General features: G+C 38.9%; 62 protein-coding genes. 20 read left to right on the top strand and 42 right to left on the bottom strand.

All coding sequences use genetic code 11. The features are described 5' to 3' along the window. Window positions 1–496: 496 nt before the first annotated feature. The gene (locus COE25_RS09765; protein ID WP_098932471.1) at window positions 497–1912 is read right to left on the bottom strand and encodes an RNA-guided endonuclease TnpB family protein; all 1416 of its coding nucleotides are present in this window, start codon (window positions 1910–1912) and stop codon (window positions 497–499) included. Between the two features lie 4 nt (window positions 1913–1916). Next, window positions 1917–2321 carry an IS200/IS605 family transposase gene (gene tnpA / locus COE25_RS09760; RefSeq protein WP_098932470.1) on the bottom strand — a complete coding sequence of 135 codons (405 nt, stop codon included), beginning with the start codon at window positions 2319–2321 and terminating at the stop codon, window positions 1917–1919. A gap of 255 nt (window positions 2322–2576) precedes the next feature. Here tnpA and COE25_RS09755 point away from each other — a divergent pair, with 255 nt between their 5' ends. Next, entirely contained in the window at window positions 2577–2966 is a 390-nt protein-coding gene (locus COE25_RS09755; RefSeq protein WP_098932469.1) for a YmaF family protein, read from the top strand. A 624-nt stretch (window positions 2967–3590) separates the two neighbouring features. On the opposite strand, the gene COE25_RS09745 is transcribed toward COE25_RS09755, so the two are convergent. The 4 genes from COE25_RS09745 to COE25_RS09730 form a co-directional block, all read right to left on the bottom strand. Next, the gene (locus tag COE25_RS09745) at window positions 3591–4952 is read right to left on the bottom strand and encodes an IS1182 family transposase (RefSeq protein WP_098932468.1); all 1362 of its coding nucleotides are present in this window, start codon (window positions 4950–4952) and stop codon (window positions 3591–3593) included. A 355-nt stretch (window positions 4953–5307) separates the two neighbouring features. Further along, the gene (locus tag COE25_RS09740) at window positions 5308–7254 is read right to left on the bottom strand and encodes a beta-propeller fold lactonase family protein (protein ID WP_098932528.1); all 1947 of its coding nucleotides are present in this window, start codon (window positions 7252–7254) and stop codon (window positions 5308–5310) included. Between the two features lie 48 nt (window positions 7255–7302). After that, on the bottom strand, window positions 7303–9405 hold the full coding sequence (locus tag COE25_RS09735) for a hypothetical protein (RefSeq protein ID WP_098932467.1): 2103 nt from the start codon (window positions 9403–9405) through the stop codon (window positions 7303–7305). Window positions 9406–9522: 117 nt separating this feature from the next. Beyond that, window positions 9523–10053 carry a DoxX family membrane protein gene (locus COE25_RS09730; protein WP_098932466.1) on the bottom strand — a complete coding sequence of 177 codons (531 nt, stop codon included), beginning with the start codon at window positions 10051–10053 and terminating at the stop codon, window positions 9523–9525. A 537-nt stretch (window positions 10054–10590) separates the two neighbouring features. Between COE25_RS09730 and COE25_RS09725 the strand changes: the two genes are divergently transcribed. Next, window positions 10591–10746 (top strand): DUF1540 domain-containing protein, encoded by a 156-nt coding sequence (locus COE25_RS09725; RefSeq protein WP_098932465.1) that lies wholly within the window; start codon window positions 10591–10593, stop codon window positions 10744–10746. A 443-nt stretch (window positions 10747–11189) separates the two neighbouring features. Here COE25_RS09725 and COE25_RS09715 read toward each other — a convergent pair whose 3' ends face one another. The 13 genes from COE25_RS09715 to COE25_RS09655 form a co-directional block, all read right to left on the bottom strand. Continuing rightward, window positions 11190–12020: a hypothetical protein gene (locus COE25_RS09715; RefSeq protein ID WP_098932463.1), complete on the bottom strand. Its 831-nt coding sequence runs from the start codon at window positions 12018–12020 to the stop codon at window positions 11190–11192. Between the two features lie 401 nt (window positions 12021–12421). After that, window positions 12422–12742, bottom strand: a complete 321-nt coding sequence (locus COE25_RS09710) for a DMT family transporter (RefSeq protein WP_098932462.1) — start codon at window positions 12740–12742, stop codon at window positions 12422–12424. A gap of 39 nt (window positions 12743–12781) precedes the next feature. Further along, a complete protein-coding gene (locus COE25_RS09705) occupies window positions 12782–13111 on the bottom strand; it encodes a DMT family transporter (RefSeq protein WP_098932461.1) in 330 nt (109 codons plus the stop codon). Window positions 13112–13143: 32 nt separating this feature from the next. After that, complete coding sequence (locus COE25_RS09700; RefSeq protein WP_098932460.1) at window positions 13144–14013, bottom strand: Cof-type HAD-IIB family hydrolase; 870 nt, start codon at window positions 14011–14013, stop codon at window positions 13144–13146. A gap of 132 nt (window positions 14014–14145) precedes the next feature. Further along, window positions 14146–14928 carry a DeoR/GlpR family DNA-binding transcription regulator gene (locus tag COE25_RS09695; RefSeq protein ID WP_098932459.1) on the bottom strand — a complete coding sequence of 261 codons (783 nt, stop codon included), beginning with the start codon at window positions 14926–14928 and terminating at the stop codon, window positions 14146–14148. A gap of 27 nt (window positions 14929–14955) precedes the next feature. Continuing rightward, window positions 14956–15969, bottom strand: coding sequence for an ABC transporter ATP-binding protein (locus COE25_RS09690; protein ID WP_098932458.1), 1014 nt, complete (start codon window positions 15967–15969; stop codon window positions 14956–14958). Further along, window positions 15969–16841: an ABC transporter permease gene (locus tag COE25_RS09685; RefSeq protein ID WP_098932457.1), complete on the bottom strand. Its 873-nt coding sequence runs from the start codon at window positions 16839–16841 to the stop codon at window positions 15969–15971. The genes COE25_RS09690 and COE25_RS09685 overlap by 1 nt, the downstream gene beginning before the upstream one ends. Further along, window positions 16838–17692: an ABC transporter permease gene (locus COE25_RS09680; RefSeq protein WP_088090109.1), complete on the bottom strand. Its 855-nt coding sequence runs from the start codon at window positions 17690–17692 to the stop codon at window positions 16838–16840. Before COE25_RS09680 ends, COE25_RS09685 begins: the two co-directional genes overlap by 4 nt. Window positions 17693–17801: 109 nt before the next feature. Next, window positions 17802–18635 carry an alkaline phosphatase family protein gene (locus tag COE25_RS09675; protein WP_098932456.1) on the bottom strand — a complete coding sequence of 278 codons (834 nt, stop codon included), beginning with the start codon at window positions 18633–18635 and terminating at the stop codon, window positions 17802–17804. Beyond that, window positions 18625–19737, bottom strand: coding sequence for an ABC transporter substrate-binding protein (locus tag COE25_RS09670; RefSeq protein ID WP_088090111.1), 1113 nt, complete (start codon window positions 19735–19737; stop codon window positions 18625–18627). Before COE25_RS09670 ends, COE25_RS09675 begins: the two co-directional genes overlap by 11 nt. A 335-nt stretch (window positions 19738–20072) precedes the next feature. Beyond that, a complete protein-coding gene (locus COE25_RS09665; protein ID WP_098932455.1) occupies window positions 20073–20861 on the bottom strand; it encodes an ABC transporter permease in 789 nt (262 codons plus the stop codon). A 2-nt stretch (window positions 20862–20863) separates the two neighbouring features. Next, window positions 20864–21763 (bottom strand): ABC transporter ATP-binding protein, encoded by a 900-nt coding sequence (locus tag COE25_RS09660; RefSeq protein ID WP_098932454.1) that lies wholly within the window; start codon window positions 21761–21763, stop codon window positions 20864–20866. Then, window positions 21760–21999 carry a PLD nuclease N-terminal domain-containing protein gene (locus COE25_RS09655; protein ID WP_098932527.1) on the bottom strand — a complete coding sequence of 80 codons (240 nt, stop codon included), beginning with the start codon at window positions 21997–21999 and terminating at the stop codon, window positions 21760–21762. Before COE25_RS09655 ends, COE25_RS09660 begins: the two co-directional genes overlap by 4 nt. Window positions 22000–22123: 124 nt before the next feature. On the opposite strand from COE25_RS09655, the gene COE25_RS09650 reads away from it, so the two are divergent. Continuing rightward, window positions 22124–22663, top strand: a complete 540-nt coding sequence (locus COE25_RS09650; protein WP_088090618.1) for a transcriptional regulator — start codon at window positions 22124–22126, stop codon at window positions 22661–22663. A gap of 212 nt (window positions 22664–22875) precedes the next feature. Then, a complete protein-coding gene (locus COE25_RS09645) occupies window positions 22876–23388 on the top strand; it encodes a DoxX family membrane protein (protein WP_098932453.1) in 513 nt (170 codons plus the stop codon). 120 nt (window positions 23389–23508) lie between these two features. On the opposite strand, the gene COE25_RS09640 is transcribed toward COE25_RS09645, so the two are convergent. Together COE25_RS09640 and COE25_RS09635 are read right to left on the bottom strand one after the other, a co-directional pair. Continuing rightward, window positions 23509–23745, bottom strand: a complete 237-nt coding sequence (locus tag COE25_RS09640; RefSeq protein WP_088090115.1) for a hypothetical protein — start codon at window positions 23743–23745, stop codon at window positions 23509–23511. Between the two features lie 478 nt (window positions 23746–24223). Then, complete coding sequence (locus COE25_RS09635) at window positions 24224–24352, bottom strand: YjcZ family sporulation protein (protein WP_098932452.1); 129 nt, start codon at window positions 24350–24352, stop codon at window positions 24224–24226. Between the two features lie 328 nt (window positions 24353–24680). Between COE25_RS09635 and COE25_RS09630 the strand changes: the two genes are divergently transcribed. After that, entirely contained in the window at window positions 24681–25298 is a 618-nt protein-coding gene (locus tag COE25_RS09630) for a DUF47 domain-containing protein (RefSeq protein WP_098932451.1), read from the top strand. Between the two features lie 96 nt (window positions 25299–25394). Here the strand turns inward: COE25_RS09630 and COE25_RS09625 are convergent, their stop codons facing one another. After that, window positions 25395–26639, bottom strand: coding sequence for a LysM peptidoglycan-binding domain-containing protein (locus COE25_RS09625; RefSeq protein ID WP_180247470.1), 1245 nt, complete (start codon window positions 26637–26639; stop codon window positions 25395–25397). 297 nt (window positions 26640–26936) lie between these two features. Between COE25_RS09625 and COE25_RS09620 the strand changes: the two genes are divergently transcribed. From COE25_RS09620 to COE25_RS30665, 7 genes are all read left to right on the top strand, one after another. Next, window positions 26937–27365, top strand: a complete 429-nt coding sequence (locus tag COE25_RS09620) for a hypothetical protein (RefSeq protein ID WP_098932449.1) — start codon at window positions 26937–26939, stop codon at window positions 27363–27365. A gap of 81 nt (window positions 27366–27446) precedes the next feature. After that, complete coding sequence (locus tag COE25_RS09615) at window positions 27447–27671, top strand: hypothetical protein (RefSeq protein WP_142354464.1); 225 nt, start codon at window positions 27447–27449, stop codon at window positions 27669–27671. A 239-nt stretch (window positions 27672–27910) separates the two neighbouring features. Next, complete coding sequence (locus tag COE25_RS09610; RefSeq protein ID WP_098932447.1) at window positions 27911–28120, top strand: hypothetical protein; 210 nt, start codon at window positions 27911–27913, stop codon at window positions 28118–28120. Between the two features lie 489 nt (window positions 28121–28609). After that, window positions 28610–30364, top strand: a complete 1755-nt coding sequence (locus COE25_RS09605) for an alkaline phosphatase D family protein (protein ID WP_098932446.1) — start codon at window positions 28610–28612, stop codon at window positions 30362–30364. A 264-nt stretch (window positions 30365–30628) separates the two neighbouring features. Continuing rightward, on the top strand, window positions 30629–31138 hold the full coding sequence (locus COE25_RS32240; protein ID WP_373605348.1) for a CBO0543 family protein: 510 nt from the start codon (window positions 30629–30631) through the stop codon (window positions 31136–31138). Between the two features lie 141 nt (window positions 31139–31279). After that, on the top strand, window positions 31280–31921 hold the full coding sequence (locus COE25_RS09595; protein ID WP_088090124.1) for a cupin domain-containing protein: 642 nt from the start codon (window positions 31280–31282) through the stop codon (window positions 31919–31921). A gap of 209 nt (window positions 31922–32130) precedes the next feature. Next, window positions 32131–32268 (top strand): hypothetical protein, encoded by a 138-nt coding sequence (locus COE25_RS30665; protein ID WP_168240856.1) that lies wholly within the window; start codon window positions 32131–32133, stop codon window positions 32266–32268. A 269-nt stretch (window positions 32269–32537) separates the two neighbouring features. Here COE25_RS30665 and COE25_RS09590 read toward each other — a convergent pair whose 3' ends face one another. Then, a complete protein-coding gene (locus COE25_RS09590; RefSeq protein WP_098932444.1) occupies window positions 32538–32717 on the bottom strand; it encodes a hypothetical protein in 180 nt (59 codons plus the stop codon). 438 nt (window positions 32718–33155) lie between these two features. Here COE25_RS09590 and COE25_RS09585 point away from each other — a divergent pair, with 438 nt between their 5' ends. Continuing rightward, a complete protein-coding gene (locus tag COE25_RS09585; protein WP_098932443.1) occupies window positions 33156–34787 on the top strand; it encodes an SWIM zinc finger family protein in 1632 nt (543 codons plus the stop codon). A gap of 116 nt (window positions 34788–34903) precedes the next feature. On the opposite strand, the gene COE25_RS09580 is transcribed toward COE25_RS09585, so the two are convergent. Further along, complete coding sequence (locus COE25_RS09580; protein ID WP_098932442.1) at window positions 34904–35809, bottom strand: PdaC/SigV domain-containing protein; 906 nt, start codon at window positions 35807–35809, stop codon at window positions 34904–34906. A gap of 679 nt (window positions 35810–36488) precedes the next feature. Between COE25_RS09580 and COE25_RS09565 the strand changes: the two genes are divergently transcribed. Continuing rightward, complete coding sequence (locus tag COE25_RS09565; protein WP_088090127.1) at window positions 36489–39431, top strand: DEAD/DEAH box helicase; 2943 nt, start codon at window positions 36489–36491, stop codon at window positions 39429–39431. A 182-nt stretch (window positions 39432–39613) separates the two neighbouring features. Here COE25_RS09565 and COE25_RS09560 read toward each other — a convergent pair whose 3' ends face one another. Further along, window positions 39614–40087: a hypothetical protein gene (locus tag COE25_RS09560; RefSeq protein ID WP_257208757.1), complete on the bottom strand. Its 474-nt coding sequence runs from the start codon at window positions 40085–40087 to the stop codon at window positions 39614–39616. A 292-nt stretch (window positions 40088–40379) separates the two neighbouring features. Then, window positions 40380–40853 (bottom strand): hypothetical protein, encoded by a 474-nt coding sequence (locus tag COE25_RS09555; RefSeq protein ID WP_098932438.1) that lies wholly within the window; start codon window positions 40851–40853, stop codon window positions 40380–40382. A gap of 336 nt (window positions 40854–41189) precedes the next feature. Here COE25_RS09555 and COE25_RS09550 point away from each other — a divergent pair, with 336 nt between their 5' ends. Further along, on the top strand, window positions 41190–41612 hold the full coding sequence (locus COE25_RS09550; protein WP_098932437.1) for a VOC family protein: 423 nt from the start codon (window positions 41190–41192) through the stop codon (window positions 41610–41612). Window positions 41613–41756: 144 nt separating this feature from the next. Here the strand turns inward: COE25_RS09550 and COE25_RS09545 are convergent, their stop codons facing one another. After that, entirely contained in the window at window positions 41757–42602 is an 846-nt protein-coding gene (locus COE25_RS09545) for an STAS domain-containing protein (protein WP_257208752.1), read from the bottom strand. Window positions 42603–42935: 333 nt separating this feature from the next. Between COE25_RS09545 and COE25_RS30660 the strand changes: the two genes are divergently transcribed. Then, window positions 42936–43082, top strand: a complete 147-nt coding sequence (locus COE25_RS30660) for a hypothetical protein (protein WP_180247469.1) — start codon at window positions 42936–42938, stop codon at window positions 43080–43082. 167 nt (window positions 43083–43249) lie between these two features. After that, window positions 43250–43384 (top strand): hypothetical protein, encoded by a 135-nt coding sequence (locus COE25_RS31500; RefSeq protein ID WP_256942512.1) that lies wholly within the window; start codon window positions 43250–43252, stop codon window positions 43382–43384. Window positions 43385–43460: 76 nt separating this feature from the next. Here COE25_RS31500 and COE25_RS09540 read toward each other — a convergent pair whose 3' ends face one another. From COE25_RS09540 to COE25_RS09515, 7 genes are all read right to left on the bottom strand, one after another. Further along, window positions 43461–44012, bottom strand: a complete 552-nt coding sequence (locus tag COE25_RS09540; protein WP_098932435.1) for a DUF4865 family protein — start codon at window positions 44010–44012, stop codon at window positions 43461–43463. A gap of 32 nt (window positions 44013–44044) precedes the next feature. Further along, window positions 44045–45103, bottom strand: coding sequence for a hypothetical protein (locus COE25_RS09535; RefSeq protein ID WP_098932434.1), 1059 nt, complete (start codon window positions 45101–45103; stop codon window positions 44045–44047). Window positions 45104–45198: 95 nt separating this feature from the next. Next, the gene (locus COE25_RS09530; RefSeq protein ID WP_098932433.1) at window positions 45199–45516 is read right to left on the bottom strand and encodes a hypothetical protein; all 318 of its coding nucleotides are present in this window, start codon (window positions 45514–45516) and stop codon (window positions 45199–45201) included. Between the two features lie 158 nt (window positions 45517–45674). Continuing rightward, a complete protein-coding gene (locus tag COE25_RS09525; protein WP_098932432.1) occupies window positions 45675–46448 on the bottom strand; it encodes a class I SAM-dependent methyltransferase in 774 nt (257 codons plus the stop codon). A 134-nt stretch (window positions 46449–46582) separates the two neighbouring features. Further along, window positions 46583–46765 carry a hypothetical protein gene (locus COE25_RS30195; protein ID WP_142354462.1) on the bottom strand — a complete coding sequence of 61 codons (183 nt, stop codon included), beginning with the start codon at window positions 46763–46765 and terminating at the stop codon, window positions 46583–46585. A 34-nt stretch (window positions 46766–46799) separates the two neighbouring features. Continuing rightward, a complete protein-coding gene (locus COE25_RS09520) occupies window positions 46800–47624 on the bottom strand; it encodes an aldo/keto reductase (RefSeq protein WP_098932431.1) in 825 nt (274 codons plus the stop codon). Between the two features lie 294 nt (window positions 47625–47918). Continuing rightward, entirely contained in the window at window positions 47919–49124 is a 1206-nt protein-coding gene (locus COE25_RS09515) for an MFS transporter (protein ID WP_098932430.1), read from the bottom strand. Window positions 49125–49302: 178 nt separating this feature from the next. Between COE25_RS09515 and COE25_RS09510 the strand changes: the two genes are divergently transcribed. Beyond that, window positions 49303–49674, top strand: coding sequence for a winged helix-turn-helix transcriptional regulator (locus COE25_RS09510; RefSeq protein WP_098932429.1), 372 nt, complete (start codon window positions 49303–49305; stop codon window positions 49672–49674). A gap of 213 nt (window positions 49675–49887) precedes the next feature. Here COE25_RS09510 and COE25_RS09505 read toward each other — a convergent pair whose 3' ends face one another. The 3 genes from COE25_RS09505 to COE25_RS09495 all read right to left on the bottom strand — a co-directional run bounded on the left by COE25_RS09505 (window position 49888) and on the right by COE25_RS09495 (window position 53766). Then, window positions 49888–51573, bottom strand: coding sequence for a hypothetical protein (locus COE25_RS09505; protein WP_098932428.1), 1686 nt, complete (start codon window positions 51571–51573; stop codon window positions 49888–49890). Between the two features lie 278 nt (window positions 51574–51851). Beyond that, on the bottom strand, window positions 51852–52994 hold the full coding sequence (locus tag COE25_RS09500) for a 3D domain-containing protein (protein WP_098932427.1): 1143 nt from the start codon (window positions 52992–52994) through the stop codon (window positions 51852–51854). Window positions 52995–53349: 355 nt separating this feature from the next. Next, window positions 53350–53766 (bottom strand): hypothetical protein, encoded by a 417-nt coding sequence (locus COE25_RS09495; RefSeq protein ID WP_098932426.1) that lies wholly within the window; start codon window positions 53764–53766, stop codon window positions 53350–53352. Window positions 53767–53974: 208 nt separating this feature from the next. Between COE25_RS09495 and COE25_RS09490 the strand changes: the two genes are divergently transcribed. After that, window positions 53975–54388, top strand: coding sequence for a helix-turn-helix domain-containing protein (locus COE25_RS09490; protein WP_098932425.1), 414 nt, complete (start codon window positions 53975–53977; stop codon window positions 54386–54388). Between the two features lie 304 nt (window positions 54389–54692). On the opposite strand, the gene COE25_RS09485 is transcribed toward COE25_RS09490, so the two are convergent. Continuing rightward, complete coding sequence (locus COE25_RS09485; protein ID WP_098932424.1) at window positions 54693–54920, bottom strand: hypothetical protein; 228 nt, start codon at window positions 54918–54920, stop codon at window positions 54693–54695. After that, entirely contained in the window at window positions 54910–55281 is a 372-nt protein-coding gene (gene ssb, locus COE25_RS09480) for a single-stranded DNA-binding protein (RefSeq protein WP_088090143.1), read from the bottom strand. Before ssb ends, COE25_RS09485 begins: the two co-directional genes overlap by 11 nt. A gap of 247 nt (window positions 55282–55528) precedes the next feature. Here ssb and COE25_RS09475 point away from each other — a divergent pair, with 247 nt between their 5' ends. Next, window positions 55529–55966 carry a YwpF family protein gene (locus tag COE25_RS09475; protein WP_098932423.1) on the top strand — a complete coding sequence of 146 codons (438 nt, stop codon included), beginning with the start codon at window positions 55529–55531 and terminating at the stop codon, window positions 55964–55966. Between the two features lie 140 nt (window positions 55967–56106). Here COE25_RS09475 and COE25_RS09470 read toward each other — a convergent pair whose 3' ends face one another. The 3 genes from COE25_RS09470 to COE25_RS31495 form a co-directional block, all read right to left on the bottom strand. Continuing rightward, complete coding sequence (locus COE25_RS09470; protein ID WP_098932526.1) at window positions 56107–56457, bottom strand: hypothetical protein; 351 nt, start codon at window positions 56455–56457, stop codon at window positions 56107–56109. Between the two features lie 195 nt (window positions 56458–56652). Further along, complete coding sequence (gene fabZ / locus COE25_RS09465; RefSeq protein ID WP_040207086.1) at window positions 56653–57087, bottom strand: 3-hydroxyacyl-ACP dehydratase FabZ; 435 nt, start codon at window positions 57085–57087, stop codon at window positions 56653–56655. 92 nt (window positions 57088–57179) lie between these two features. After that, window positions 57180–57671: DNA-directed RNA polymerase subunit beta (locus COE25_RS31495; RefSeq protein ID WP_257208750.1), on the bottom strand; the 492-nt coding region annotated here is incomplete at its 5' end.

The following is a 57671-nucleotide window of genomic DNA, read 5'->3' as shown; positions in this document are numbered from 1 at the left end:
CCTGTCATCGGTTTTACCCTAAGAACAATTTATCTGCCACTTCGATCACTTTATCGGCCACTTTTTCATTTTATCTGCCACTTTTCGATTTTATCGGCCACTTTCAGCATTTTATCAGCCAATTGTCTTTTTCCTGCCCCAAACCTCCTAGAAAAACTAAAAATCCAGGCGTTCAGCCTGGACAGGTTATTGTCTTTCCCTTTTCTCAAGACCTAAACCAATAAGTTACCTTTTTAATAAAAACCCTACCGACACTCACCCGTCCATAAATGGAGGGGGTTCCACCTTTAAACAACCTTAGCTCTTCCAAATCTATAACAAACAAAAGATGGACTTCACTTTGGTCTAAAAGGCTTCGACAGCCGAAATCGTTCTAATGCACATAATCGAAACATGATTATTTACACGGGCTCGGATTCCCTTGCCACTCACAACTTATTGACTGTTCCGGGGTATGTCTACACCGAGAGATTTATCCTATTAATCTCTAAGGGATTTATACACCAAATGTTGAGATGAATTTTCTATGTGATTTCATATTTTTCAAGTTTGAGATGCACTCATTTAATACATTGGAAAGTTGAAACCAATCTTTTTCAGCCTGTTGAAGATCCACTTGATTTGATTTTGTTACATATCTAGCTAAAAATGCACTGTATAAATCACGTTGTGCCCGGACCCCGCAATCACAACAATGCCAGCGGTCCTTGAGTCTTTTTTTCTTAATGGCACCACAATGACAGGTTTGAGATAACTTTGTGGAGTAGGTTGGAAACTCTCCGAACCTTCCACCTTGCGATTCCACTTTTCGTTTTAACATGTTCAAAAACATACTGGGTGCTTTTCTACCAATACTTTTTCCAAACATTTTCTGAAATGCTTTATAGGAGAGTTTTTCTGTTTGAATGGAAGAGGCTTGTTGAAGGATTTGATTAGTATCTCGACCATGGAGCTGTTTTCTAACTTCTTTAATCTTACGTTCCAATTCTCTGTGTTCTGAACGCGTGTTTATGTATCCTTTGGAGTTTACCCACTTCTTTTTACCTTTTTTCATTACGCCATTGCTTTGATAATGATTAGGGTTATTTGCTCGTCGCTGCCGGTCCATTTTACGATTAATTCTTCTTTTTTCCTTATCGAGTACTACAACTTCTTCACAAAATTCCCTTAATTCCGCTTTCGATTCCCCTACTATCGCAATCGTGGAAGGACCGATATCCAGTCCAATCTCTTCCTTCCCTAATTCATATTTATGATAGGGGAATCCTTCAAGAATCAATTGAACATAAAAACGATTTTTCCCCTTCACTTCTTTTTTTATTATTCGACAATATTTTATTCTATGCTTTAAGGCATGCTGCATCCATTGATCTTTGGGGTCGATTAGGCATTTTAACGATAGAGTTTTCCCGATAAAAACATACCCATTGGAGTAGGTTAGAAATGTTTTATTGTTTTTTCCTTCTAAAGAAACAAACTCACCTTTTCGTTTAAACCTGACCTTTTTCGCTTTTTTAAAAGCGTATTTTTGCACCGCCTTAAAGGCTCTTGTCGAGAGTTTTTGACAGATGTGCGTCCCTAAATGTTTCGCAATAAACTTCGATGCATTCTTGGTTTGTGTACCGAAGGATTGAATCGAATAATCAGTAAAACCAAAAGTCGCATTAAGATGTTTAAAGTTCGTTCTACGCTTTTCTAGATCTGTTTCCATGGTTTTAGATAATCGGACGGTTTCCTTATATAATTCGGTATTTTGAATAGCCTTAATCCTCTTCAAGCTTTCCCCTAAACAAGCATTATAAAGCTGTCTTCCACAATCAGATAACATCAAAAGCAGCTTTCCTTCCTTAGCATTCGTTCTTAATCGAATCGTTGCGGTAAAAGAGGGCGTTCTTTCTTTTGATGCCGCCATGGTTTTACACTCCTTTTTGATTTTCTATGTACTGTTTTACAACATCAAGCGTGGTTCCGCCAACAGTGGAAACAAAATAGCTATTGGTCCATAGAGAAGGAATTCTACTTTTTAACCATGGGAATTCGCTGCGTAAGTAACGAGAACTTCTTCCTTTCATCATTCTTATTAGTTTATTAATTCCAAATTGAGGGTCACATTCAACAAGTAGATGAACATGATCTGGCATAATTTCCATTTCGATTACTTCAGATTTTGTCTCTTCTGCAACCTCTAATAAAATAGATTTAAGTCTTTCATCTACTCCATCCATCAATACATTTCTTCTATATTTAGGGCACCAAACCACATGGTATTTGCATGAAAACACTACATTATTATTTCTTTTATATTGAATTAGACTTTTCATATCCTTATTATATCAAATATTTCTATCTAATGCCAATTTAAAGGAACACTTGTTCTGAAAAAGTATAATAAGTAAACAACCTAACCCCATTCATAAATGAAGGGGCTTGCGGTTGTTTGTTTTGGTCAATTCCACTTAAATGGAAAGGAAAAGCCTACTCTGGGTTCTTTCTCATTATGTTTATTTAAAAAAAGGACATGAATGATTTAGTTTTTTCATAAATTGTAAGAGCTATTAAGAAAAGGGGGAAAATAGATGGAAATTCCGGTTACGGGGTTTATCATTCATTCAAGTGATTCAAATATGGATTCTGAGCATTCTCACCAATTATATCTGACGTCTTGGAACGGCACTCCTATTCATAGACATCATTTTTCAGGAGTGACCTCTTTTATCGGAGGGCATGACCATAAATATGCAGGGACAACGGAACCTGCCCCTACTGGTGTAAAACATACTCATAAATACTTTACCGTGACTTCGTTAAATGATGGCCATAAACATGAAATCCGAGGCACAACGGGTCCTGCGATTCCATTACCTGGTGGAGTTGGACATTATCATAATTTTCACGGAGTAACGACAGTGAACGGAGCCCATCCTCATTCACATAAATATAGTGGTACAACTAGCCCTAGCTCCTAGGGAAAGTTTCACCCCATTAAAAAACCGATTTCCTGATGGTTAAGGAATCGGCTTTTTTTATCTTCTTTAACTGAGGCATCCTTAAGCTTAATAAAGGTACCACTCCAACTCATTTCTCTATTAATTTTCCACTATCCGTTTCACCCATGATACAACACACATAGACTAATGATGACTTTACAAATTATTTATCTAGGGAGTTGACTGTATTTTGTATAACCCTTACCAATACAATCCTTATCACATTAGTCAACAGCAGCAGTATAGCCCACACCATTATAAACACACAGTATTAAGTAACGTTGAACCTCTTGTTCAATATGGATTACACGAAGCCCAGCACACTTCTTTTCCTCATGCCTTACGAGAGGTTGCGGCTATTACGTACCTTATGGGTATGGGATATGAACCTACCGTAGCCCGCAAGATCGTTGAGTCTTGGGAAATCAACGAGGCATTTTATCCAGGGCAGATATGATTCCTACCCTTTCAAAAGGGTAATGAAGCACCGTTTACACGGTGCTTCAGATTGTAGACAAAAGGCATTCGAATGAGCCCATTCGGATGCCTTTTTATTGGATTTTTGCTCGAAAGAGGAAAATTTAGACCTACCTTTGACTATTATTACGCCAATTCTGGACCTTTCCACCTCCAGCTGGCCATCTTTTTCAAGTTCATGGCAGCAAAAGTAAGCATCGCTTGCATGGACAATTTTTTTAAGCCTCTTAAGGTTGTCCAACGCATACCATGCTTTTCCTTAGCATCCGCAAAGACCCGTTCAATCGTTTCTTTACGTCTTGCGTAAATGCTTTTATTTTCTTGTGTGTGACGAAGATGATCGGCTTCTTCTATGTAATGTTCCCAAACATGTCGCTCAATCAATTTTTTATGTTCTTTACTCTGCGTGCATTCTGAAAGTAAAGGACAATTTTGGCACTCAAACGGATTAGAGAAGTATTGACGCTTTCCATTCTTCGTCGTCGTTGCATATTTCAGTATTTGTCCTTGCGGACAGATATAACAATCGTAGTATTCATCATAAATATACTCATGTTTTTTCATATAACCGTCCTTCGTACGAGGGCGTGTATATGGTAATGCAGGAGTCATATCATTTTCAATTACGAATTGAGCAATAGCAGGTGTTTTGCATCCAGCATCAGCAGCAACAGCTTCAGGTTTCCCGTGTTTTTCAATGACCTTCTCAAGTAGTGGCTCGAAAATGACGCTATCATGGATATTCCCTGGGGTTACAATTGCACCCAAAACAAAACCATTTCGATCCGAAGCCGCATGAAATGAGTATGCGAACTGTTTCGTTCGCTCATCCTTTACGTAATAACCACTTTCTGGGTCAGTGGTACTTTCTTTAATTTCCTTTAATTCTTCTTTTTCAAATTTATCTGGAGGAAATGGCTTTTTTCCGTGATCTTCCCGGTCTTTATTAATCTCTTCTTGTAGACGTGTTTCATAAGCCTTCGATTCCTTTCGAACTACTTTCTTTTCAAATTTACGCTTATTTGCACTAGCTTTAACATGTGTAGAATCAATAAATACGTGCTCGCTACTAATCAATTTCTTTTCTGAGGCTTCCTTTAAAATACGATAGAATATCTGTTCAAATAAATCAGTATCCTTAAAGCGTCGCTCGTAGTTTTTACCAAACGTTGAAAAGTGAGGTACCTTATCATAAAAACCAAAGCCGAGAAACCAACGATATGCCATATTCGTTTCGATTTCTGCAATGGTTTGACGCATAGAGCGAATACCGAAGGTATATTGAATGAAAGCCATCTTTATCAATACCACAGGGTCAATACTCGGACGTCCCCGTTCAGATGAGTACATATCTTGAACAAGTGAATAGATAAATGAAAAATCAATAGCAGCTTCTATCTTACGAACCAGGTGGTTCGCGGGTACAACTTGTTCTAAAGCTATCATTTCTATTTGATCACGATTCATCTGTGTATTTTTAGTTAGCATTTCATCCACCTCATCTATATGTCTGTATCTTAATTATACAAAGGACTGATTTAAAGGTCATTATTGATTTTAAAACTTGTTGATTGGAGCGGAAGGCGCGAAGACTCCTGCGGGAGTACGGAGCAGGGGAGACCCCGCAGGCGCTTAAGCGCCGAGGAGGCTCCCCGCTACGCCCGCGGAAAGCGAAGCGCCTGGAGCGCAAATCAACAAACAATTTAGCAAAGACATAAAAAAGACTGCCGGCAAACCCAAGTTTTTCGGATTTGTCGACAGTCTGAAGCACCGTTTACACGGTGCTTTCTTGTAAATTTTACATGATTTAAAGGTAGCTCCTTGTCTATTTTTTGATTACCCTCTATTCTATAGAACGTACATATTCGGCTATTTTTAAAATTTCACCGTCTGTAAACGTAGGCTTTCCTTCATATCGAATTCGCTTAATAACCTCTTCAATCGTATTAGCACTGCCATCATGAAAATAAGGTGCACTTGCCCATACCCCTCTTAATGTTGGAACATCAAAATGAAGAGTATCTCTTGGGTTTGTAAAACCTTGCCTAGCATTACCTTTAGATGGTTTATCTAACGGATTAGTAGTACCGATATCATGCAAATAATTAGTATTGCTAGTTGTCAAATGACCGTTTTCATCAATAGCCTTTACGCTATCTGTAAATTGAGCCCCTGCATGACATGCAATACATCCTGCTTTCCCTTCAAACAATTTTCTTCCATCCTCTGCTGCAGAGGTCAGACTTCCATCCTTTTTACGATAAGGACTTTTTGGGACTGGGAATGAATCAGGATCATCGAGATAGGCAAACATCGCATCATACATATGCTCGACATCATTAGGGAGTGGTTTTCCCGGATCAAATTCCATCATGCCACCCATTTCACCCTGCACAGTCAATATATAATCCGTAAAATCATCACGACTTCCATCCCACATAAATAATCCGGTTTTTGTCGTTAAAACATTGCTTGGAACTTCTCTTGGTCCTTTTGGAGTCATTAAAGTAAGTCCATTTGTTTCACCATCAGCATGACAAGAAATACAACTCATCCAATTATTCCCTGTAATTCCTGTCGCAAACTCATCACTATTGGCACTATAAAAAATCGTTTTCCCTTCTCTTACTAGTGGGGACAGAGGATCTTTTGATATCAACTCAAGATTGTCACCTTTCATTTTTGCACGAGCGTATGGACTGTCTCCTCCTGTAGAAATCTCGGCAAGATCATGACTCATAGCGTTGTTAACATAAACGGTTTCTCCATCCGGTGAAATCACGGCACCTCTTGGATTATTTCCTTCAATTCTTCTTAGAATCTGCGTTGCATTGCCACCACGTTTTAAATCAAACACAACGAGATCTTCACTTCCAGACATGACAACATATGCTTTGTTACCGTTTGGATGAAAGACGACATCATTAGGATTTGAGGTAATGATTGTGTCATTTTTTTTATCTGTGATATTTATTTCTTCGAACAATTCTTTCCGTTCATCAACCAACTCTTCATCAGTCGTTAAATCAATGACAGAGATGGCTGGGAAAATCGTTTCTTGAAAGTGAACTGGTGTATCAACATTTGTTAACAAGTGTGGAATCCAAGCTTTTTTTCCATCGGGATCTATCACAAATTGTTCTAATGTATTGGGAATCCCCTGGCTTTTTTTGCGATCGTGACTATCTGGTGAATCGGCAAGGGTAATTACTTTACTTATTTTTTCAGTTTCGGTATTAATCACACTAATTTTCGCATCTAAATAATGCGGAACATATAACTTATGCCCATCTGCCGTAATCGCTAATGTTCTAGGTCGATCGCCGACTTTAATCTCAGACTCAACTTTTTTATTAGTTAGATCGATTACTGATATTGTACTAGATCGATAGTTTGCAACATACAGCTTTTTACCGTCCTGATTTGTTACAACACCATATGGTTCAATTCCGACATCAAGAGAATCGACCACTTTTTCTTTTTCAATTGATATGATGTCAATTTTATTGTCATACCTACAGGAAACATACAATTTACTTTCATCTGGTGAAAGGGTTAGCTGTACAGGGGATTTTCCGACGGGTATTTCAGCTGTCACCTTTTTTGTTTGACTGTCAACAATGGTAACTGTATTTACATCAATATTGGCTATATAAATGGTACTACCAGCCTTATTCATAACAATATTGTTGCTGTTAACAGCATAGTCCCGAACAACTCCTGGCTCTTTCTCGTTTACTGCTTGTATTCCTTCCTTACAACCAACTAACGCCCCCATCAATAGGAGCATTAGCCAGAAAAGGGCAATTTTCTTCACGATTACCTACCCTCTTTATCTTTATTTTTTTACTTCAACAGGTACAAGAACAGGTGCAATGCCGTATTTACCATGACCAGCTTGAGTTTGTGGAACTTGATCTCCATCTGTGTTTCCAGACTTATCACCATCAATGTAAAAATCACCTGTATCCCAGAATTCACTTGCTTGCATTCCTTGTTTAAGATCTGGACCATCTATGACAGTTTCATAAAAATCAACATATCGTGAAATAATGGTCTCCACTTCTAATGCTTTTGGCTGTTTTTCATCACCTTCCATATTGCTTAAGTTATTAATCGCGACACGTAAGACAGCAGATACTCCACCTGCAGTATAGGCATCATATTTCATTTCGCCTTTCACAGTTTCATAGGCTTTTGCCTTATTATCCCAAAGCATTTCATCCATTGCTTGATAAACGGTACGAGCAGCATTACGATATTTTTCATCCTTTGTTGCAAGATATGCTGCTGTTAAGCCGCGAACGGCCCCAAGTTGTGCATTTAATGGTGTTTCCTTATCTGCACCTTTACCGAATGTATAGCCTTTTGCAACTAAGCCTGAATCTGTCATCAGTTTATCAATGATAAAATCAGCTTGTTTTTTAATTAATTCAATTGCACGTTTACCTTCAGCTGTATTTAATCCTTCAGCGTCTTCTGCATTTGCATATCCAACTGGAAGACCATCAATTGCACGCTGGAAAATACGAAGTGATTCCATTGTATAGCCTGCATTAAACGTATCTACATAATTTCCTTGCTCTTTACCATTATTTTCAGCTACAAATGCACCTTCTTTTTCATTAAAGTGCATGGCGTCAATATTTTTAAACACATGAAGCAGTACGTCACGGTTAACAGAGTATGGATCGTTTACAGTCACATCGTTTCCTGTATTGTTATCAAGATTTACTTTAGGTGCAGCAGGATAAGGATCACTGTCAAAAAGTGCTCGGAATGATGGCGCGACATTTTTATTTTCTGGACGCTGATCTGTCGTGCCGAAGAATTCAGATGAAGGCCAAAGCATTAACCATTGATCTGTTAAAATACTGCGCGCATCTGTTACTTCTAGTGACTCGGCATTAGGGACGTCTGTATTTCCGTCTTCTTTTACTTGGATTGTATGAGGTAAATAAACATAGCCTTTTGATGGATCATACTGACTTCCAACACTTGCAGGAAGTAATCTCTGATCATTTGCCTTGTAAAATAAGTGATTACGAACGTAATTTAATTTGTTCCAAATTTCCTCTACTAGGATGGCTCCCTGCATACCATCTGCTGAGCTGACACCAATGGCAACGTTTTCACCATGATCATCAGTAGGTGTTTCACCTTCCAATTCTTCATCACCGTCTACAGTATGAAACCCACCCATAAAATCTCCAGCCCATAGAGCTTGTTTTAAGAATGCCCCCCCATATGCTGCTGGATTTAATACTTTATCCATTTTATTACGATCCCATCGAAGCGACTTAAAGTTAACTTGATATTGAGGAACGTATGTATTTTCTTCCCCTGAAGCATAGTTAGAAGTATCTACTTCTTGAATATAATGAGGATCACCTTTTGCATATTCAATAAAGGTTGGAAACATATTCCTATGAATCTCTTCACGAGGATAGCCAACTGCATCAGCTAATTTATAGAAACGCTCTGCTAATAATTCTTGTGATTCTTTCCCCTGCTTTTTAGCTAATTCCTTGACAACCGGACCATTAATTAAATGTAGCCCTAACCCTGATTTTTCTACAACTTCATACATTGCTTCCTCTGAATATTCATACGATTCAATTCCTGCTGTATAATCAAACTTTGTGGGCGAATCTAATTTTTTTGGATCAAGAACATCCAAATCAAGTCCTAGTCCCTCTACTAAGGGTTCTCCTGAAAGTTCAAATTCTGCATAGGCGAACATGTTCCCTGCTGTATCAAACGTATAATCTGTCACAGGTACTCTTACAGAAGCGTTTGTCGCTTTCTTACTTACTTGTTGCTCTTGTTCTGATGTTTTTTCTTCTTTAGCAACTTTCTTATCGCTCGTACATCCAGCAATTAGTACTAAAGTGGATGCAAGTGCGATAGATGACATCACTTTCCATGGCTTGTTTTTCATAATAATATCCCTTCAACATAATAATTTTATCTATCATCATAAAAAAATAAGAAATAAATTGATTAATAGATAATAAACGACTATTTTTTTAACTAATCTATAAAAAATACTTATTAATTAAGAAATATTCTTAAGAAGCCTTTTTGGTATAACAGGCTCTTCTAACTTTTTGTTCTTAAAAGAAAGCTTTTGATCTATTCCAAAATATCGGTCTAAACTGAAAACATAACTACTTTGTATAAAAAATAAAATTGCAAATGCGCTTGTATAAAGGGTCAGACTTATTAAATTCATATTTCCTGAAAGAATAAAATTCACATGCATAAAAAGACAAATAAAAACAGAAGGAATAATCATAAATCCAACGATCAAACATATTCCCAAAATAATTTGCACAATAGGAATGGTATAATTGAAGAACATAACATGATCTAATGCTACATGTTCAATAAAATGCTTGTAAAATTCTGGAACATTTGGTTTTTCTACTGCAGTTAATAAATAATGTTCGATAAAAATACCAGGTTCACTAAACCAGTGTTTTTCACTAATCTTCGTTACACCCGCTAATAGCCATCCTACACCAAAAAGAATACGCATTACAGTTACCAATAATTGCAAGACCACTTTATTAATTAATGTACTCATTATTATCACCTCCTACGAATCTATTAAGATATTCCATAAAGAAAGTGATAATGATTATCATTTTCGTTTTCGTTATAATCTTATACTTAAATGATAATCATTGTCAATCAAAATTGAGTGAAAATTACATAATCTATGCTATAATGACAGATTTAATAGTTTAAAATAGAGTAGTATAAATATAAATTGTAAGAACAAGGAGAAAAAATGGATCGATTTAAAAACGTTTTAATAATTTCTTTTTTAATAGCAAATATTATCGGACTTTGTGTTTGGATTTTTTCTATATTGAAATAGAAAAATTCCTTTATTAACAGCCGCCTTGAAAAGTTAATTTCTTAATGGTGTAACCTTATTCCACTAACCTGAACCGTTATCTGAACAGAAAAAAGAGCGACTTTTCAGTCACTCAAAAAAATTTTTCTTTATAAAAATATATAAAAGCGTTATCTAATTAGAAATTTTGATGTTATTTTCATCAAAGGGTATCATCCAAAGTTCATTCGTCAAAGATAAGCAAAAGGAGGTGTGATACGAATGGCACAAGATGTTCTTTGTGAAGTAAATAACTGTTCTTACTGGGGCAACGGAAACAAATGCAATGCAGATGCTATTTATGTAGTCAGTCATAAAGGCAAACAGGCATCCAGTAGTGAAGAAACGGATTGCAAAACATTTGTTCCAGAAGCATAATTTTCGTTGGGATAGCCTTTTTATGGTTATCCCTCTAATATCTGTAGTATTGATAATAATAATCATTTTCATACATGTTTATGGATATATCTTATTTTTCTAATTTTATTGGAAATAGGAACTGAATAGAAAATATTTATATTAGCTTCCTGTTTACAAAATATACAGGGACTTTTATACAATTTGCTTATTTCTACATGTGGGACGTCAAGACCTTTTAGTGCCTTTTTAACATGGTTTTTACACACCATTACCATATAGAGACCTCACTTTCCTTGATCTATAAATAAATATATGTGCTGTATAAAACATTTATCATCACTCAAATGTTGCTGACATGTACACATTTGAATTTTTATGACAAAAAAAGAGCAGCATTTCAGCCGCTCCGATGTTATCTCTTTCATCTTATTTTCGCTTGAAATACCTAAATCTTAAGCAGATTAAACTCCAATCGCTTCTTGATTAGCATTCGATTCTTTGAATAGCTGTTCCCACTGCTCATATAGGCTTTTAGCTGTCTGATAATCATCGAAATCCGCTTTTAAATCTTCCTGTAATTTCTCTTTTAAATTGCGGCATGATGACTCCCATTCCTCTAAACTTTTTATATCAAAAAGTTTTGAAAACCTTGGTTTCATACTTTCCCAATTAGAATAAATGGTATTACACCATTCCAACAATTCTTCACGGTATTGTAGTTCTTCGTCTAAATCCACATATTTATCTGTATCAACCTCAATCTCCTCTTGATAAGCAGCCCTTTCCATTAATCCTTCATGGAATGGTTGTTCCTCCTCTTCCCATTCCAAACGGTGATCGGAACCGACTTCAATCTCCTCTTGATAAGCATTCGTTTCCAATAATTTTTCATGGTATGGTTTTTCGTCTTCCCATTCCAAACGTTGATTAAAATCGACTTCAATCTCTTCTTGAGAAGCAGCCCTTTCCATTAATCCTTCATGGAATGGTTGTTCCTCTTCCCATTCCAAACGTTGATCAGAATCGACTTTAATCTCTTCTTGATACGCATGCGTTTCTTTGAATAGCTGTTCCCACTGATCATATAGGCTTTTAGCGTTCAGATAATCATCGAAGTCCACGTTTAAATCTGACTGTAATTTCTCTTTTAATTGACGGCATGATCCTTCCCATTCCTCTAAACTCTCCATATCATAGAGCTTGGTAACCTCTGGTTTCATACTTTCCCAATTAGAATAAATGGTATTACACCATTCCAACAAATCATTACGGTATTGTTTTTGTTCTTCCATTTTGAACATTCCCCTCACCAAGGTTATTTATTTTTTCTTATCCTGATTATAAGGACCACAAATTTATACTATGTTCCACAATTGTCCTAGGTTAAGACATTCACCCATAGATAAATAACAACATGACGTCAGTAAGAAAACGAAGTGGGCTATTTCACCTTTTCTAAAAAAGATTTAATCCTAATAAAGTTTATTCAAATTCAAAACTAAGCCGAATTTGTTATAAATAAAACGCCACTCAAGAACAAATAGCTAAATAAAAATGCCCACATCAAGTTGGGCATTTTTTTTAAAAGTTTTTAAATTTAAAAGTGAAAAACTTGTTTCGAGATGAAACCTTCGGAAAGTATTCCCGAAGTCTTCTTTACATAATCTACTTATTGCCATTTAAAACCTTGATCTTAATGTCCAGAAGTTATTTTAATACCTGCAGCCCCTGTAATAATACACATAATCAATAGGACTGTTCTTAAACTTCTAGGTTCTTTAAAGAAGATCATTCCTGCTAAAACACTTCCAACAGAGCCGATACCGGTCCATATTGCATAGGCAGTCCCCACTGGAAGAGAAGTTAATGACAAAGAAAGAAAATAAAAGCTTAAACTCCCAAAAAAAAGACACGCTACAGAGGGGAGCAATTTTTTAAACCCGTCTGCACGTTTCAGGCTTATAACACTACCAATCTCGGCAAATCCGGCAATAAGAAGAAAAAACCAAGCCATTGAATCATCTCCTAACCTTGTATAAATCATATTTTTTCATTAATGTTTAGGTTGTGCAGGACTAATTTTTATTCCAATTATCCCCAATATCATTAAAGTTACAAAAAATACTTTCAGTGGATTAATAGTCTCTCCCCAAAAAAGCATCCCAGTTACTACTGTTCCCACCGTTCCCAGTCCAGTAAAAATGGCGTAACCAGTTCCTAAGGGAATTGAATGTAAAGCTTTTGAAAGTAAAAAGAAACTAAAGAGTATAATAACTACCGTTACTATACTAGGGATAATTTTGGTGAATCCGTGTGAATATTTAAGACCGATCACCCAGACAATTTCCAAAATTCCTGCCATTATGATATAGATCCATGCCATTTGATTGCTCTCTCCTTCGGCATTGACACTTATTATTGAACCACGAAGTTCTCCATATATCGATAAATCGCATAAGCTACCCCATTCTCATCATTTTTAAGGGTTGTCGTTGAACAAACAGCTTTTATGACATCTTTCGCATTTCCCATCGCTACACTGTATCCAACTTTCTGGAACATGGATAAATCATTGTTGCTATCCCCGATTGCCATAGCCTGATCTAAGGAGCCATTCATCATGAAAACCAATCTTTCAAGGGACATCCCTTTTGAAGCTCTTTTACTAGTCATTTCAATGTTATGATCAGCAGATGAAACAACCATCAACTCATCAAACTTTTTGAATTGGTTCCATGCTTCCTCTACTTTCTTTTTATCAAACGAACATGCTAAAATATTATAAAACTCTTCCTCCTGTTTTAAGATATCATGATAGTTTTCAACTAAAACATATCCAAACTGATCAAATTGTCTTTCCGCTATTTCAACTAATTCTTTCATATCTGTATCCAAATCAGCACTTTTCAAACTTTGAATCTCATTATAGAAATGTTCTCTTCCCTCTTTAAGAGTATAAATGGCTTTATCAGTAAACACTTCGTAATAATAATTCCGTTCATCTAACCATTGGAGAATAGATTCGACACGATCTTTAGTTATCGTAATAGAAGAAATGCACTTTCCGCTTTTTGAATGAATGGTTGCGCCATTTGTCCCGATTACAAATGGAGAAATCCCGGCTTTTTCACAAATTGTTTGAACGTCAAAATAAGCCCGTCCTGTTGAAATAACTACTTCAAAGCCTCTATCTTGGGCATATTGAATCGCCTTTATATTTTCTTCACTAATTTCATTCTGGTCGTTTAATAATGTTCCGTCTAAATCTATCGCAATGAAACTCATACTATATATCTCCTTTTCCCATTCTATCTATTAAATTTTCTTTCTAGTTTTTTTACCTGCTTTCAATAAAAATCTAATCAAAAAAGAGAGAGAACTCCCTCATCCGTCTCGATATGTCCTTTTATGGATTGACTATGCTTGAATCCAATTGATTTCCTCTAATTTTGAATGATTTCTCCATTCCTCTGGAAATGGTTGCTCGCAGACAATCACATCGACTTTTTCTAGAGGACAAACTTTACAAAATGTATCGACACCAATTTTAGAGTAATCCGTTAGCAATACAACTTGCTTTGATACCTCGACCATCTTGCGTGAAACTAATGTTTCATGTAAATGATAATTACTAACCCCACTTTGAATAGAAACACCACCAGCTGAAATGAACGCTTTATCAATATTAAATAGATTTAACATTTGTTCAGTGAGACCGCCGCATATAGATTGCTGCTTTGGATCTATTTGACCACCTAGTAATAGAATTTGTCCTGTAAACTTATTTTGATTAAGCGATTCGGTCAACACAGACGACACAGGAAGAGAATTGGTTAAAATCGTAATGTCTTTTTTATTTTCAATACACTGCGCAAATTCAAGCATGGTTGTCCCTACATCAATGACAATCACATCTCCGTTAGAAATGAGTTCTACTGCTTTTTTCCCAACCTTAACTTTCGCTTCTTGATTCACAGTTGTACGCTGTGTGAATGGAGGTTCCTCAAATTGAAAGACTGTTTTAATTGCTCCACCGTAAACTCTCTTTAAAAGTCCTTTTTCCTCTAATATCATCAAATCGCGTCGAATTGATTCCACTGAAACATTAAATTGATCAACTAATTCTATAACTTTTACTTTTCCCGTTTTGTTAAGTTCTTTTAAAATTTCGTTCCTTCTTTCTTCTGGCAAAATAGACATATTTCTTCCCCCGTGGTCATTAATAATTTAAAAAATAATGCATTCTTTTTTCGGTACAAGAATATGAACGCGTGCTCCTTGCTCCAACATTTTCCCTCGGTGGTGAAGATAGTCTACATGGAAAGCTGACTCCTCTGTTTCTACTTCATATCTTAAAACATTCCCTGTCATGGAAACATCTTTAATAAACCCTTTAATGCCCCAGTTCTCCTGTAAATCCAAGCTATCCTCACCAACAGAAACTAATTGTAAAACTTCAGGACGAATGGCGACTTCATTCCCTTTTAATTCTGTGCTTTGAACAAGTTTACGGAAAACTTCCATATTACAAACATTGTAATTTCCGATAAATTTTGCAACAAATGTATTGACTGGAGAGGTATAAATTTCTGATGGAGAACCGGATTGTACAACTTGTCCTTTATTCATGACAAAAATTCGATCAGACATTGTCATTGCTTCTTCCTGATCATGCGTAACAAAAATAGTAGTAATATCTAATTCTTTTTGTATTCTCTTTAATTCTTTTTGCAAACTTTTTCTAATTTTAGCATCCAATGCGCTTAACGGCTCATCCAAAAGCAGTACTTTCGGCTCCATGACAAGCGCACGGGCAAGAGCAACCCTTTGCTGTTGTCCACCAGATAATTGATGAGGATAAGACTCTTCTTTACCTATTAAATCAACCATTTCAATCATCTTTTTTACTCTTGATTTAACATTTTTTACCTTCTTCATTTTAAGGCCGTACGCGATATTATCAAAAACGCTCATATTTGGGAAAAGCGCATAAGACTGAAATACCATACCGACTTCACGCTGACGCGGTGATAAATTAGTAATATCTTTTCCGTCAATTAAGATTGTTCCTGCATCAAGGCCTTCAAGCCCCGCAATGGAACGTAATAATGTACTTTTTCCGCAACCGCTTTGCCCAAGAAGTGTAGCAAATTCACCTTTTTTTAATATTATAGAAATGTCATTTAAAACGACTTGATTTTCATATCCCTTAGTCACTTTGTCGATGGTTACATAGCTCATTATTTTTCACCTTCTAAAGCAGTATTTTTATGACAGTATTGTTTTTTAAAAAATGAAAGAATTCGCTTCTTATTTGACAGGACAGGATTTTTTTCGTTTCTAAACGTAAGTTTTAATACAGTCCCCGTTAACAGTAAAATCATTGAATAATAAGTAATAACAATTGCACTTGTTAAGTGACCGCTGCTGTTTAGTTTGTCGGCAAGATAAATTTGGATGGTTTCAAATCGGCCCCCGACTAGCAAATTGGCAAAAGCAAACTCACTAAATAAAAGAGCGACTGATAATAGGGTAGACACTAAAATACCAGATATAATATTTGGAAACACCACTGTGCGAAACGCCTGGAATTTTGTAGCACCTAGTAATTCAGCCGCATCAACAAGCTGTACAGCATTAAGCGTACGAAGACTGTTACGAATACCTTGATACATAAACGGCAGAATGGTTATGAAATAAGCACCAATTAAAATCCAAGGTGTTCCGGCAATTTGAATCGGTCCATCTGAATATACCTTGATTAATCCAACAGCTCCAACAATGGGAGGAATTCCATAAGGAAGCATAGCTGCTGCTTGAAGCAATCCTTCCCATTTACTGAAATATACTGTGATGATAAAAATAGTCGGAAGCATAATAACAACACTAAGACCTACAGACATGACAATTAAAAACAGCGTTCTTCGAAAAGCATCATAAAACCGTTCATCTTGAAACAATTCAATATACCATTTCATTGTATAACTCTCAGGTAAAATGGTATGATCCCATTTACCGGCAATAGAGAATAATAATGTTCCTACAAGTGGAATTAATAAATACATAACTAGTAATCCCACAATCACTTTATGAAAAGTCAATGAAGATTTCATCGTAAATCCCTCCTAATGCGGCGCATCATTCGTTCATTGAACCACATCGCCCCTATCATGGTCGCTGCTAGAAGAACTCCCAACGCACTGCCTAGCTGCGGCTTCAATGCAACGTCACTAGAAACTAGAGAGGCAATTTGCAATGACAATAAATTATAGTTGCTGCCGACCAATGCATAGGCTGTAGCGTAAGCTCCCATCGCATTCGCAAACAAAATACTGAATGTACCTACAATACTAGGTAAAAGAACAGGAATCCCAATGTGAAACCAAAATGATAATGTTGACCCTCCTAATAATGAAGAGGCTTCTTTCCATTGTTGCTTAATTCCTTGATAAGACGGGTAGATGAGCATAACAGCAAGCGGAATTTGAAAATAAATATAAACAAGAATGAGGCCTGTCCATGAATATAAATTAAAATCTGCAAATACATCCCAACCAATCTTAGAAAAAAGCAATGTAAACAACCCATTGTTTCCAAGTAAAATAATATATGAAAATGAAAGAGGAATCCCCTCAAAGTTCGACGTCATATTGGCAATCATCAGTAAACGATTTTGTATTTTTTGTGAGAACTTTGTAAACGAATAAGCTGCAATGACAGCTATAATCACAGAAGTTATAGCAGCAAATAAGGAAATGACAAGGCTATTTTGAATGGCTTGTAAGTAAAATTTACTTTTAAATATGGTTGTATATTGATCAATCGTAACTTGAATTCCATCGTCTGCATAAAAACTATTTTTAATCATTGCCACTAATGGCCCCAGTTCAAATCCAATCACAAGCATAACAAATGGCAGTAAAAGAGCTAATAAGTAAATTTTTTGTTTTTTTATTTTTCGCAAGACTTCTCGCTCCTCTATGTTCACTAACAATTTGGGAATTGGTTTAACATTACGTTCGTTAAACCAATTCCAGTCAACCTTCATTCTAATGTTGAAGAGGGTATCTTTTCTAAATGGAAATTTTTCCTTTAAGACCTGGCAATTGATATGAAATCATTTTTTTGGACGGCTCAATATTTAAAAGTTCACAAACTAGTGGTGCAAAAGCTAATTGCGGAACCACTTCACTGTAGACGCCAGGCTCAACTTTTGGACTAATGATAAAGAGCGGTACATCACGCTCACCATCAGTTGTGCCGCCATGGTTGCCATATTCACTCATTCCATGATCAGATGTAATTAAAATGTGGTAACCTTCTTTGATCCAAATTGGCAAAAGTTGTGCCAACAAGCTTCCCATTTTTAAGATTTGTTCACGATATTCTTTCGATTCTGAACCGAAAATTTCCCCTTTTACATCTACACCGAGCGGATGGATATATAAAAAGTGCGGGTCATACTTTCTGCGCAAGGCTTCTGCGTCCATTAACACATGACTATCTGGATAGTCATCGTCCCAATAGAATTTTCCATATTGAATCGGCTTAGACTCATCCTCCTGCTCACGATCTTCAATAAAATGGAATGGCGCCCGATTATAAAGTTCGCTTACCCAGTAATACGATACCGTTCCGTTCCTTAAGCCGTTTTCTTTCGTAAGATGAAAGAGACTTTTCTCGGTAGATAAGCGAACGGCTTGATTGGACGTAATTCCGTTCACTGAAGCCGGTGTACCTGTTAGTAACACTTCATATAATGGGCGGGAAAGACTTGGGAGTTCCGACTTTACTTTGTATAGTGCCGCCTGATTTGTTTCAACTAGATGTTGAATAAATCCAAGAGCCTCACATGCTTTATCATATCTCATACCATCAACAACAATTGCTATTACTTTATTTGACATGGACTAACACCTCTTCTTGCCAAAGCTGCGGTAAATTTTTAGCCGTTTCTTCCCATGCTTTGTAATCTTCAATTGGTTTTGCATTTTTGTACTGTTCTTCTGGAACCATTTTTTCAGCTACTTCTTTCGGAAGTTCTACATCGCGAATTGGACGGGCAAACCCTTTAGCTAAGTTAATTTGTCCTTCATCACTTAAGATATATTCTCTAGTTGCCATCGCTGCATGCGGATGCTTTGCAAATTTGTTAATAATAGTTGCGTAGCCGCTTACGACTGAACCTTCTCTAGGAATGGTTACTTCAAATTGATCACGTTTAATTTGATTAGCGTAACCAAGGGCATTGAAATCCCAAACAAGGGCAACTTCCACTTCCCCTTTTTCGATGTTAGCCGGCTTGGCATCAGTTAAGCTAAGGCGGCCTTGCTTGGCAAGCTTAGCAAAATAGTCAATTCCTGGTTGGAGATTTGTTTCATCACCGCCGTAAGCGATGGCGGCTGCAAGAACGGCCATTTGGTTCTGTGTACCACGCTGAACATCTCCAACTGTTACTTTATAATCTCCTTTTAATATGTCATCCCAAGATTTTGGCGGGTTATCTACTAATTCTTTATTAGTAAAGAATGCAATTGTTCCTTGGTAGCCAACAACCCAATCCCCGTTGTCATCTTTTGCCCAGTCAGGTACCTCGTCCCAATAGGAAGTTTTATATGGAATCGTTAATTCTTTTTGTTCTGCGATTGGCCCAAAGGAAATCCCTACATCGCCGATATCAGCTGTTGCATTCTCTCCTTCAGATTCCATTTTGGCAATCTCTTCGGCACTGGATAAATCTGTATCATTGTGTTCCAATGTATATTTTTTCATCACTTCATTCCACGTTTCTCCCCAGTTAGCCCATGAATCAGGCATACCGACACTATTAATTGTTCCCTCTTCTTTTGCCTTTGTTTCAATTTCTTTCATGGTTAACGAACTTGGATCCTTAACAACTGGAGCAGCCTCTTCTTTAGTAGCTCCACAAGCAGCTAATCCTAGTACACTCACTCCTAACATCACAGCTTGAATAGACTTGTAACAATTCTTCTTGAATGTGTAATTCATAAAAAGTGCCTCCATTTAGTGTGGAATTTTTAATGTTTATTACTGTTTGTTACAGATTAATCATAATTGGACAATGTTAATTCCACATAAATCCAACGTAAAGATTTTGTAAATCAGTATGTAAATGACTACATAAATGAAGCACCGTTTACGCGGTGCTTTCTTGTATAATGCCCACAACAAGTCGGACATTTTTGATTATAAAAATTAAGGTATATAAATCGGCAAAAAAAACACACAATAATTTTGGAAATGAAAACTTTTTATGTCTGCAGAAAATAGAGAATGGAATCAACCGTGAAAAAAAAATAGAGCTATTTATCAGCTCTAAGTTTTTATTCATGATTAAATTTTTTATTGGCAATCCAATAATTCGTTACCAAGAGTATCAGCAAAATACAAACAATTGTTAATAGTACATTGACTATTTCGTTAAAATTTACCGAACCTGTGATTAGAGATTCCATTGCATGTTTACTCATACTGGCTGGATTTACATAATCAATTGCTGGATTCAAACCGACGATAATTCTGCAACCCAAAAGGTAAACAATTGAAATTAACGCGATAATACCTTGACTGTGAAAAATAGTACTAATCATTGTTGTAAAAGATACGATATATAGAACCCATACAAGATAAAATAATAGTGCAGCAATCATGTCTAAAAATGGAACATCTTCGAAAAGATAATTTACGTATAGATAAGAAGAAAGGTATCCAATAGTTACACTAAAAGCTATTATCAAATAATTTGATACAATTTTTCCACCGATATATGAAAAAACAGTAACAGGTCGTGTTAAGATAAAGGCCAACATACCATTTGATTTATCTGATTGAATAATCCCCATCATTGAGATAACAATAATCATAATCCCAAGCTGATCAAATTGGGACCCTAACGTGGTGGCTAGTACTTCTCCTCCTTTTTGAGCTGCCACACTCGGATCAATTGTAATGCCTGTCCCTCCTCCTAACGATTCCAAAATTGATGGCAAGTAATAAGTAACTATTGGCTGAGTTATCCCTAAAAAGAGAAAGACAATCGGCAGCCAAATAACTTTAAAATCACGTACCATTTGAACAAATTCTTTTTTTATTAATACAGTAAAATTATTCAATTTCACACCACCAATTTTAAAAATATTTCTTCTAAAGTATCATTATTGATTTCAAATTTTACGATGTCCACGTCGTGAGAGAGTGCATTCATCAGTAGCATATTTTTGTTTTTTTGGATGTTTTCAACTTTTATTTGGACTTTATTCCCTATGACCTCGACTTCCTTCACATAAGGTAATTTTTTTATCATGCCAATCCATTTTTGATCCTTCGATATGATTTCTAAATTTAATTTATTTTCGTTATTTCGGTTCAACAGTTCAGTGATTGTTGTATCTTCAATTTTTGTTCCATTTTTAATGATTACAAATCGTTCACATATTTCTTCTGCATCGCCTAATATATGGGTTGATAATAAAATAGTAGTATCTTTTTTTATTTCTTCGATCAGGTTTAACACTTCTCTTCGCCCAATTGGATCTAATGCAGATACTGGCTCATCCATGACAATAAGTGAAGGCTTATGTAATAGTGCTTGTGCAATACCAAGTCTCTGTTTCATTCCACCAGAAAATGTGCCGACTTTTGAGTCTTCTTCACCTTCTAGTCCGACTTTTGCTAAAATTTCAGGTATCCAGTTCGATAATTCTTCTTTTAGCATTCCAGAAAGTTGACCCATAAACGTAAGAGTTTCTTTCGCTGTCATCCATTGAAAAAAGTTAGGGTACTGTGGTAGGTAACCAATTTCCCTTTTCATTTTCGATATTTTTTTCCCATTCAACAAAACTTCACCAGAGTCTGAATTGATAATATCTGAAATCACTTTTATTAATGTGGACTTCCCTGCCCCATTCGGACCGATTAATCCGACACATTCTCCTGAATTCAGTTCCATCGAAAAATTATTGACAGCAATTTTTCCTTTAAATTTTTTCGTAACATTTTTGATTTCTAATTTCATATGCTCTCACTATCCTTTCTCCCTATGGTGAAGTACAGAATTGGTCCAAGTGTATTGGCAAATAGAATAATTAGCACCCATGGGAGCACATTTTTTCTTGTTTTTCTATGTCGGTATAAATCCATTAAGGCAATTAAAATTAATATCGTACTTACTACAATAACTGGCATTATTATAGGTAGAAAGGCCATAAAATCAATATCCTTTAGGTCACCCAGATCATATTGCAGCTTCATTTCCATCATTCCCTTCAATCTCATTCTCATTCTTAATAATGATAACTTAGTTACAGGTGTGTTGCAATAGCTATTCTCATTATTTATAATGAGATTAAAATTAAACATTGAATGAGGTGAAATTGTGAGTAACAAAATTGACGTTATCATGCATCCAGTAAGAATGAAAATTTGCCAAGCATTAATGAGAAATAAAGAAAATGGACTCACACCCTTAGAAATGGTAAAAATCATTAAAGATGTGCCTCAATCAAGTCTATATAGGCATATTCAAACCATGGTGGATTCTGGTGTCATCCACGTTATTAATGAAAAAAAGGTGAAATCTGTTTCCGAAAAATATTATGCTTTAAATGAAGAAGAGGCAAGAATTGACGTAGAGGAATGGAAAAAGGCTTCTAACGAGGAAAAATTAACCTACTTTTCCTATTATCAATTATTACTTATGACTCAATATCAAGATTATCTTAAGAAATTAGGAGAACAAAACTGCCAAGAGGACCTTGCTGCTTTTTCTGTAGTGGAATTAAAGATTGATGAGGAACACTTTATCCAATTTCAAAACGAATTAAACGATTTATTGACTAAATACTACAATACTACGAGCAAGAAAACAGAGTCGCCGGTTCGAACAATTGCTTTTACAATTATTCCAGATGCTTAACAGAAGTTATCATTGACCATTATCTAAATGGTTCTAGAATACATTTGTTCTTAAATAACATGCTCAGTTGGAAGAAGAAGGAAATAGGGATATTGGTCTATCTAACCCCAAAAAACTTAGTACTTTACACTCGTTGACTAAAATACAAGTTTAAACGATAATGATAATCGTTATCAATGATAATAATTATCAATTATTTAGGGGGCTTTATTATGTTTATTAAATTTTTAAAGGAAAATCGTTTTGTCTCACTGCTACTTACTTTACTTCGACTCTATCTTGGTTGGCAGTGGTTAAATGCTGGTTGGGGAAAAATCTCTAGTGGAAAATTTGATGCAAGCGGCTTTTTGTATGGAGCCGTAAAAAATATGTCTGGTGAACACCCTGCTGTTCAACCTTGGTGGGGGAATTTTTTAAAAGAGGTAGCATTACCGTATGTTGATCTTTTTAATGTAATCGTTCCTTGGGGGGAATTTTTAGTAGATCTTGGATTAATTTTAGGTATTTTCACCACATTTTCTATACTAATGGGGCTTACAATGAACTTTGCTTATATGTTCTCTGGAACAACCAGTACAAATCCACAAATGGTTTTGCTAGGAATGTTTATTCTAGTTGCTGGACTAAATGCAGGAAAAATTGGTTTGGATCGATGGTCCATACCGTTTTTAAAAAGATTATTTTTAAAAAAAGCAGAGAAAGAACAATTTCCTCAAAGCGCTTAAAGGTTGTTTGAACAGACCATCAACAAGAGGTGTTGATGGTCTACTTGTTGAATAAACCTGCTTCTTTAGTACAAAAAAGAAAAAGATCCGCCGAGGCAGCCCTACATTAGCAGAAGAAAATTACATACTTGTTTCTTTTTCTACTATTCTTTGTTTATGTTCAAGATACCCACTAATTTTTACTGATTTATTTTTATAAATAGAACGCAAATTCATATCAATCAGTGACCCAGCAATTAACCCTAAAAAAACAACGGTTATAGAAAATACATCCGATCTTAAAGCAAAAAACAGAGCCACAACACATAAGGTTATACTAAAGAAAAATTCACTAACTAAAAAATGTATTTTTTCCATATTAGCACACTCCTTAATATTTTTAATAAACTATAAGTTCTTTGATAAACGTCCGTTTCCTTCTTTTTTTTGAATTATCCTACTTCTTTTAAAAAAATAAGTCTTTTCTCCTTGTTGAAGCAAAGCACCCAGTTAGTTAATGGCAGCTCGCTTCAAGTTACTTTGGAAAATCTCAACTGGTACTCTGAAGTATCTCATTGGGAATCCATTTCTGAAGACAAAATCAGCGATTTGCCTAAAAATACGAAAAACGTCTGCTTTATAAGCAAACGTTCTTTGGAGGTAAGACTTTATAAATATTTGGATTGGGTGTAGTAATAATATATGTACAAGATATTAAAACTGAATAGGCAAGTGCTGAGCTAACTGAAAAAAAAGTTCACCAAAACCAATTCATGGACCATACACCTTCATGAGTTATAGTTTCAACCAAAAAAGCCCTTATAGGGCTTTTTTTAGTTAAGAATAATTTTTTTTCTTAGAAACAGATTACTGCTCCTACGATGATTAACAAGATAAACAATACAACAATTAAAGCAAAGCCGCCGCCATAGCCGCAGCCGACACCGCCGTAGCCATAGCCACCGCAACCACCATAACCAAACATATTAAAGCCCTCCTTTAGGATTATTCTTTACAATCTATGTTAAGAAATTAAATTTGGGAAGGGCTTTTTCACTAGGTCTTTTACGAGACAACTTCTTTACCTATTACGAAACCCGCTATAGGTAGCGAATAGCTAATTTATTTAAAATCTAAATAATTATGAAAAAAACCATTCGGCCATTTTTTGTCGAGTAGATATAGGACGTAAGCCGTTACTTTTGTCCAATGGTTGCATTTATTATAGTAATTGCTTGTAAAAGCGCTTTGATAAAGGTTTTTTAACCATTTTTCAGGAAAATACACTAATTGGACCATGTGGAGGTTATTGAATGGCAGTAAAAAAGAAAGACAAGTTCTTTAATCATTTAAATAACATTTCTTTAAATTTAAAAGAAAGTGCGAACTACTTTGCTGACTACAAGTTAAAAAATGTTAGTGATCTTAAAATTTTTTCCGAAACGATGAAAGAATTTGAATCAAATGGAGATGCAATGGTTCATGACCTGATTAGGGATCTAAATAATGCCTTTATCACTCCATTTGAGCGTGAAGATATTTTGGCTCTTTCCATCAGCTTGGATGATATTTTGGACGGTTTATACCATACAGCTGCCCTATTTGAAATGTACTCTATTATTGAAATGGACTATTATACGCTTCAATTTGTTGATGAGATTAAAAATTGTGCCGCGGAAATTGACGCAGCGATTGAACTGCTTTCCACAAAGAAATTGCTTCTTATAAGAGAACACGCAATCAAAATCAAAGAAATTGAGTCGAATTGCGACCATATTCTGCGTGCATCCATTAAACATTTGTTTACCGCTGAACTTGACCCTATCCGAATTATTAAATACAAGCAAATCTATGAAGGTCTAGAAGAAATCGCGAACTGCTGTCAAGCAGTGGCGAATTCGTTTGAAACCATTATTATGAAGAATGCGTAACACACTTCATCCTCCAGAAAGTAATTTGTTCCTCCATATTGCACTTTATCCCAAGAAAAAAAGCCTCAAACCTGAGGCTAATTTTTTTTTGTACGTTTATCGTATAGATAGTAAAGTCATTTGTTGACCCCTTTTTCCTTCAAGTGTTAGGGTCACTTTTTCCCCTTGATGTTCAAATAATTCATTTAACATGCTGCCTGTTGCTTTGGCAGCATACGTAATCCCATTAGATGTGATAAACCGAAACGTTCCTTGAGGGTCCACCCCTCCTATATTTGCTGTAACTTTGATTTGATTCGTAGCAGCTGCTGTTGCGGCAGGGATTTTGATTTCTTGGCCAATTTTCAACTTTGCTGAATCTACGGTTGGATTTAGTTCTTGAATCGATGAGATCGAGATCGATAGGGCTTTACTGATTTTTGTAAACGTGTCACCGGGCTTAACCACATACACTGATGGACTTGGTTTTGTTGTTGCTGGCAGGTTAGTAGTTAAATAGGTTTCACTCACATACGCTGCTTTGCCTTTGAAATTAATCTGAGCCCAACCATTTATAGATGATTTGACAGAAACAAGATCGTTTAATCGTAACGTACCTATTACAGCACTGCTCGTAGTGGCAGCGTCTCTCACTCTCAAGGAAGTGGCCGTTACATACATGGGTTTGGCTTGAGTGATCGCTGGTTTCGTCGTTTCTTCTGGTGTGGTAAGATAATTGGCACTCACAAAACAAACTCTTCCTTTGATCAGAATGCCAGCCCAGCCGTTTTCTATGAAGGAGACCTTCACTACATCCCCTTGTATATATTTTCCGATGACACTGCTTTCTGTCGTCGGGTGTGACCGAACATTTAGTGTGGTGGCGGTAACCGTTCTGTTATGTACTTTTGGTAAAAGAATTTTTTTACCGTTAATGGAAGTTCGTCCATTGGCCTCTATTATTTCTTGTGCTGTTACTCCATGTGCTGCAGCAATCTCTTCGATTTTTTCACCGTTTTTTACCTGATAGGTATATTCCTGAATAAAGGCTGCATTTGATGTGCTTGCAAAAAAGCTAAGGACGACGGTAAAAATACCCGTCACAACAAGTTTTTTTACTGGGCTGGTTTGTATCCATTGGTTCACCTGTGACACATATGTATTCCAATTGGCACGAATATCTTGTAGGAATCCTTTGACATCTAATACATTTCGAATATCAAAATAATGGACGCGTTGATCATATTCGCGTTTTTCCATCCTTGAAGTGAACTCTGGGACAGGTTTGGTTGGCTTGCTTTTTCCGTGGGTTTCTTTCCTGATTCGTGTTAATTCACCATTTTCAAATAATTCTTTTGTCATAATAACTTGTTCTCCTATTTCCTGTTTTAGGGTCATTCATTTGTTGTCATTTAAGAAAAATGGACGATTATGTATTTTTATTAAGGCAGACGATCAAGGTTAACACTAAATGTGGCCCATGACAATATACCTCCCCTTTGTATATTTCGACATTTTCCATCATTTTCTGTCCCAATTTTCGTTAGTTTTTCAGAAATATACGAAAATACTGGAGACTAACTCCATCACTATGACAAATTTTTCAAAGGCATTCCCCTATCTATTTGCATACGTATATATAGAATGGAGTGAAATACAGTGAATGCTCAAACAGAAAATACAAAAGAAACCAAGGAAAATAGTAATTCTGACAAGACGGAACTGATTTCACAACTTGAAAAACAAGTCTCCGTTGCCGTCTGGATTCAATTTATTGGTCAGATCATGGAGGCATTTTATTTATCTAAGATTATGTTAATTGATGAGGAAGTCCGATCGGATGCTAATGAAAGACAAATATTACTGGGAGCATGGATTCAAACCATGGGCCAATTTTTAGAAAGTATTGGTACGACGAAACAAGTATTAACGGATGAGGAAAGGCTCACGTTGGAAGCTCAAGAAATCACCAATTTGGGAGATTGGTTACAATCCTTAGGGCTTGTATTAGAATCAAATGCAGGTACGCAAATTATTCTGGAGGAAAAAAAGAAAGAATTGGTACCGACCGAGGAGTTCTTGCCATAACTGTTATTTATTTGTTGAAGTTTGAAGACTTACATTGTTACATGGCTAAACAACTACATTGAAAAAAGGAATGGGTTGGAAATGAATCAATCTGAAATGCTCTTGTTTAATGAAAATGATAAAAGACGGATATTCTTGCATCCTCATGCTTTTTATCACCATTTTTACTATGGGGGACCACATTTCGGCGCCCCTTTCTGGGGAGGGTTTACGGGTGGAATGATGGGCGGCCATCATTTATCTCCATATGGTTACAGTTCCCCTTATTATGGATATGGTTATCCTGGATATTATTCTTATTATTAGTTTAATGACTTTTTTAACTGCCAGGTGCAAGAAATTATAGTTGAAAAAGGGGTTGCGGCTGCAACTCCTTTTCTAATTCCACTAACGGCAGTTTAGTTTATTAAGAATCTTCCATTTGTTTAATTAAGTGCCAGCTCATGGTATAATGAGTAACTTAGGATAATTACTACTTTTACTTAGAATTGAACGGATGCCAAGAAAAGCCTCCGCCTAGCGATAAAATATGGAGGTGTAATAGAATGAATAAACGATGGACGATTGATAAAATTAAAGAATTTGTTGAGAACCATTCAGAAAGTAAGTTGCTAACGACGGAATATCAAGGTTTTTCTCAAAAGTTACTATTTAAATGTGCATGTGGCAGCAACTTTGAAAAAACATTTACGAAATTTAAAAATAATGACCAACGTAAATGTGACGTGTGCCAACCTCCAAAAGCGACACGATAACGTATAGCGAATAAACGAAGTGCCAATTTCTATTAAAGAGAAGTTGGCACTATTTTTATTTTATAGGAGAATAAAAGTGGATTTCACTAAAGGGGAAGTTTAGACGAATATTCCTTTTTAAACTACCGGTGGCAAGAGTTAAAGATCGGAGCTGCCATATTGGCGGCTTTTCTTATTGAACGAATGGATTAGGATGCTTCTGTCATAAGTTTCCTAATCTTCGAACGGAATAATCGTTTGTAAGTTTTTTATTAAGATAATATTTAAAAAAACGGTATGAAATGACTATATAAAATAGATATAAATTGCCGTTGATTGGAAAAAATATAGATTTTATCCCTTTTTAAATCGAAAGTCCTATTCTAAATTAACTGTCTATCGACTACCAGACTATTTTTCTATTTACAATATCTTCATATTCAATTAATAAATCCCATTTATAATCAAAGCCGTGGTAAAGATATGTAATCTGAGAGGGGAATATGAAGCATGACAAATGAGAGATCTTTGGATCAATTAATTAAGAATTTTAACGAACAAAATTTGCAAAAGAATATTGACCGCCGCAGCTTTCTTCATGGAGCCGGCAAGATTGCGGGGCTGTCCCTAGGGTTGGCTATTGCTCAATCAATGGGAGGATTTAAAGTAGATGCTGCTCCGAATTTCAGCGAATATCCTTTTACTCTTGGTGTTGCTTCTGGCGATCCGCAATCTGACAGTGTCGTTTTATGGACAAGGTTAGCTCCAGATCCGTTAAATGGCGGAGGAATGCCCTCTCATATCGTTCCCGTCAATTGGGAGCTTGCATCAGATGAAAACTTCCGCAGCGTTATCAAACGAGGAACAGAACATGCTTCTCCTGCCCTCGCCCATTCTGTCCATGTAGAAGTGAGCGGCCTGAAGGCGAATACGGTTTATTATTACCGTTTCAAGACCGGAAATGAACTAAGCCCTGTTGGAAAAACAAAAACCCTTCCTGCCGCAGGTGCCAGTGTAGCAAGCATGACGTTCGCATTCGCTTCCTGCCAGCAGTATGAACACGGGTATTATACTGCATACAAGCATATGGCGAAAGAAGATCTCGATCTTGTGTTCCACGTTGGCGATTACATATATGAATACGGTACGAACGAGTATCTTTCTCCCACAGGCAATGTCCGTGCCCACAAAGGCGATGAAATTATCGCGCTTGAAGATTACCGCACTCGCCATGCCCAATATCGTTCAGATGAACATCTAAAGGCTGCACACGCTGCATTCCCGTGGGTTGTTACATGGGATGACCATGAAGTGGAAAACAACTACGCAAATGTCATTCCAGAAAAAGACCAGTCTGTTGAAGAGTTTATCAAGCGCCGTGCCGCTGCTTACCAGGCTTATTACGAGCACATGCCGCTTCGCAGGTCGTCATTGCCGCACGACGGAGGCATGCAATTATACAGGGATTTCACGTATGGTGATTTGGCGAACTTCTATGTTCTTGATACACGCCAGTACCGTGATGACCAGGCGAATGGTGATGGAACGAAAGCTCATACACCGGAATCCTTGGATCCAAAGCGCACTCTTCTTGGAACTGAACAAGAAAAATGGCTGCTTGGCAATCTAGGAAACTCGAAATCTCATTGGAACGTCCTTGCCCAGCAGATTTTCTTTGCGCAGCGCAAATCCGGTAGCAGCACGGCTCCGAAATACAGCATGGATTCATGGGATGGCTATCCGGCCGCACGAGAGCGCGTTACGGATTTCGTCGCTGGGCATAACATCAACAACGTAATCGTCATTACTGGAGATGTCCATGCAAGCTGGGCTTCTAACCTGACAACGGATTACAACAATCCAGACGCTCCGATTTTTGGAGCAGAGTTTGTGGGTACATCGATTACGACAGGAGGAAACGGATCGGATTTGCGTGCAGACACAGCCAAAACTTTAGCTGATAACCCGCACATCAAATTCTTTAATAATTACCGCGGTTACGTTCGCTGCCAGGTCACTCCGCAACAATGGCGTGCAGATTACCGTGTCGTTCCATTCGTAACTGAGCCGGGAGCAGATATTTCAACAAGAGCGTCATTTGTTTATGAGAAAGACCAGAAAGGGATAAAGGAAATTGCAGCCACCACGGTGCCTATGGGTATCAAAATGTCTGCAGAAGTCGAAGAAGACCGCCACAAAGCCCACGAACGTGCGCATGAAATCCAAATGGAGAAAAAGCGCAAACGCGAAGCCGTTCCAAATTAATTAAGATCATACCTGTAGAACAGCAGGCTTTTAATAAGAAGGATACAAAATAGAATCGTCTATTTTGTATCCTTTTTATTTTGAGTCATAATATCGTAGTTATTCCTAGCGTACAAAGATTCAAACTTTGAAATAAGAAATTTTTACGGTATTGATTCAAAGATAGTGAAAGAATGGGATTTTTTTGCACCTGTCAGTTGAAGAGACAATAGTAATAATTTTAAGCTTTTTGGTAAATTTTAAAATAAAAACTGTTGAAATTGGGTGTTCCTATTGCGTGTTTTTTTGTGCCTAACTCTGGTACTTTGCTGCTGGAAATTTGGAGATCTAAAAAATTGGAGAAAATATTATCCCACTATTTTATACCTGATTGTAAATAATTTATTATATAGCTTCTTTGTTAACGGAAAATATTTTCTATGGAAGTTGGAACCTGATTTTTTATTAAACCATGCCTTTTCAGTATTAATTCAAACCTTTATCAATTTTCCATGTATTGTCATACTATTTTTGTCCTATTTACCTAAAAATTGGAAGAATCAAATAATGTATTTACTCATATCGGGAGTAATTCTTGTTTGTATCGAAGGGATAATGTTTATTGGTGGAAAAATCACCTATCATAACGGTTGGAACTTCTGGTGGTCAATCGCCTTTAATTTCTTGTGGGTTATTATGTTGAGATTTCATTACCTTAAGCCGATTCCAGCTTGGTTGGTTTCTTTTTTATTGACAGCTTTTTTTGTCATTTATTTTCATGTTCCGTTGCCTTAACACAAGTAAACAACGAAAAAAGATTTTTACCGTTGATTTCAGACTTTATAAAAATTTAATACTTAATCACACCGAACTTATTGTAGGTGCATAACATGCCTATATGTTTATTTTGATACCTAATAAGAGGTGAAGAAATTAATGGCTTCCTATATGGATTATACATCTCCATCAACTCAATACACTTTTGACGTAAACAAAAGCCCCCTGTTCATAAAAGATAACCAAAACTATATTAATGTATTAGGTATTAAACAGTTGAATACACTGGAAAATGTGTCTCTGCTGGACATTTTCCTAAGTACTAATAATGTTGTAGAACCGCACTATCACCAAAATGCAGCCGAGCTAGTCTATTGTATTTCAGGTACTGCTACAGTATCCATCCTGAACCCCTTTACAAAACAGATACTCAATTACACGATTACTCCTGGACAAGTGGCGAACGTTCCTCAAGGTTGGTGGCATTATGAAGTAGCTGCGGTTGATAACACTCATCTATTGGCTATTTTTAATGCACCAACTCCAGAAGTAATTTTAGGATCTGACATTTTAAAATTTACTCCTGCAAACATCATGTCGCATACCTATTGTCTTGATGAAACTCAATGGAAACAAGTAACTGCACCTGTAAAACCCTCAACATATATAGGTCCATACAAGGACTGCAACAAAGCAAGAGAAAATATACCTCATCAAAATGTACATCAACCGTATCAACAGCCCCAATATCCACAATACCCACAAACACCATACGCTCCTCAGTATCATCGATATCGGTGATAGCAGAGAGACCATTACAACCATAACTGGGACGAAGACCGCTTCGAATCTTGAAGGGGTCTTTAAATGTTTTTATAGATGGGCTGATCTAACTAATGATGTAGTTAGATTTTTTTGCTTTGGGCATACCCCTACTCAAGTTTACTGGTATAAGAGAGTGATAGTTTGGCAATAATGATGATAGTTCCATATTCGAGGGGGTTATGAGGGTGAAGGAGAATAGGTTGTTATTGTCAGAGTTTGCGAGTGAGGAAGGTTTTGAGCTTAACAGCTATCTTACCAGTTTGTTTGAATATTTTTCTAGTTTGACAAAAAATGAAGGTACGAAGATCGAGCCAACCCCTTAATTTGTGAGGAGTGGCTTTTTTTGTGTGTTTATTTTACTGTGTTGGGGGATGAGAATGGGGTTTCAGGCATTTTTGGATTTTATTCTGGCAAACCTCCAAATTGTGGATTCCGCCGATTAGTGGAGGAATTCCGCTGATTTGTGGAGTTATTCCGCCAAACTGCGATGGGATTCCGCCAACTTTGGCTACTATTCCGCCAAACCCCTTTTTAGTTGCCTTTTTTAAGAAGAATTCTGCCTAGATTAGGGTCATTTTAGGTTTGGAGTCCCCTACGGAGTTGGGATTCCGCCAGTTTGGTCAGAGATTCCACCGATTTCCGGATTTATACTGGCAACCAGTGGATTCATTCCATGGTTCACTGTCCACTTTTCATAGTTTACTGTCCACTTCTTTAACTTTACTGTCCATCTTTGATTTTTACTGGCCACTTCTATCAACTTACTGTCCATTTTCCCCTATTTACTATCCACTCTCCCTCCATTCAACCTCAAACTCCCCAAAAAGCCAGGCGCCCGACTGGCTCAGGTAACTTTTTTTCTACTTTTTCCATTCGACCAGTCTAATTTCAAAACCTAAAACCATTAAAGTTACCTTTTTTTATTAAAACCCTGCCACAGTCTGAACTTTGGTGTCAGGCACCACGACGCTGGAAGGAGTATTGGTGTCAGGCACCACGACGCTGGAAGGAGTATTGGTGTCAGGCACCACGATAATTGCTTTGAGATGAATTGCGGTGCGATGGAGTTTTCGCAAACTTTTCTTATTCGGCGAGGGCGTTTTTGGGTTCATTTTTCAAAAATGTGTTTTGGATTGAGGCTTGCCTTCCTCTTTGGGTGATTTTTTGGGTATAATAGTGGAATATGGATTTTTTGGAGGGGGTTGTGGCTTTGGAGTCGACGCCTGCAAGTGAACGGATTGAGCTTTTTGGGGATCAGGTGCGGGAATTGCTGCACCCGACGGTGACGGAGGATGCGAAGCTGGTTCAGAAGGGTTTGATGCTGTACCGGCAAGGGCTGGTGAAGCAGTTACAGATATGGAATGAGCAGATTACGGCGACGGTCCAGGATGTGACGCCTTGTTATGTGAAGTTGAATTTTGAGTTTTTGTCGCAGAGTGAGTGCTCGTGCCCGACTGAGGGGTTTTGCCGTCATCAGATGGCGGTGTTTTTGAGTGCTTATTCTCGGGTTGGCAGTGTGGCGGATTGGGTCGCTGAGTGGCGGGAGCCGATGCGTGAGTCGAAGGCGGTTTCGGACTGGGGGCTGCAGACGGCGAAGGATTTGATTAAGGCGAATGGGGTGTCGAAGCCGGATTATGGGCGTTGGGTTCATTCGTTTGAGGTGAGTTTTGATACGCTGCTGGCAACGAAGAAGTATACGAGTCCGTATGTGATTCCGGAGTTGTTTGGGATTTATGAGCGCCGAATTCATGCAAGTGCGCCGGTTGAGCAGGAATGGCGTTTGCTGTATGAGTTGGTTGGGATTGTGGTTTCGTTTCGGAAGCTGGCTCGACTGAGTGAGCAGCTTGGGCATGATGAGGATATGGTTAAGCGGGCTTATTTGCATTTGTTCCATAATTTGATGGATGATGCGGAGGAGCTCTCGATGAAGATTGGCGTGCAGTCGCTGCCGTTTGATTTTGATGAGTTTGTCGATAAGTTACGGGAGGATACGTTTGAGCTGTTGACGTGTACGCAGGGTTTGGCGTATGAACGGATATTCTTGTATCGGTTGTTGTGGATTCATTTTTTCAAGAAGAAGGCGTGGCGTGAGGAAGAGCTGGTGAAGATTCAGTCGCGGATGAAGGGGCTGAAGGATTGGGAGAGCCCTGCGTCGCTGCTGCTAGCAGGGATTCATTTGAATTTCTTGCTTGGCGATGATGAGGCGGCGTTGAAGTTGACGGGTCCGTTTGGCGATGAGGAGATTGCACCTTATTTGGTGTATTGGATTGAGTATTTGTCGGGGCTGAAGGCGTGGAAGCGGGTTGGCCCGGTAATTGAGTTGTTTTTGCAAAAAGTGAAGGGCTATTTGGAGTGGCTTGGCGGTTATCATAGTTGTGCGACGTTTGTGCGGAATGCGCTGCGGGCGGTGGCGCCTTATTGCGCGGAGAGTGACCGGGTGGATTTGTATGAGCGGGCGATGCTTTCGATGCTCCCCTTTAGTTTTGGGGATTATGAGTTTGTGCTGTTTGAGCGCGGGCAGTATGACCGCTGGGGTGAACTGCAGGCGTTTGTGGGCTTGGATTATTATGAGTTGCCGAAGGACCGTTTGAAGCTTGTGGAGAAGGAGCGGCCTGAGGTGCTGTTGGCGATGCTGCATCAGACGGCGCAGCGTGAGATTGATCAGAAGAACCGGGCGAGTTACCGGATGGCGGTACGGCACTTGAAGAAGCTTCGTACGCTGTATAAGAAGCTGAAACGGGTAGATGACTGGGAGTATTTCTTGGATACGTTGATGGAGCGGACAAAGCGTCTGCGGGCGTTTCATGAGGAGTGTAAGCGGAGTAAGTTGATTGAGGGTTGATGGTTTTTTCTTGATAGAGCAAAAGGTGCCAATTCTCGTGGCACCTTTTATTTTTGTTATTTTTACCATGGGGCGGCGGTGCAGGTTCGTTCGAATGTAAATTTGAACTGGGATAGTTACCGTTGAAGCAGGCTAAGTAACAATAACGAGTGTATGTTTTGGGCTATGGCCTGATAGGTGATTTCGAATTCTGCATGGTCCCCTTCTGCATGGCTGACGGGAATGCTAATTCCGAGGGAGTCGCTGGTGAAATAGCTAAAGGTGTCGGACTGATTTTCGGTACCGATATTGTCGAGTGAATCGGCGTTTGTGAGCATGTTTAGTAGGTCGCTTGGGTGTATGCTGTTCAGGATGCCTTGGTGTTCAGGCTTCATGGATTTTGCGTTTTTCTTGAGATCTCCGACAAAATTTTCATCAATATTGACCATGTCTTTTAATTTTAGAATAGTTCCCGTTTCGATGTCGATATTGGTTGTATAGTAATGATTATTGGGATGGGCTGCACCGTTCATGTACCCCACTCCTGTGTATTGAATGCTCAGCAGGCTGGGACTTTTGGATTTGATTTCATAATTGATTTCGAGGGTTAGGTCTTGAACCTCGGGCAGGTAATAGTTTAACACTTTGATGGCTTCATTTTTTATTAGTTCGTTAATGGTTTTCTCCTTTTGCTGATCGCTTGATTTCTTGAGTTGGGGATAGTTTATTTTGATGTTGTTTTCTGTGTAGTTTGTTTTTGTTATTTCGTAGGGATTACTGGATGGACTTGGATTGGTAGGGCTGCTATTGTTGTCGGGTGGTTCGGCGGGCTTTACGCCGGGGTTGGTGTCAGGTTTTTCGGTGTCATCGGGTTTGGTATCGGGCTTAGCATCCGGTTTTTCAGCAGGTTTTTCGTTTGGATTTTCAGTTGCTGGCTCCGGTTGTGCGTCACCACCCGTTTTCGTTTTATCCCCTTGGCTGCAAGAGGTTAACAACAGAAGTAAAAATATTAATAGCGTTATCATGAGATTCTTCTTTCCCATATACGATCTCCTCGTTTTATGCCCTTAATTAATACAATAAAAAATCAAAGCTGAAGCTTCCATTGGTGGGTCCAGATGAAACTAGATTTCGCCATCAATTATATGCCAATTTATTCGTTTTATGTTACTACTGGCGGTTTCCTTTCTCAGGTCATTATCTTTCCGATTATGGAGAACCAGCACTTATTAGGGGATGGATCCCTGCCGGGGACTACTTTTAAGTTACCTTTTTTAACAACAAACCACGTACAAATATACTACTTACGGAAGAACTTCAAGCCTCGCCCTCCTCTAACCACACTTTTTTGGGTATAATAGAGGATATGGATTTTTATGGAGTAATTTAGATTGTTATTTTTGGTGTCATTTATGGTGTTATTTATGGTGTCAGGCACCGCTCATGGACACTTTATTGATTTTGTCCATACGGAGCGGACATTTGGTTAGAATTAGCTAGGTTGACTGGTATTGTGGCTTGTTTATTTTTAGGTGAAATTTGTTTTGTGCTATTTTGGATGGGTTTTGTGCCATTTTAATAAGGTTTTGTGCCATTTTAATAAGGTTTTGTGCCATTTCAGGGGGCTTTTGTGCCATTTTTAAGGGGTTTTGTGCAATTAGACATTTTCTGGAAATTTCCATCTGACTTTGTTCTCTCCCCCAATAAAGGAGTTTTGGATCGATGCTTAAAACAAGGTTTATGAAATTGCTGACAACTAAATTAGGGGAAGGTCGCTTTCTTCTTACTGCGGAGGATGAGCGGGGTCATGTGATGAGCCCGTCTAGATGGAAGAATCTCGTTTTCAGCAGTCATGAGGAAAGCTTCTTTGGTACGCTCCTTGAGACAGAGACGGTGAACGACGTCGAGGGTGTGGTGGTGAGCGGCTGGCATCTGGTTTCGCTTTTTGCTAAGGAGTCGTTTAATCGCTATATCGAATGGGATTGGAATGAGCAATCTGAGATTTGTCTGGCGGCCGCCCATTCGCTGTATGAAGGCATCGTCGAGAAGGATTGGCTGCCGGACTTTTCGGTTTGGGAGCACGGGGATTTCCGTTGGAAGCTTCCTGAACGCGTGAAGGATGAGTTTGACCCATCGTTTTGGGAACAAAGGATTGAGGAGCCCGAGCAAGCCGTCGACGAACTGATAGGCCATGAACTTGGGACGACCAAAAACTATATCTCAGCTTTGTACAACGATGCCCTCGATGGCTATTTGACGCGGAATTCAGCAATGAAGGAGCTATTCGGACCGAAGCTTGATTTGCTCCGGAAGCAAAATATTTCCGGCGGCGAGCTCGCTCGCTATTTTGATGAAGAAAGCTGGCTGGAATGGGTCGGAATTAAGGAAAGCGACACACCGTTTACGATTGGGCTGCGCTTAGATGAGCCGGTTGATGGCGAAGGTGCGTGGAGTCTGGATCTATTTATACGAGGAAAGAAAAACGTCGATGAGGTTTATGATGTGGATGGGACCACCAAGATCCCAGCGAAGTGGCGTCCATTTTTAGAAAAAGTTGACCGCGAGCGGGATCGCTGGGTGCGATTGATTCCGTGGTTGGGTGAAGACGGTTATTTTAAAACGCATCTGAGCGAGGAAGAAGCGTGGATGTTTTTGACGGAGGCGAGTGAGACGCTGGTGGCGTTGGATGTCGAAATTCTCCTCCCTTCTTGGTGGCAGGCGATGAAAAATGCCAATCTAAAAGTGAAAGCTTCGCTGAAGGGTGGCTCAAGTCACCGGCCGTCATTCGTCGGGCTTCAGGCTATGCTCGATTTTAACTGGCGCTTTTCGATGAATGGTGTCGACTTGTCCGAAGATGAGTTTGGGAAACTTGTCGAGGAAAAACGGCGGCTGGTCTTCATCCGCGGCCGTTGGGTGAAGCTTGACCCGCAGTTTATTCGACAAATACAAGATATGATGAAACGTGCTGAAAAAGAGGGCCTGCATGTCCGTGATTTGCTGGAACAGGAATTGTTGGAGTCGGATGCGACCGAGGATGAACTGGATAATCCAAAGGCATTTGCGAAGATTCAAATTGAGTTGAACCGCCAATGGAAGCAAATGATCAAACAGCTGGCGGAAGTCCACGAAATTCCGCTCGAGGACGTCCCTTCTGGTTTGCAGGGTGAGCTCCGTCCTTACCAGCAGCTCGGCATGAGCTGGCTCTGGTTCTTGCGCCAGTACGGATTTGGCGCCTGCCTCGCCGATGACATGGGTCTCGGTAAAACCGTTCAGCTGATCTCTTACCTTTTGAAGGTGAAAGATGTGGTCGGGGATGAATTGGCTGTGGTGCCTGACACCCAAACTGAGGCGAAAAAACGCCGCAAGAAGGATGAGGATGCGTCTGCAGTTAAAGTTCCAACCAAGGCTGCGTTGATTATTTGCCCGACTTCTGTACTTGGAAACTGGCAGAAGGAGCTGGAGCGCTTTGCACCGGAGATGAAGGTGTATTTGCATTACGGGTCCAACCGTCTGAAAGAGGAAGCTTTTGCGGAGAAGGCAAAAGATGCCGATATTGTTTTGACTTCGTATGGCCTGAGCCACATCGATTTGGCGGAGTTTGAGTCGCTGATTTGGAGTTCGATTGCGATTGATGAGGCGCAAAACATTAAGAATGCCCAGACAAAACAGTCAAAGGCAGTTCGCAGGCTGCGCGGCCGTCATCACATCGCGCTGACAGGAACACCGATGGAAAACCGTTTATCGGAGCTGTGGTCGATCTTTGATTTTACCAATCATGGCTATCTTGGCAGTTTGGGCCAATTCCAGAAAAAGTTCGTGATTCCGATTGAAAAAGATGAGAAGAAAGACAAGGTTCAGCAACTGCAAGCGTTGATCCGGCCGTTCTTGCTGCGTCGCACGAAAAAGGATGAAGAGGTTGCCCTTAACCTCCCTGACAAGCTGGAGCAAAAGGAATATTGCCCGCTCACCGCTGAGCAGGCGTCGTTGTACGAACAGCTCATCCATGACACGTTTGCAGAAATTGAAAAACTGACAGGCTTTGAGCGCAAGGGGTTAATTTTACAAATGTTAAGTAGATTGAAGCAGTTGTGCAACCACCCTGCCCTCTATCTGAAAGAAAAATCGGCTGGGCGCGAGCTGCTGGAGCGTTCGAATAAGCTTGAGAAACTTGTTGAATTAATTGATGCCGTTTTGGAGCAGGGCGAAAGCTGTCTAATATTCACCCAATATATCGAAATGGGCGAAATGATTCGGAGCACATTGAAGAAGAAGTTTGGCATTGAGGTGCCTTTCTTGAACGGAAGTGTGCCGAAAGTGAAGCGTGACGAGATGATTGAGCGATTCCAGAATCAGGAGTTTCCTGTGTTCTTGCTGTCATTGAAAGCAGGCGGAACCGGGCTGAATCTGACGGCGGCTAATCACGTCATCCACTACGACCGCTGGTGGAATCCGGCTGTTGAGAACCAGGCCACCGACCGTGCCTACCGGATCGGTCAATCGCGCTTCGTTCATGTGCACAAGATGATTTGCACGGGTACCCTCGAGGAGAAAATCGATGCGATGCTAGAGAAGAAGCAATTCTTGAATGACCAAATTATCCAGAGTGAGAACTGGATCACCGAGTTATCGACGGATGAGCTGAAAGATTTGGTGTATCTAGGGTAACGTGGTTTTTCGTGTAATGATGGTGCCTGTGATGGTAATGGTGTCAGGCACCATCGTATAGACCCAAAAAACATACAATGAAAAAAACGCTCAGAGATTACCACTCTGAGCGTTTTTTCGTTGTTTCACTTATATTCCCCCATTTGTTGATAGGCGCCTCTTTTTGGAGGAATATTCCTAAATTAGGATTTGCACTTTATAAATTTTCTGTGTAATGGGAGGAAAAAGCTAAATACTACAAAATACAACGGTATTGAAAAGAAAAAGCTCCAGCCGTGTGGCTTGATATAACCTACTTTTCGCATTCCCCATTCCACTAGAGTAGCAATTATGGTAAATATAATGACTAGTATCCATTTATTTGTTTTCTTAAAATAGTTTAAAAAAATAACGGAAAGAGAGGAAGGAATTAAGCTGTAACTTATAAACTCTCCTATTCCCGTGATATTTGGGTTACCAAAATCAACAAGGTCGAGCATTTTTCCAAATAAGGAATCACCAATCCAAGCAAAATAACCTATGATTCCAAATGTAATATAAAATTCTCTCCAACCGATCTCTTTTTTAGGCATAAAAAGAGCATATAAAAACAATAACAAGCCTACACAGATTGGCAGCCAAGTTCCTTGAGCATGTAAATCTAAATTCTTCGTCACTGAACTCAAACGAATCACCTCTTATTTACTTTCTCCAAATTAATTATGATTATTTCAAGTTTTGTCCTACGGTTGGACTAGTCTTAATTTAAGATTTGCAGATTATTATATCGAATTGATTTAAGCCGCAAAAAAAGTCATTCTCAATAGAATGACTTTTTTACTGCATTATACAAATTGATCTGTCTAATTGTTTAACTCTTGCACCCGATAGTTTAAGTGCAAAATTTCACAATTTTTATTGTAGAATAAAAAAAGGCAACCTTCATCTTGAAGAGTCGCACGCGCTACTTTAAAAGTCATTAGTTTTCTTGTATTTTTCAAAAAGATATTGAAATCCATATAAGAAAAAAGCCTTGTAAAAGAAATATAGAAAGAATTGAAATTTGTTAAATTGAACTAATTTATAGAGTTTTAATTTTGTGAATAACCTTGTAATTGGAGATACAAAAATTGCTTCGCCAATAACATTTAACATAATAAACTTTTTAAAATTTCCGTATCCCCATTTTAATGTCCATAAAGACATCGCCAACATTGGACCTATGAGAAAAGGAAATTCATTTTGAATAAAGGACTGTGGTTTATTATAAAAAGACCACCATCTGCGTTTTTTTCCAATTTGAGCATCCAAACTACATAGTAGAACAGCAAGGATTGAGGCTGGTAAAAATCTCTTTATAGTCCGCCATCCTAACAAAGGTATTGTAAGCCACGAGAGTAATATCATTACAATATTAAGTAACCACTGTTTTTTCATTGACATATTAATACCCCCCTTATCCAAAAGGAATTATTTAATTTAGTATATCTCCTTCTTTATTTAGCTATTCTGCCCCTTTAGTGCCACAAGAAAGGTGCCAAAATGACAGCTTGATCTACAACTCTTGCACCAGTTAGTTAAACAAGGTCCATTCACTTTATTTCAAGTTTGCAAGGATTTAATAACGGCACCCCAAATGGCAAAGTAAATAACAGATACTTTATTATCTATTTTCAGTTGACAAAATTGTTCTCCTGATTAAAAATTTGGTTAAACTTAGGATGGTTTCCTATATGTTAATAAATAAACCATGATATTGAGCTGAAAAGAGGTAAGCAAATGATTCAATCAATTGTTCACATCGCATTAGTTGTTAGAGAATATGATGACGCAATAGATTTTTATACTAATAAACTTAATTTCACATTAATTGAAGACACTTTTTTACCAGAGGAGAATAAGAGGTGGGTAGTGGTTGCTCCACCTGGTTCTGTTGGTACAACAGTACTACTCGCAAAAGCATCTAAACCTGAACAAGAACCATTTGTAGGTAATCAGGCAGGCGGGAGAGTCTTTCTATTTTTAAACTCCGATGATTTTTGGAGAGATTATAATGAGATGACCTCAAAGGGAATAGAATTTGTAAGAGAGCCAAAAGAGCAACCTTATGGAACGGTTGCAGTATTTAAGGATTTATACGGGAACTTATGGGATTTGCTTGAGTTAAAAGAAGACCACCCAATTTTAAAACGAATTAAATAACTGATTCATAAAAGCAGGGTACTTATATACCCTGTTTATCCCCTTTAGTTTAAGAACAATAGGTATCGTCGCAGCAACCCCTTTTTTAATTTAAATAAAAAAGCTACCGTTTTGTGGTAGCTAATCGACAAACAAAAAACAATGTTATCTTTTGATGATAGCCATCGAAATCAGAGCTTGTCGTAGAGTAGAATATGTGGGAACACCATTAAATTCGAGTCCTTGCTGTACAGCCGTTTGTGCTATCTCAGGTCTAACTCCTGTAAGGGTAGATGTCACCCCTATTAATCTCAATGCTTTTATCAGATGGAAAATTTGATGTGCTACCATTGTATCAATCATTGGAACGCCTGATAAATCAATAACAAGAAAATTTACTCCTAGATTTGCACACTGGTTTAATGTATTTTCAAGCATTAACTTTGCCCGTCTTGTATCTATATCGCCTACAAGAGGAAGTAATGCTACCTCGTTGTTAAGAGTAATAACCGGAGAACTTAACTCCTGGATAAGTTCCTGTTGAGCAGATAGTTTTTGATGTAAATAGTATTGATGTTCTTCGACAAAACCTAACATAACTTTATCAAATGCTTTTAAAATCATTCGATTCCAGCTATCTATCACCTCATTGGGAAACTCACCCATATGTAGAGAAACAAAATCTTTAATATAATCAAGATACTGTTCCCGCACTCTGAAAAATTCTCTTAACATAAAATGGATTGGTGTGTTTAAATGCTGTGGATCTTGAGCAATCCTAAGGATCCATTTTTGAAATTCTTCCAGGAACGCTGTTTCCTCTCTAATAAAAGCCTCACAAAGATGTAAATGGAAATCAAAGTTTTGTTTTTTTAAAGTATTGATTATATTAGGGTCATCCGAGGCATATACTCCTGACGGGTCATTTTTATCTAGAGAATTATACCATTCCTCTGTAAGATTTCTTGCCTTAGCCAATAAAAACGAGTGTAATTCTTTATTTTTATGCAACTTAAATCCCCCCTCCATCAATTCAATATTATATACATTATACTAAGTAAATTTTAACTTATCTTACCAATTAAGTCTTGCTGCATACACCTCCTTATTATACTAACCTGCTCCGTTAGTACAATAAGAGAAGCCACCAAAAAAGGAGCTGGATCTTCAAATAAAAGTAACGCGCTTAGTCGCTCCTTTTTGTCCCCTCACATTGAGACAAACTTCTCTTATTTTTCAGTATAATTTTGCTATTTCGCTTATTATGTAACCGCTTTTATGTGAAGTGATTCACATGTATAATAAGTTTATAAGGTATCCAATAACCCATTCCAGGGAGGAATCATGATGCTTACTGATTTTTTGTTTGAACTCAAAAACTGGTTGCTTGGCGAGCCAATAGATGAAATCCACGAATTCGAACGATTAGAATCAAAACATACCAGGGTTCACCACGATGAATATATTTACGAGATTATCCGGGTCCATTAATCCATTTTATAAGTCAACGAAGCCTTCATAATGTGGAAGGCTTCATTTTTTTGATGTTAAGAAAGAAATTCAACTAGCATAGCCTCAAAAAAAGAAAGCAAACTAAATTCGTGGGGTGCCGAAATTTTTGCATCCTGACGAGGGAAATCTACATGGGTGGTGAAAAAATGGCTAAAACTAAGAATAACCAATTTAAGAAACATAATACGGCTCTGCCAAAAGCAGATTTGGAATTTGCGGAAGAACGAGGAAATGGCTTTGAAAAAGTCGCATTAAAAGCTCAAAAAAGTCATAATAAGTAAACCAAAAGGGAAAGTTAACCTGTCCCTTTTGTTGTTCTAGCGGGGCGTTTCTGTTCTATGCAGAAACGCTTTTTAACTAGCTGCTTTTTTCTTGCGATATATGTAGTATTTGATAAATTACTCCGCTCATTTCTTGTACAATGCTTACTTCGTTTAAAAAGTAAAACACATCATACTTCCATTTCTCGGGATTATAAATAACTAGATACTCTGTATGATCAATCGTTGGTATTTCTTTTCCTATTTTATCTTTTAAGTTATTTAGACTTTGTTGTGGTGGTATGTCCCTTGTGATTTGGAAAAGATATTTATTCTCTTTGATTTTCGATGTCGTTGTATCAATTAGTGGAATTCCAACATTTACTCGCTGCCATCCAAAAGAGTTGATTATATTGTCATAATACCCATTAAATAAGAACTTGTTTAGCCCGTTGCTGCCGTTCCAAAGGTATAATGGGCAATAACTATTTTGTAAATTATTATGGATTCCTTTTTCCGTGATCAAATAAAGCTTAAATTTGAGATCCTCAAATCCATCTGTTTTATGACCATTATTTCGGACTCTGTCTCTGATTATATTCATATCATAATCACTTGGTAAGATAATCTTGTATTGTGTGGCGATCATTTTATCATTTCCTCCTTTTGAGTCCTTGAGAATCACTCGGTATTTATTTTTGTAGTGAGTGCCTGAAAGAATTTTTGTGGTTCATCGAGACGGAGATGGGCCTTGGTGACCTTTTTCTTAATCCCGTAGATGAACCTGGCTTCGATTGGATGATGAAACTCCACCTCAAATGTGGGTTTTTCTTTGAAAAAATCAGCAAGGACCGCGTCGAAAACTTGTTTTGATTGCTGCTTTGTTAATTTTTCGGGGCCTTGATATGGGTGGATACTTTTAATTTCCTCAAGCGGAACGATTAAATGTTTGTTGAGCCCGATTTGGAGGTATAAATGTTGGTCGGTGATCATAATCGGACAATTTCTAATCGCTTGGATTTCAGCGAGAAAGAATAATAACGTATACACATTAAGTACCAGAGCGATAGTGGCTACTAGTGGACTCCACGAGTGAAGGAGGAAGTGAAAACCTACGGATTCCAAAACTAGGGCGTGGATCAGCATGACGTATAGCGTGATGGCGCCTGTTTTTTTATGATAGGTGTAAATAGACTCATTAGGTAACATTGGTTTTTTCCGCCAAGAAAATAGGCTGTAATAATACATCGTCATGTCGGAGAAACAGATTTCTTGGACCCGGGATGGTGGTAGATGCTGATCCCATGCCTGCTTCATTCGGTATGGGAAGGTTGGAATTTCGCTGGCGTTTGTGCGGTAACTCTTGATGATGGCTGGTATTTTTGCAATCAAATTAATGACTAAGTAAAGTTCGAGCAGGAAAAAAGCTGCCTCGCCCACTAATAAGATATATTTTACGAAGGAGTAGGCTGACAGGAGGCCGTGTGGAATTATTAGGACCGCAGCGCCATAGCCCGCAATCATGACTGGGAGTATATATTTTAGCGAGTAACGTTTTCTTAGGATAAAGAAGTACACGAGTAAGGGTATGGTAAGGATGAAATCAAATAGGGATCCTAAGGCGATTCCAGTTGGGAGTGGCGCTAAGCTTTCCAGCCGATAGATTAATAGATTTGAACCGATCACAAAGGAGAGGACGACAGTGAACCAGATCCATTTATTTTTCGACAGAGATATCATTCATTGTTACCTCCTGAACGTACTTTGACACTATTATTTTAACATAAATATCCAATTTTAAAAAGACTAATGCACTATAAAAATGTTTAGAACTTTTAGAAATAACTTCTGTAATGAAATAACATCGCTCCAAGGGTAATGATGGTATAGGCCAGGGAGGTAAGGAAAACAACATTTGGTGAAAACTCATACTTTTGTTGATCAACTTTGACCCCAGTGGTGCCTTGAATTGTCATATCTAAATATCTTGAAGTGTGCCCGCCTTTTGAAGTAAAGAACCAAATCATAACAGTGACTGCTAATCCAATAAAGAATGAATAATCAATGAATTTTGTATGGGTATAATACGTTATGCCATAACTCAATCCTGTTAAAACTAAAAACGTAATCATGATGGTAATTAGTCTTTTCATTATTTTTAACTCCCCTTTTAAAATAGTTATCTCTATTTACGGATTTTTCGCAAAAAGGTTCCAATTATTGGTTTTTTTAATATTGGTTCCATGTTCACAGAGGTACAGAACCATTTACCAGGCTTAACCAAAAGAAGGACCCAATTTGGTCCCCGTGATTACTCTTTTATCGCCAGTACACGAATCCGCTTATAATCCGCGATCCACTTACCATCATGGAATAAAACTTCTCTTAAGTTCTCTTCCACTCTCGTGATGATTAGCTCTTTGATGTCGCTTGTCACGCCTTCGAACATGCTGGCGGCGAACATCTCGATCCAATTTCTTAAGCCTTGCTCTCCAGATAAAGGGGTCGGCCGATCAAAATGCTGGGCGTGGGTGACACGAAATCTCACTTGTTCCATTATGGATGTGTATTCACCAATGCTTGGGTAATACCAAGGGAGCTGCTCTGATTTATACTTGATTCCCTGTTCGCCTAACTGATTAAGGATTGCGGCGGTAATTTTCTGGACGTTGCCTTTCCCGCCGAATTCAGCGACAAATCTGCCCCCAGGTTTTAAGGCATTATAAATGGACTCGAGAGCCTGTTTCGGAGTTTTAATCCAATGAAGTGTAGCATTAGAGAACACCGCATCAAACTCGTTGGTGTACCCCATGTTCACAGCGTCCTGTACCTTGAAGGTGAGACCCGGGTACTTTTTTTGTGCTTGGTGGATCATGTTTTCGGATTTATCAATCCCAATAATATCGGCGCCCAGTTGATTCAGTTGGTTGGCTAGATCCCCTGTTCCGCAGCCAAGATCAAGCATCTTTTCACCTGACTGAGGTGCTAGCAATTGGACCAAATCCCCTCCAAATTGAGAAACAAAAGAATGCTTCTTATCATATAAATTGGCATTCCAACTATCTTCCTGAACTCCATTAGCCATCCTTCCCAACCCCTTTTTGGTACTTTGCTAAACATTATAACAAAGGTCTGGAAAAATTTGGTTTCGGTTGTCCTGTGTACAAGTACAAATGTCCACGAATGGTGCCTGACACCATTATTATTAGCTCCCTCCATTTACCGGCGAAGCGGTTTTTTTCTTTGAGCGGTATATGAAACGGCTCTCCATTTATGTACGACTGGATTTTTGCCTGGGACGGTAAATGAAAGAATAGAAAAAAGACCAATCTCATAGCAAGATTGGTCTTTCCACTCGAGATGGACAAATAAGTGCATTTGTCCACGGACGGTGCCTGACACCAAAATGACACCATAGATGACATCAAAGGTAATTTTAAAAGTCAAAGTTGTCGGGGTCTGGGCCGACGCGGTGGTTTTGGTTTAGGTTGTTGATTTGGTGCATGTCTTCTTGTGTTAGCTCAAAGTCGAATACTTGTGAGTTTTCGATGATTCGCTGTTCTTTTGTTGATTTTGGAATGGTGATGACGCCGTTTTGCAGATCCCAGCGCAGGACGATTTGGGCGACTGATTTCTTGTATTTTGCGGCGATTGCTGTCAATCCTTCATTGTCTAACAATTGTCCTTGCATTAATGGCGACCAAGCTTCCATCTGAATTCCCTGTTCGCGGCAGAATGCTTGGACTTCTTTTTGGGTTAAGCGCGGATGGTATTCGACTTGGTTTACCATCGGCTTGACCTCTGCATCTTTCATCAGGTCTTCAAGGTGATGCACTTGGAAATTACTTACCCCAATCGCACGTACGCGCCCTTCTTTATAAAGCGTCTCTAATGCTCGCCACGCCTCCTTGTATTTGCCCGCCACAGGCCAATGAATCAGATAGAGGTCCAAGTACTCTAAACCTAGTTTATCTAGGCTTGTTTGATAGGCCGCTAATGTGGATTCGTAGCCAAGGTCGGCATTCCAAACCTTGGAAGTGACAAATAAATCTTCTCTAGCGATGCCTGATTCCTTAATCCCTTGTCCGACGCCTTCTTCGTTTTCATAGATGGCCGCTGTATCAATGCTGCGGTAGCCATGTTGGATCGCTGTTTTCACCGCGTCCACTAACTCAGGTCCTTCCTCTACTTTAAAGACGCCAAGTCCGAACCAAGGCATTTTTACCCCATTATTTAATGTTGTTGTACTTTGTAAATTCATCTAATGTTCCTCCTCGAGATATAAAAGTTGTTATTTTAACCTAGCAAGATCGTTTTACATGTTCTGTTAGGATGTTTTCGTAAAGATTACTGCTTTTTACTACTTTTCAACGCCTTAGCCGCTTAAATTTAGGATAAAATTACACCCCGTCAACCCATTTTAAGATATATCAGCGGAAAATTTCCTTTTATCAGCGATAAACCGATTTTATCAGCGAAACTGTCATTTATCAGCGGAAACACGATTTTTTCAGCGAATCTATATTTTTGCTACGTGCTTTTAATTATTATGGCTTTAGCAAGCTTCTTCTGATAAAACTGGTTGGACTCTCCGCTCCAACGCTCGGCTCCATCCTGTTAGGATAGCCGCTGCGAGGACCATTAAGGCTCCGATCCAGGTGGTGTGGATGAGGCCTAGTGTGTCGGTAATGGTGCCGCCTAGGTAGGAACCGATGGCGATTCCGGCGTTAAAGGCGGCGATGTTGAGGGCGGATGCAACATCGACGGCACTCGGGACGTAGCGTTCCGCGAGGATGACGACGTATACTTGCAGCCCTGGTACGTTCATAAAGGCGAGCAATCCCATAAATATAATCGTGATGAGGCCTGCGATTTTGAATTGTGCCGTGAACATCAAGACAAAGAGAACAACGGCTTGAACGATAAACATATAGAATAGGGATCCAATCGGATTGCGGTTCGATAGCTTCCCTCCCACCATATTGCCCACCGCGATCGCCAATCCGTAGGCTAGTAAAATTATTGCAATCGAGCCTTCTTTAAAGCCGGTTATTTCCTGTAGTAATGGTGACAAATAAGTAAAGACAACAAATGTGCCACCATACCCCAATGCCGTGATTGTGAATAGAAGTAAGAGCCGGCCATTGGTCAGGAGCTTGAACTGGTCTCGAACGCTGGTCTGGGTTCCTTTTTTCAAAAAAGAAGGAATGAGAATCCAGTTGGCGATGAATCCGATTATTCCTACGACGATGATGATGACGAAGGCGAGTCTCCAGCCATATTGTTGGCCAATGAATGTTCCGAATGGCACGCCGGTGACGGTGGCGACGGTGAGGCCGGAGAACATGATGGATATGGCGCTGGCACGGCGGTTGGCCGGGACAAGGTCGGCGGCGATAGTTGAGCCGATCGACATGAAGACGCCGTGCGACAGTGCGGAAATCACGCGAGCGACGAGTAGGACGCTGATGCTTGTTGCGGTTGCGGCGATGCTGTTACCGATGATGAAGACGATCATGATCCATAGTAATAAGGTTTTGCGTGACATGCGCGATGTCAGTGATGTTAGGACGGGCGCTCCGAATGTGACCCCAAGGGCGTATAGGGAGACGGTTAGTCCGGCCGTTGTAACGGGTATATGCAAATCTTTGGCGATGAGCGGCAGCAGGCCGACGCTGATGAATTCGGTTGTTCCGATCGCGAAGGCGCTGACGGCTAGGGCCAGTAGTGCGAGTGTGCTTTGCTGTTTATTTAAAGGCATGATTTTTCCTCCTCATTTGTGTAGGTTTATTTAAAAGGGTATGATTGTTTTCATCCGGCAAATGTTATTATGGTTTATATGAGGAATATTAGGAAGTACGCACTTTAAAGTGATATAGGTACCTTTGGGTGCGGTAGGTACTTTTCGGTGCCTGTCTGAATGAGGAGGAAGATGTGTAATGGAGAAGAAGAAATACAATATATCGGTGGAAGCGACGCTTGAGGTGATTGGGGGGAAATGGAAGTGTGTAATTCTCTGCCATTTGACGCATGGGAAAAAGCGGACGAGTGAATTGAAGCGGTTGATGCCGAATATTACGCAGAAGATGCTGACGCAGCAGCTGCGGGAGTTGGAGGAGGATGGCGTGATTAATCGGATTATTTATAATCAGATTCCGCCGAAGGTTGAGTATGAGCTAAGTGAATACGGTCGGAGCTTGGAGGGGATTCTTAATTCGCTTTGTACATGGGGCGAGAATCATATTACGAGGGTCTACGGGGATAAGTTTTCTGTCCTGGAGGAAAATGTATTGAATGATCATCTGAAATAGATGGCTTTTATTGGTGTCAGGCACCGTTTGTGATGTGAGTCCACTGCCAATGGTGTTTTCCGGTGTCTGGCACCATTTTTTGTATAAGACCACTGTAAATGGTGCTTTGGGTGTCAGGCACTATGAAAATGCACGACAAAAAAATGGTTCCGGCGATTGTTGCCCGGAACCATTTTGCTTTTCTTATGCTTACGGCGTCTTGTGGGACGCTTTTTATGATTGTATAAATGGCCGGTCTTTTAGATGGTCGGTATGCTCCATCATGTGAACGTAAAACAGGTCGTATCGGACCCAGCGGAGCGGGAATTTAAACGCAAGTTCGTTTTTCTTGTCGTAGACGAGAACATGCTTTTTGTTGTATTCAACCTTTTTGATTTCGTGTATTCCGATCTCATGCTGTTTGGATCCGTCCTTCATCACAAGCTGCCGGCCGACGACTTGGATGGCTCTTTTCTTATTTCTTGTAAGTTCATATAGACAAACAGCACCGCCGATAACGGTTAGTACAATCAAGTAAGGAATCGAGTCTTCTGAAAATCCTCCGACAGCCTCTCTAATCCAGTTAACAACCGCGAGGCCAAGAAAGAACCATGCACCTTTGCTGAGCCGTGGTGAACTTTCAAAATAGACACTGGTTTCATGTTCTTGTTTTTCCTCTGCTCTTTTATTGAAAAAAGCGGCTTTGTGTTCTTCGATGCTTACTGTATCAAATTCGACAAAATCAGTGTAGCTTCCGTCCCATAGTTCGGCCGTATCGTCGCCATCCTCGAGCGCATAGCCGCCTGCCCAGCCCGCATATCGGGTCCCGATATGCAAGAAACTCAATAAGTAATAGCGGATCGGCTGGCCATAGGTGTTTTCTGTATCGATTTTATCGATGATCTGAATGTCTTCAGGAAAGCGGATGACTCCTTCTTCTTCCTCTGGCAGGTTGATAATTGTCGAAAAAAGCCTAGATTTCGCCAAATGTGGCTGCTTTTCTTTAGTGATTGGATACAGATGTTCCAGATTTCTTTCCTTCAATTCCCAATAAACCATTTCTGCACTTTCAATCTGATTTGAAACCTCTACTAGTGTGTTTTGATTATATGGAAGGTTTTTGGCGATGGATATGATCAGCGCTTCTGTTTTAATAAACGGATCACGGAAAGACATTGCCTGCTCTAGCTCGGCGCCCATGTCTGTTGAATAATAATATTCCATTAAGCTAATAAGCAATCGCATTCTCGAACGAAGGACAAAATAGCTATCCTTCCATGCCGTGTACACATATTTGCTAGTAAAATCGGGATCATATTTCAAGTAAGCTTGTTTCTCTGCCTGATAATCTTCGAGCAAGGTCTGGAGGATTACCTCCTTTTTATAGCCTTGTTCTAAGCCGGAAGAGTTTAGCGATAATAACAAATCATACAGCATGAATTTATAGTGTTTGGTATTTAGATGCTCGAGTGTTTTATCAAGGATTCCCTTGATCAGCATCGGATACGGTTCTAGGTCTTTAACTGGAATAAAGAAATCCTCTGTCTGGATTAACCCAATTATTTTTTCCTCGAGCACGTAGAATATCTCTTCATCTTCAGTTGTTAGCAACGTTTCAATAGCCCGCTCTTTTGCCTGTACATCCAGTCCGTCGAAATGCTTTAGGAGTCCCTCCACCACTTCCGGCATCGGAAAATCACAGACAAAGTCAATGAGATAAAATGATGGGTTGTCCCAATTATCTACACGCTCTGGAAATTTTGACGCAGCGGTCTTGATCATATCCATTAATACATCGATTTGAACCTCGAGTCCTTCTTGATGCTTATATTCAGAAAGCTGTTGAAATGCCTCCAGCCTTTTTTGCGGACTTTCACTTTTTACTTGCTTTAAAATCGAACGCAGCTTTAATTCAATCATCGTTCCCCATCCCTTATCTCATTCTTCTAATTTATGACATTATGAATTTATTTTATTTCATAACAACAAAATCAGCAATGTGGACATGGATTAAAATTTTTGGATTTCCCCGGATTTATTAAAGAGCAAACTGCCTTGGACCATGTGATTGCCGCTGCTGCTAGCTTAGCCATTAGCCAGCCTATGTTGTTCAGAGGTCGATATGAATCTTATTTCAAAAAAAAGACCTAACATTTAGCTGTTAGATCTTTTTTTGATGGCTGAGATTATTGCCGGAATTAGTTTAAAACGATAACTTTCACGGTCTTTCTACCCCATTGTAATGCTTTTGCTCTATTTGGCACTAATACGTCGATTTTATGGCCCTTAATTGCGCCGCCTGTGTCACCTGCGATGGCAACGCCATAACCTTCTACCCAGACTTTTTTACCAAGTGGAATGACTCTAGGGTCGACGGCAATCAATTTCATATTCGGATTTTTACGAATGTTGTAGCCGAGCGCGGTAATGGAACCGGACTCTTCCGGGCTGTATGCTGTTGCGGTAACATACATCTCCTTACCACTTGTTGTTGCTGCTGTTGTTGTTGTGATGTTTTCTGCTGCTGATGATGATGGCGCTGCTTTTGTTGTTTTTGCAGTTGTACGTGCTTTGGCCTCATCTTGTTCTTTTTTGATTTTCGCTTGAATATCCTTCATTTGTGACTCAACGCCGGCTTTTTCCTGTTCGGCTAGCGCCATTTGTTTAAGAATTTGACTGTATTTTTGTTGCATAACGGTTAAGGTTTGTTGTCGTTTTTGCATGTTTTGATCAAGTAGAGCTTGTTGATTCTCAAGATCCTCTTGGTCTTTTAATAAAATTTGTTCTTGCCTATCAATCTCTTTTTTATCATTTTCAATCTTTTGAAGGTCTTCCTTCTGGGCACCTAAGATATCTTTATCCGCATCCATCAGGGCCGAAACGGCGCTCGCGCGTTGGATAAATTCTGAGATACTATCAGACTCGAAGAATAGGTTGATCATTACATTGACGTTATCATTTTGTTGAAGTGCGACGGCCCGCTGCTTCATAATCCCTTTACGTGCAAGGATTTTATCTTCTAGGACGACGATTTCTTGTTTCTTTTTTTCAATGAGTTGATTTGTTGCGTCTATTTTTTGTTGCGTTTTTGCCATTGTTTCTTTGTTCCTTGTAATATCGCTGTAAAGAGAGTTCAATTCTTGTTGAATTTTTTCTATCTCTTGATTAACAGTCTGCTTTTCTTGGGCTTTTTGCTCTACTATTCTTTGTTTCTGCTCCAGCTGTTGCTTGGCATTATGTAGGGCTTCACTGCTTGTTTGTGCATATGTAACCATAGACCCCGTTACTGATAGCATGATTGTAAGTAACACGAGAATGATACGCTTTTTTGTCGTTTGCATACGCTTTCTCCTCTCCTTAGTACTCTATTTATACCAGATAAATGTACCAGTAATGTTACAGAAATATTAAAAGTACATCACTTTTTGTCATATTACACGTGAAAGTGTCAATTCTGTGTCATAACAGTGTCCTCTTTTTGCGGTGGAATGTCAGTTGTGGGTGGGGATTTTTGGCGTTGGAATTTTTTGGTGTCAGGCACCTGGGTGAGCAGTTACCTGAGCCAGGCTGGGCGCCTGGCATTTTAATGGGCAAACGCAAGAAAAGGTCTCGAATATATCTTCGGAACCTTTTCTATGTTGCCAGTGCATCCACTCTTCTCCGTTCGTTTTTGCGCACCTCATATTAAATACACATTTATCGCTCTTCTTCCTTCAACTCCCTGCTCTCCGCGCGAATGGATGCTTTTCTCGCTCCTTTAAGTCTTCTTTTACTATTCGGGAATACGGCTAAAAAGGAAACCTTGTTATCTTCTTTTATAGCAAAATGATTGAGGAGCTCGAACACTTCTTTTTCTGTTAGATCGATATCTTCTTTAACTATTTGTAGCGAATGATGGTGACGGTGGTAGCTGATTTGAATATTGGAATTATTGATTTGAATGGGAATGATTGCTTTTTTATAAAACGGGATGGATTGGTATGGAATATCTCCTGTTGTATGGGGCGACTGGGTAGAAAGTTGTAATGCATCGAAAAAACTGGGTTTACTTTTGATTTCGACTTTTTGGTTGTTGTTTTGCTTACCAATAAATATGATTAAGTTTTTTTTCACAAAAATAAGAACCTCCCAATATTACAATTATTTACACCAACTATCATTATTCGACGATAATTTCCAATTTCCTTTATTGCGATTTTCCGCCAGCACATATTCTGTCGACATCGTGCATTTTTTTCACAAATAATTCACACATTCAAACTTAATGTTCTGTTTTCCCGTTAAGTTAAAACCATGAATTGTTTTAATGGCGGTGAATTAGATGTCTTTATCGGAAAAATTAAGGAAATTGCGCGATAACCGAAACTGGTCCCAGCAAACGCTTGCCGACTTGATGAGGATGGATCGGTCCACAGTAAGTCGCTACGAAACGGGTAGAAGTATTCCCAACTATCAGACGGTGGTTCGATTTGCGGAAATTTACCAGGTCGATATGGAATATTTGGTGGAGGAGCTCGATCAGCTGCTGCCTAAAACGGAGGGGTCCGGATTCATCGCGAAGGAAACCAGCGACGATCACGATCTGCTCATTATTAACCAGTTTCTTCAGAAAGAGCCTGATTTTAAAATGGCCTTATTAGAGCTTTATCTCATGCCACCCAAACGGAAAGCTTTTTATATTGATTCATTTATCAGCCAGATTAAAGTGAGTAAGCATCATAAGGATAAGTTTTAAGAAAAAGGTATTCCTGCTTAAGCAGTTTACAAACGTATAAACATCAAAGAAGCCGCTGACGAGTTCAGCGGCTTCTTTTTTAAAAAAACAGGGGGGTTTTTTCTATAGTTTATCCAGATTGATTATTTTTATACCCGTAGACAACAAAAAAATTCCGGCAATTACCTGCCGGAAAAATGGAGATGGAACACGGAGCTGTATTTGATTTTCTATATAAATAGGCAGTTGCGGGGATATTTTTTTAAAAATATTCGCTTGGCAGCTTGAACGTGATGCAACCAAGGCGTATTTTTTTGAATATCACTCAAAAACGAAAAGGAATGTTTTGTGAAGAATCGTGTGGATGTGAGGAGTAAATTCTGATGAGGTTGTCTCTTTCCTTGATTTCATGTTGTTGTTCCTTAATGGCCCATTCTAATTGGCAGACGCGCCTTTGGAGGCTGTCGACGTTTTTGTTGGCATTTCCCACCATCTTAATTAAGCTTTCCAATAATTGCTCGAGGTTGCTGGCCATTTCATTGTTAGACCCCAATCGTCATTTCCTCCTTTTTTGGCTCAGGCGCTGCTTCATGCGGCTTCGAGCTTAGGAAGCGGACGGTTTCGGCGATCACCTCGGTCACATACACCCTTTTCCCCTCTTTGTTATCGTAGTTCCGGGTTTGCAATCTCCCGGTGATCCCAACGACTGAACCTTTACGGCAATACTTGCATGTATTTTCTGCCGCTTTCCGCCAAAGTGTGCATTGAACGAAATCTGCTTCAATTTCGCCGTTTTGATTGCGATAGTGACGAGTCACTGCTAAAGTGATATGAGACACTTGCGTCCCTTCTGTCGTCTCTTTTAATTCCGGGTCCCGCGTCAACCTGCCAACCAATGTGACTTGATTGATCATTTTTTCATCTCCTTTTTGTTTGATGGTCCTAGCATAGCCCGTTGGACTGATGGTTGTAAAACAAGGAAAAGGAAGTTATCGAGGCTGATCATTGCAGGATAATCGGTTTTTCTTGGGGGTTTTTGTCAAAAATGAAGGGCCTTTTTTTGCAGGAAAATTAATCTTTGAAATTTCGACAAATATTATTCGACATTTGCTTTAAGCGAACCTATGTTATAATTTAGGAAAAAGAAATCAGGAGGTTGTGATGAAATCTTTTAAATTGTACTCTTTAGATGTGGTCGAAGATGATGCTTCAGTTGAAGTTCCGTTGGTGGATGGCTTGATTCTTAATAAGGAAGACGAGCGCTCGACATGGCTGCTTGAGGCGTATACAGATTTGTCCCTCTATGATTATTTCAAAAAAATTTCCGAGCAAGACCGCGACATTATTGTCGAAGCTGTCATTACCAAGAAGGAAAATGCTCCAGCTTATTTTCAAACAAAAATTTGTTCATTGACTAAATTCGAAAAGCATATCAGCGTTTTGTTCGAAGGCAGTATTCGCCGCAACAAAAGTGATTACTCCGAACTACTGCTCGAAAGTCTCCTCCAAAAAGGGCTTGAGGGTTCCGCGCTTCTTACCGAATTTAGGGATAAAATAAAAAGCAAACCGAAACTCAAAGTAAAAAACGAAATAAAATAGAAGCAAAGGGACAGGCAGATGCCAGTCCCTTTTTGTTTCAGATATAACCAAGTATAAGTATTGAACTTAGAAAACTGTCTAGCTCCAACGCCTGGGGCTAGTGTACTTCGCCGCTACACGGGCATTTCCGCTTTTCTTATTTACTCGTCTTTATTGTCCCTATCATTCACGTCAATATCATCTTCGATTATTTCTTCTTTTTTGGTGTTGCTATCCTTAATTGGATCTTTGTCGGTATCGGTATTTTTGTCCTCTGTGTTTGGATAATGGTTGTTCCTGTTGTCTAAATCGATGTTGTCATCATCGTATTTAATACCATTTGGATTATTCAGATCTGTTCGGTTGTTCAAATCTGTTCGATTATTCACGTCTGCTGGATTATTTACAGCCGGTGGTGGTGGATTTTGGTCATCATTGTCGTTATTACAGCCTGTTAACACGACAGCAGATAAGATCGATCCTGCGAGCAAAAGAAATAACTTTTTTTTCAAAATCATGTACCCCTTCCAAACATAATTTGACCTATCTTTTATTGGTCTTTTTTTAGGGTTCCCGACGTCTTTCAAATGATAGCAAGCATTTTTTTACAAAAATGTTTTGAAGGTCATTGCTGCTTCTATGTTTTTGCGCGCCTACATAATAGCATACAAAAAAGCGACCAGAATCCTCCGGCCGCTCTCATTTGGTTATTCTTTTTTCTCGCCTAAAGCAAACGTGATTTCCGCTTCGCAGGCAACTTCGCCGTCAACGGTTGCAACGGCTTTTCCTTTGCCGATTGGTCCGCGCAAGCGTACGATTTCCACTTCAAGACGAAGCTGGTCGCCTGGCTTGACTTGCTTTTTAAAACGACAGCCATCAATTCCTGCAAAAAAGGCTAAGCGGCCGCGGTTTTCTTCTTTTTTCAACATAGCGACAGCCCCAACCTGTGCCAGTGCTTCCACGATTAACACACCAGGCATCACTGGATAATCTGGGAAATGTCCGTTGAAAAATTCTTCATTGGCGCTGACATTTTTAATCCCAACGGCGCTTTTTCCTTCTTCCACTTCTAAAATTCGATCGACTAACAAAAATGGGTAGCGATGTGGAATGATTTCTTTGATTTGTTCGATATCGAGCATTTTTTAGTACCTCCTACTAGTAACAAGTGTCTATTTCCTATTCTACTACTTAAGGTATACAAAAAGGAAGGGATTTACGTCCCTTCCTCCATTTATTTTCCTTTTTGAACTAAATCAATAATATGTGTCCAAGTGGATTCTTGGAAAACTTCTGCCACTTTTCCGCCGCCAAGTAGGCCGTAACCGACAACAGCGCCTGCCGTCACACAGAAGATGGCCATTACTACTAATAGAACGAGCCGCAGCCAAATCGGAATGAGCCGTATTCTGATATGTTTGTACGATACAGGTTCTGTCTCCGCATTCTTACCGGCGCTGTTCGTGGTGTTTGACTCCTTGGACCTTTGGGCCTCACGAGTTGGGTTTATTTTCGTTTCTTTGACCCCTGGCGTCTCGCTTTTCTGACGCGGCTGTTTGGTTTTTGCCTGTTGACCCGCATCCTGAGTTTTTCTTGCGACATTCAAGGTTGGTTTTTTTAACCCCTTTAGTCTACCTGCTACGTTCTTGGCTAGTATCTCAACAATCTTTGTTGGCGCTTGTTTCTCTATGACCTTCGTTTGTTGTGCTTCGTCCTTGGCCTGTTT

This window comes from Bacillus sp. AFS031507, assembly GCF_002584635.1.
Taxonomy (GTDB): Bacteria; Bacillota; Bacilli; order Bacillales; family Cytobacillaceae; genus Neobacillus.
The sequence above is the reverse complement of the archived record's forward strand: the minus strand, read 5'-3'. Positions and strand labels throughout refer to the sequence as shown.

What these genes read in the sequence shown, in the direction of transcription:
- COE25_RS09765 (WP_098932471.1), bottom strand. Translation starts at nt 1,912, where the DNA reads ATGGCGGCATCAAAAGAAAGAACGCCCTCTTTTACCGCAACGATTCGA.
- tnpA (WP_098932470.1), bottom strand. Translation starts at nt 2,321, where the DNA reads ATGAAAAGTCTAATTCAATATAAAAGAAATAATAATGTAGTGTTTTCA.
- COE25_RS09755 (WP_098932469.1), top strand. Translation starts at nt 2,577, where the DNA reads ATGGAAATTCCGGTTACGGGGTTTATCATTCATTCAAGTGATTCAAAT.
- COE25_RS09745 (WP_098932468.1), bottom strand. Translation starts at nt 4,952, where the DNA reads ATGCTAACTAAAAATACACAGATGAATCGTGATCAAATAGAAATGATA.
- COE25_RS09740 (WP_098932528.1), bottom strand. Translation starts at nt 7,254, where the DNA reads ATGCTCCTATTGATGGGGGCGTTAGTTGGTTGTAAGGAAGGAATACAA.
- COE25_RS09735 (WP_098932467.1), bottom strand. Translation starts at nt 9,405, where the DNA reads ATGAAAAACAAGCCATGGAAAGTGATGTCATCTATCGCACTTGCATCC.
- COE25_RS09730 (WP_098932466.1), bottom strand. Translation starts at nt 10,053, where the DNA reads ATGAGTACATTAATTAATAAAGTGGTCTTGCAATTATTGGTAACTGTA.
- COE25_RS09725 (WP_098932465.1), top strand. Translation starts at nt 10,591, where the DNA reads ATGGCACAAGATGTTCTTTGTGAAGTAAATAACTGTTCTTACTGGGGC.
- COE25_RS09715 (WP_098932463.1), bottom strand. Translation starts at nt 12,020, where the DNA reads ATGGAAGAACAAAAACAATACCGTAATGATTTGTTGGAATGGTGTAAT.
- COE25_RS09710 (WP_098932462.1), bottom strand. Translation starts at nt 12,742, where the DNA reads ATGGCTTGGTTTTTTCTTCTTATTGCCGGATTTGCCGAGATTGGTAGT.
- COE25_RS09705 (WP_098932461.1), bottom strand. Translation starts at nt 13,111, where the DNA reads ATGGCATGGATCTATATCATAATGGCAGGAATTTTGGAAATTGTCTGG.
- COE25_RS09700 (WP_098932460.1), bottom strand. Translation starts at nt 14,013, where the DNA reads ATGAGTTTCATTGCGATAGATTTAGACGGAACATTATTAAACGACCAG.
- COE25_RS09695 (WP_098932459.1), bottom strand. Translation starts at nt 14,928, where the DNA reads ATGTCTATTTTGCCAGAAGAAAGAAGGAACGAAATTTTAAAAGAACTT.
- COE25_RS09690 (WP_098932458.1), bottom strand. Translation starts at nt 15,969, where the DNA reads ATGAGCTATGTAACCATCGACAAAGTGACTAAGGGATATGAAAATCAA.
- COE25_RS09685 (WP_098932457.1), bottom strand. Translation starts at nt 16,841, where the DNA reads ATGAAATCTTCATTGACTTTTCATAAAGTGATTGTGGGATTACTAGTT.
- COE25_RS09675 (WP_098932456.1), bottom strand. Translation starts at nt 18,635, where the DNA reads ATGTCAAATAAAGTAATAGCAATTGTTGTTGATGGTATGAGATATGAT.
- COE25_RS09670 (WP_088090111.1), bottom strand. Translation starts at nt 19,737, where the DNA reads ATGAATTACACATTCAAGAAGAATTGTTACAAGTCTATTCAAGCTGTG.
- COE25_RS09660 (WP_098932454.1), bottom strand. Translation starts at nt 21,763, where the DNA reads ATGAAATTAGAAATCAAAAATGTTACGAAAAAATTTAAAGGAAAAATT.
- COE25_RS09655 (WP_098932527.1), bottom strand. Translation starts at nt 21,999, where the DNA reads ATGAAGCTGCAATATGATCTGGGTGACCTAAAGGATATTGATTTTATG.
- COE25_RS09645 (WP_098932453.1), top strand. Translation starts at nt 22,876, where the DNA reads ATGTTTATTAAATTTTTAAAGGAAAATCGTTTTGTCTCACTGCTACTT.
- COE25_RS09640 (WP_088090115.1), bottom strand. Translation starts at nt 23,745, where the DNA reads ATGGAAAAAATACATTTTTTAGTTAGTGAATTTTTCTTTAGTATAACC.
- COE25_RS09635 (WP_098932452.1), bottom strand. Translation starts at nt 24,352, where the DNA reads ATGTTTGGTTATGGTGGTTGCGGTGGCTATGGCTACGGCGGTGTCGGC.
- COE25_RS09630 (WP_098932451.1), top strand. Translation starts at nt 24,681, where the DNA reads ATGGCAGTAAAAAAGAAAGACAAGTTCTTTAATCATTTAAATAACATT.
- COE25_RS09625 (WP_180247470.1), bottom strand. Translation starts at nt 26,639, where the DNA reads ATGACAAAAGAATTATTTGAAAATGGTGAATTAACACGAATCAGGAAA.
- COE25_RS09615 (WP_142354464.1), top strand. Translation starts at nt 27,447, where the DNA reads ATGAATCAATCTGAAATGCTCTTGTTTAATGAAAATGATAAAAGACGG.
- COE25_RS09610 (WP_098932447.1), top strand. Translation starts at nt 27,911, where the DNA reads ATGAATAAACGATGGACGATTGATAAAATTAAAGAATTTGTTGAGAAC.
- COE25_RS09605 (WP_098932446.1), top strand. Translation starts at nt 28,610, where the DNA reads ATGACAAATGAGAGATCTTTGGATCAATTAATTAAGAATTTTAACGAA.
- COE25_RS09595 (WP_088090124.1), top strand. Translation starts at nt 31,280, where the DNA reads ATGGCTTCCTATATGGATTATACATCTCCATCAACTCAATACACTTTT.
- COE25_RS09590 (WP_098932444.1), bottom strand. Translation starts at nt 32,717, where the DNA reads ATGGACAGTAAGTTGATAGAAGTGGCCAGTAAAAATCAAAGATGGACA.
- COE25_RS09580 (WP_098932442.1), bottom strand. Translation starts at nt 35,809, where the DNA reads ATGGGAAAGAAGAATCTCATGATAACGCTATTAATATTTTTACTTCTG.
- COE25_RS09565 (WP_088090127.1), top strand. Translation starts at nt 36,489, where the DNA reads ATGCTTAAAACAAGGTTTATGAAATTGCTGACAACTAAATTAGGGGAA.
- COE25_RS09555 (WP_098932438.1), bottom strand. Translation starts at nt 40,853, where the DNA reads ATGTCAATGAAAAAACAGTGGTTACTTAATATTGTAATGATATTACTC.
- COE25_RS09550 (WP_098932437.1), top strand. Translation starts at nt 41,190, where the DNA reads ATGATTCAATCAATTGTTCACATCGCATTAGTTGTTAGAGAATATGAT.
- COE25_RS30660 (WP_180247469.1), top strand. Translation starts at nt 42,936, where the DNA reads ATGATGCTTACTGATTTTTTGTTTGAACTCAAAAACTGGTTGCTTGGC.
- COE25_RS31500 (WP_256942512.1), top strand. Translation starts at nt 43,250, where the DNA reads ATGGCTAAAACTAAGAATAACCAATTTAAGAAACATAATACGGCTCTG.
- COE25_RS09540 (WP_098932435.1), bottom strand. Translation starts at nt 44,012, where the DNA reads ATGATCGCCACACAATACAAGATTATCTTACCAAGTGATTATGATATG.
- COE25_RS09535 (WP_098932434.1), bottom strand. Translation starts at nt 45,103, where the DNA reads ATGATATCTCTGTCGAAAAATAAATGGATCTGGTTCACTGTCGTCCTC.
- COE25_RS09530 (WP_098932433.1), bottom strand. Translation starts at nt 45,516, where the DNA reads ATGAAAAGACTAATTACCATCATGATTACGTTTTTAGTTTTAACAGGA.
- COE25_RS09525 (WP_098932432.1), bottom strand. Translation starts at nt 46,448, where the DNA reads ATGGCTAATGGAGTTCAGGAAGATAGTTGGAATGCCAATTTATATGAT.
- COE25_RS09520 (WP_098932431.1), bottom strand. Translation starts at nt 47,624, where the DNA reads ATGAATTTACAAAGTACAACAACATTAAATAATGGGGTAAAAATGCCT.
- COE25_RS09515 (WP_098932430.1), bottom strand. Translation starts at nt 49,124, where the DNA reads ATGCCTTTAAATAAACAGCAAAGCACACTCGCACTACTGGCCCTAGCC.
- COE25_RS09510 (WP_098932429.1), top strand. Translation starts at nt 49,303, where the DNA reads ATGGAGAAGAAGAAATACAATATATCGGTGGAAGCGACGCTTGAGGTG.
- COE25_RS09505 (WP_098932428.1), bottom strand. Translation starts at nt 51,573, where the DNA reads ATGATTGAATTAAAGCTGCGTTCGATTTTAAAGCAAGTAAAAAGTGAA.
- COE25_RS09500 (WP_098932427.1), bottom strand. Translation starts at nt 52,994, where the DNA reads ATGCAAACGACAAAAAAGCGTATCATTCTCGTGTTACTTACAATCATG.
- COE25_RS09490 (WP_098932425.1), top strand. Translation starts at nt 53,975, where the DNA reads ATGTCTTTATCGGAAAAATTAAGGAAATTGCGCGATAACCGAAACTGG.
- ssb (WP_088090143.1), bottom strand. Translation starts at nt 55,281, where the DNA reads ATGATCAATCAAGTCACATTGGTTGGCAGGTTGACGCGGGACCCGGAA.
- COE25_RS09475 (WP_098932423.1), top strand. Translation starts at nt 55,529, where the DNA reads ATGAAATCTTTTAAATTGTACTCTTTAGATGTGGTCGAAGATGATGCT.
- fabZ (WP_040207086.1), bottom strand. Translation starts at nt 57,087, where the DNA reads ATGCTCGATATCGAACAAATCAAAGAAATCATTCCACATCGCTACCCA.